General features: G+C 49.5%; 35 protein-coding genes. 29 read left to right on the top strand and 6 right to left on the bottom strand.

The window, feature by feature from the left end; translation table 11 throughout:
• The first annotated feature begins 242 nt into the window (after nt 1-242).
• The 8 genes from QZT18_RS14925 (at nt 243) to QZT18_RS14890 (ending at nt 15,213) form a co-directional block, all read left to right on the top strand.
• A complete protein-coding gene (locus tag QZT18_RS14925; RefSeq protein WP_294148818.1) occupies nt 243-3,521 on the top strand; it encodes a response regulator in 3,279 nt (1,092 codons plus the stop codon).
• A 111-nt stretch (nt 3,522-3,632) separates the two neighbouring features.
• Nucleotides 3,633-5,018, top strand: a complete 1,386-nt coding sequence (locus tag QZT18_RS14920; protein WP_294148816.1) for a Wadjet anti-phage system protein JetA family protein — start codon at nt 3,633-3,635, stop codon at nt 5,016-5,018.
• Nucleotides 5,015-5,752 carry a DUF4194 domain-containing protein gene (locus tag QZT18_RS14915; RefSeq protein WP_294148814.1) on the top strand — a complete coding sequence of 246 codons (738 nt, stop codon included), beginning with the start codon at nt 5,015-5,017 and terminating at the stop codon, nt 5,750-5,752. The genes QZT18_RS14920 and QZT18_RS14915 overlap by 4 nt, the downstream gene beginning before the upstream one ends.
• Nucleotides 5,730-9,104: an ATP-binding protein gene (locus tag QZT18_RS14910; protein WP_294148812.1), complete on the top strand. Its 3,375-nt coding sequence runs from the start codon at nt 5,730-5,732 to the stop codon at nt 9,102-9,104. Before QZT18_RS14915 ends, QZT18_RS14910 begins: the two co-directional genes overlap by 23 nt.
• Nucleotides 9,105-9,456: 352 nt before the next feature.
• Nucleotides 9,457-11,403 carry an AAA family ATPase gene (locus tag QZT18_RS14905; protein ID WP_294148810.1) on the top strand — a complete coding sequence of 649 codons (1,947 nt, stop codon included), beginning with the start codon at nt 9,457-9,459 and terminating at the stop codon, nt 11,401-11,403.
• 181 nt (nt 11,404-11,584) lie between these two features.
• Nucleotides 11,585-12,808: an amidohydrolase gene (locus QZT18_RS14900; RefSeq protein WP_294148808.1), complete on the top strand. Its 1,224-nt coding sequence runs from the start codon at nt 11,585-11,587 to the stop codon at nt 12,806-12,808.
• A gap of 57 nt (nt 12,809-12,865) precedes the next feature.
• The gene (locus QZT18_RS14895) at nt 12,866-14,221 is read left to right on the top strand and encodes an APC family permease (RefSeq protein ID WP_294148806.1); all 1,356 of its coding nucleotides are present in this window, start codon (nt 12,866-12,868) and stop codon (nt 14,219-14,221) included.
• Between the two features lie 194 nt (nt 14,222-14,415).
• Nucleotides 14,416-15,213 carry a prolipoprotein diacylglyceryl transferase gene (locus tag QZT18_RS14890; RefSeq protein WP_294148805.1) on the top strand — a complete coding sequence of 266 codons (798 nt, stop codon included), beginning with the start codon at nt 14,416-14,418 and terminating at the stop codon, nt 15,211-15,213.
• Nucleotides 15,214-15,228: 15 nt separating this feature from the next.
• Here the strand turns inward: QZT18_RS14890 and QZT18_RS14885 are convergent, their stop codons facing one another.
• Nucleotides 15,229-16,149: a LysR family transcriptional regulator gene (locus QZT18_RS14885; RefSeq protein WP_294148803.1), complete on the bottom strand. Its 921-nt coding sequence runs from the start codon at nt 16,147-16,149 to the stop codon at nt 15,229-15,231.
• 194 nt (nt 16,150-16,343) lie between these two features.
• Between QZT18_RS14885 and QZT18_RS14880 the strand changes: the two genes are divergently transcribed.
• The 9 genes from QZT18_RS14880 to QZT18_RS14840 all read left to right on the top strand — a co-directional run bounded on the left by QZT18_RS14880 (nt 16,344) and on the right by QZT18_RS14840 (nt 25,544).
• On the top strand, nt 16,344-16,910 hold the full coding sequence (locus QZT18_RS14880; protein WP_125142581.1) for a chromate transporter: 567 nt from the start codon (nt 16,344-16,346) through the stop codon (nt 16,908-16,910).
• The gene (locus tag QZT18_RS14875; protein ID WP_294148796.1) at nt 16,907-17,482 is read left to right on the top strand and encodes a chromate transporter; all 576 of its coding nucleotides are present in this window, start codon (nt 16,907-16,909) and stop codon (nt 17,480-17,482) included. The genes QZT18_RS14880 and QZT18_RS14875 overlap by 4 nt, the downstream gene beginning before the upstream one ends.
• A 669-nt stretch (nt 17,483-18,151) precedes the next feature.
• Nucleotides 18,152-18,913, top strand: coding sequence for an adenosylmethionine decarboxylase (speD, locus tag QZT18_RS14870; protein WP_125142583.1), 762 nt, complete (start codon nt 18,152-18,154; stop codon nt 18,911-18,913).
• Between the two features lie 31 nt (nt 18,914-18,944).
• The gene (locus tag QZT18_RS14865) at nt 18,945-20,399 is read left to right on the top strand and encodes an aminotransferase class I/II-fold pyridoxal phosphate-dependent enzyme (protein ID WP_294148795.1); all 1,455 of its coding nucleotides are present in this window, start codon (nt 18,945-18,947) and stop codon (nt 20,397-20,399) included.
• Between the two features lie 30 nt (nt 20,400-20,429).
• Entirely contained in the window at nt 20,430-21,290 is an 861-nt protein-coding gene (gene speE / locus QZT18_RS14860; protein WP_294148793.1) for a polyamine aminopropyltransferase, read from the top strand.
• Entirely contained in the window at nt 21,271-22,137 is an 867-nt protein-coding gene (gene speB, locus QZT18_RS14855) for an agmatinase (RefSeq protein ID WP_294148792.1), read from the top strand. The genes speE and speB overlap by 20 nt, the downstream gene beginning before the upstream one ends.
• 189 nt (nt 22,138-22,326) lie before the next feature.
• Nucleotides 22,327-23,529 carry a saccharopine dehydrogenase family protein gene (locus tag QZT18_RS14850; RefSeq protein WP_294148790.1) on the top strand — a complete coding sequence of 401 codons (1,203 nt, stop codon included), beginning with the start codon at nt 22,327-22,329 and terminating at the stop codon, nt 23,527-23,529.
• Between the two features lie 31 nt (nt 23,530-23,560).
• Nucleotides 23,561-24,712, top strand: coding sequence for a carboxynorspermidine decarboxylase (gene nspC, locus QZT18_RS14845; protein ID WP_294148788.1), 1,152 nt, complete (start codon nt 23,561-23,563; stop codon nt 24,710-24,712).
• Between the two features lie 223 nt (nt 24,713-24,935).
• Nucleotides 24,936-25,544 (top strand): NAD(P)H-dependent oxidoreductase subunit E, encoded by a 609-nt coding sequence (locus QZT18_RS14840; RefSeq protein WP_294148785.1) that lies wholly within the window; start codon nt 24,936-24,938, stop codon nt 25,542-25,544.
• A 62-nt stretch (nt 25,545-25,606) separates the two neighbouring features.
• Here QZT18_RS14840 and QZT18_RS14835 read toward each other — a convergent pair whose 3' ends face one another.
• Nucleotides 25,607-26,368: an IclR family transcriptional regulator gene (locus QZT18_RS14835; RefSeq protein WP_294148784.1), complete on the bottom strand. Its 762-nt coding sequence runs from the start codon at nt 26,366-26,368 to the stop codon at nt 25,607-25,609.
• Between the two features lie 246 nt (nt 26,369-26,614).
• Here QZT18_RS14835 and QZT18_RS14830 point away from each other — a divergent pair, with 246 nt between their 5' ends.
• From QZT18_RS14830 to nudC, 3 genes are all read left to right on the top strand, one after another.
• Nucleotides 26,615-27,847 (top strand): Nramp family divalent metal transporter, encoded by a 1,233-nt coding sequence (locus tag QZT18_RS14830; RefSeq protein ID WP_294148782.1) that lies wholly within the window; start codon nt 26,615-26,617, stop codon nt 27,845-27,847.
• A gap of 25 nt (nt 27,848-27,872) precedes the next feature.
• Complete coding sequence (locus QZT18_RS14825; protein ID WP_294148778.1) at nt 27,873-28,352, top strand: L-2-amino-thiazoline-4-carboxylic acid hydrolase; 480 nt, start codon at nt 27,873-27,875, stop codon at nt 28,350-28,352.
• Nucleotides 28,353-28,532: 180 nt separating this feature from the next.
• Nucleotides 28,533-29,528, top strand: a complete 996-nt coding sequence (gene nudC, locus QZT18_RS14820) for an NAD(+) diphosphatase (protein WP_366925892.1) — start codon at nt 28,533-28,535, stop codon at nt 29,526-29,528.
• A 131-nt stretch (nt 29,529-29,659) separates the two neighbouring features.
• On the opposite strand, the gene QZT18_RS14815 is transcribed toward nudC, so the two are convergent.
• Nucleotides 29,660-30,544: a DegV family protein gene (locus QZT18_RS14815; RefSeq protein ID WP_294148776.1), complete on the bottom strand. Its 885-nt coding sequence runs from the start codon at nt 30,542-30,544 to the stop codon at nt 29,660-29,662.
• A 408-nt stretch (nt 30,545-30,952) separates the two neighbouring features.
• On the opposite strand from QZT18_RS14815, the gene ilvN reads away from it, so the two are divergent.
• The 3 genes from ilvN (at nt 30,953) to QZT18_RS14800 (ending at nt 33,475) form a co-directional block, all read left to right on the top strand.
• A complete protein-coding gene (gene ilvN / locus QZT18_RS14810; protein ID WP_227029185.1) occupies nt 30,953-31,453 on the top strand; it encodes an acetolactate synthase small subunit in 501 nt (166 codons plus the stop codon).
• Between the two features lie 100 nt (nt 31,454-31,553).
• The gene (ilvC, locus tag QZT18_RS14805) at nt 31,554-32,564 is read left to right on the top strand and encodes a ketol-acid reductoisomerase (RefSeq protein WP_294148770.1); all 1,011 of its coding nucleotides are present in this window, start codon (nt 31,554-31,556) and stop codon (nt 32,562-32,564) included.
• A 248-nt stretch (nt 32,565-32,812) separates the two neighbouring features.
• Complete coding sequence (locus QZT18_RS14800) at nt 32,813-33,475, top strand: hypothetical protein (RefSeq protein ID WP_294148769.1); 663 nt, start codon at nt 32,813-32,815, stop codon at nt 33,473-33,475.
• 34 nt (nt 33,476-33,509) lie between these two features.
• Here QZT18_RS14800 and QZT18_RS14795 read toward each other — a convergent pair whose 3' ends face one another.
• Nucleotides 33,510-34,052, bottom strand: a complete 543-nt coding sequence (locus QZT18_RS14795; protein WP_294148768.1) for an SMI1/KNR4 family protein — start codon at nt 34,050-34,052, stop codon at nt 33,510-33,512.
• A gap of 391 nt (nt 34,053-34,443) precedes the next feature.
• Here QZT18_RS14795 and QZT18_RS14790 point away from each other — a divergent pair, with 391 nt between their 5' ends.
• The 3 genes from QZT18_RS14790 to QZT18_RS14780 all read left to right on the top strand — a co-directional run bounded on the left by QZT18_RS14790 (nt 34,444) and on the right by QZT18_RS14780 (nt 38,101).
• A complete protein-coding gene (locus tag QZT18_RS14790) occupies nt 34,444-35,823 on the top strand; it encodes an FAD-dependent oxidoreductase (protein ID WP_294148766.1) in 1,380 nt (459 codons plus the stop codon).
• 43 nt (nt 35,824-35,866) lie between these two features.
• The gene (locus QZT18_RS14785) at nt 35,867-37,519 is read left to right on the top strand and encodes a VanW family protein (protein WP_294148765.1); all 1,653 of its coding nucleotides are present in this window, start codon (nt 35,867-35,869) and stop codon (nt 37,517-37,519) included.
• 78 nt (nt 37,520-37,597) lie between these two features.
• Nucleotides 37,598-38,101: a rhodanese-like domain-containing protein gene (locus tag QZT18_RS14780; protein WP_294148764.1), complete on the top strand. Its 504-nt coding sequence runs from the start codon at nt 37,598-37,600 to the stop codon at nt 38,099-38,101.
• 178 nt (nt 38,102-38,279) lie between these two features.
• On the opposite strand, the gene QZT18_RS14775 is transcribed toward QZT18_RS14780, so the two are convergent.
• A complete protein-coding gene (locus QZT18_RS14775) occupies nt 38,280-38,600 on the bottom strand; it encodes a helix-turn-helix domain-containing protein (protein ID WP_294148763.1) in 321 nt (106 codons plus the stop codon).
• Nucleotides 38,601-38,772: 172 nt separating this feature from the next.
• On the opposite strand from QZT18_RS14775, the gene QZT18_RS14770 reads away from it, so the two are divergent.
• Entirely contained in the window at nt 38,773-39,003 is a 231-nt protein-coding gene (locus QZT18_RS14770) for a hypothetical protein (RefSeq protein ID WP_294148762.1), read from the top strand.
• Nucleotides 39,004-39,152: 149 nt separating this feature from the next.
• On the opposite strand, the gene QZT18_RS14765 is transcribed toward QZT18_RS14770, so the two are convergent.
• The gene (locus QZT18_RS14765) at nt 39,153-40,046 is read right to left on the bottom strand and encodes a LysR family transcriptional regulator (protein ID WP_294148761.1); all 894 of its coding nucleotides are present in this window, start codon (nt 40,044-40,046) and stop codon (nt 39,153-39,155) included.
• A 208-nt stretch (nt 40,047-40,254) separates the two neighbouring features.
• On the opposite strand from QZT18_RS14765, the gene leuC reads away from it, so the two are divergent.
• Together leuC and leuD are read left to right on the top strand one after the other, a co-directional pair.
• Nucleotides 40,255-41,520 carry a 3-isopropylmalate dehydratase large subunit gene (gene leuC, locus QZT18_RS14760; RefSeq protein ID WP_294148760.1) on the top strand — a complete coding sequence of 422 codons (1,266 nt, stop codon included), beginning with the start codon at nt 40,255-40,257 and terminating at the stop codon, nt 41,518-41,520.
• A 26-nt stretch (nt 41,521-41,546) separates the two neighbouring features.
• A complete protein-coding gene (gene leuD, locus QZT18_RS14755) occupies nt 41,547-42,032 on the top strand; it encodes a 3-isopropylmalate dehydratase small subunit (protein ID WP_294148759.1) in 486 nt (161 codons plus the stop codon).
• The last annotated feature ends 112 nt before the right edge of the window (nt 42,033-42,144 follow it).

Genomic DNA, 42,144 nt, shown 5'->3' with positions numbered 1-42,144 from the left:
AAGCGGGAGCGGGTCCCCGCAGGAATTTTTTCTCCCGGATTCCCCACCCGCGACACCCTGTAAACCGGGACTGAAGACTCATAACCTCCCCTCCCCATTCCGCCCCCAGGCCGTCCCGGCTGCGTTCTCATTTCTCAATGAAATCCCCGTCTTTGCCTTTACCTGAGTCTCTAATTCTGATATAATCTTATATTGGATAAAAATGAGCGAACAGGCCACCGTTCCAGGAGAAGGGGAGTTAAATGAAAGATGAAATCCTGAAAGAAATAAGGGATTTGACAAAAGAGATACTGCATAAATATTTTTGTGAATCTGATATGGAATTTCTGATATCTAAATTTGCGCCGGACATTGTGTGGATCGGGGCAGGCGAGAAGATGAAGGCGGAGGGACGTGAAGCAGTGGCGGAGGCCTTCCGTGCCGGAAAAGGCGATATGATTCCATGTGAGATGTATGATGAGACATTTATCGTGCGGGAATTGGCTGAGAACTGTTATTTCTGTGAAAGCGCGGGATGGGTGGAGTCGGTGGAGGGAACCAGGATGTATATGAAGCTCCACCAGAGAGCGACTTTCATCTACCGCAGGGAGAATGGAAAACTCTGGCTTGTGCACCTTCACCACTCGGCTTCCTATGGCGATGTGAAGGACGATGAGCTCTTTCCGGTGGCGGCTGCAAAGGAGTCCTACGAGCAGCTTCAGGAGATATTAAACCAGAGGGATCGCCAGATAGAACTGATGCTTGAACAGCTTCCCGGAGGAATGCAGGTTTGTTTGAACGACGACAGGTTCTCCACTCGTTGGGTAAGCCCAAGCCTCTGCCAGATGCTGGGCTACGGCAGTCAGACGGAATATGCCGATGCAACGGACAACTGCTGTAAGAACTTTATTCTGCCCGAAGATTTTGCCGCAGTAAGAACGGAAATCGGCGAAGATCTTAACCGGGGAGACTCTTATTACACGGAATACCGTATTATCAGAAAAGACGGGAGCGTCATCTGGGTTGCCGATCTCGGGAAAAAGGTATTTGACCAGGGCGATGATGTCCTCTACAGTTTTATCACCGATATAACGGAAAAGAAGCAGAATGAGCTGAAAATCGAGAAGGCGTCCAGAGAGGTTGAGCGGACGGCGAGATTTCTCACCCAGCTTTACAATACGGTTCCCTGCGGAATTCTTCAGTTTACGACGGACCCCTCTCACCGGCTTGTCAGCGTAAACAGGACGGCTTGGGAATTTTACGGCTATGCCTCGGAGGAGGAGTACAGAAACCATATTGAAACACCGTTCCAGATGGTGCTGGGCAAAGATATGGACTGGGTCATGAAGACGGCGGAGTCCCTGACCCTGTGGGGGGATGTGGCGGCTTACACGAGAGAGAGCCGAAAACAGAATGGGGAACAGGTCTGGGTCAATGTCACGATGGGCCGGATTGTCAATGCGGACGGCGAGGAGGTAATCCAGGCGGTATTTACCGATATCACCGAGACTAAACGGATTGAACTGGAAGCGGAAAAGCAGAGGCTGATCGAGAACCAGTCGCTGCGCGCCGCTATCTGTACGGCATATCCGTTGATTATGAGGGTAAACCTGACCAGAGATTACTATGACTGCTTTGTGGAAGAACAGAATGCATACACGATCAACCGGTGCGGCAGCTATGATGAGATGCTTTTGGAGAGCAGCAGCCGGACTTATCCCGCATACAGGGAAGACTATCTAAGGACGTTTTCCAGGGAAAATATGATTCAGAAGTTTTCGGACGGCGAGAAGGAGGTATACCTGGAGTATCGCCAGATGGGCTCCGACGAACAGTATCACTGGATTTCTTCGCATCTGATTTTCGTGGAAAATTCCGTGAGCGGGGATATGATTGCCATCAGGATGATTAAACTGCTGGATGCCCAGAGGGCGGAGACGGCGAAACAGGAACAGCTTTTGAGGGACGCCCTGGCGGCGGCAAAGGCGGCCAATAATGCCAAGTCCGACTTCCTGTCCAGAATGAGCCATGATATCAGGACGCCGATGAATGCGATCATTGGAATGAGCACTATCGGCAAACTGAAAATTGAGGATCCGATCCGAGTGAAGGACTGCTTTGATAAGATTGACACCTCATCCAGATACCTCTTGTCGCTGCTCAACGATATTCTCGATATGTCCAAGATCGAGACGGGGAAGATGACGCTGTCCAGTGAAACCTTTGATTTCATTGAAATGATAGCCGAGATCAACTCTATCATTTTCCCGCAGTCCCTGGAGCGCGGAATTGACTATGAGATTCACCACAAGGATCCGCTGGAACGCTACTATATCGGCGATTCCCTGCGGCTTAAACAGATCTTGATGAATCTGCTGTCCAATGCAGTGAAATTTACAATGGCCGGCGGGAAAATCCGGATAGAGATAGAAGAAGAAAAACGCGTCAATGGTTTTGCCATACTCAAAATCTCCGTCAGCGATACGGGAATCGGCATGTCTGCGGAGTTTCTGGAGAAGCTTTACCAGCCTTTTGAACAGGAAACGGCGGACAGTGCGAGAAACAAGATTGGCAGCGGTCTTGGCCTGTCGATCGTGTATAACCTTGTCAACCTGATGGGCGGAGACATTAAGGCAGAGAGCAGGAAGAATGAGGGAAGCCGTTTTACGGTCAGACTTCCCTTCGGCCTTCTTCATGATGATGAGGAAAGGGAAAAAGAACGCAAGACAAGGGAACTGTTAAAGGAAATGAAGGTCCTGATTGCGGATGACGACGAATACATAGGCGAGCAGGCGGCAGCGATTCTGGATGGAATCGGCGCGGGTACCGTGTTTGTAAATTCCGGGATCAAAGCGGTGGAGGAAGTGGAAAAAGCCCTGGTGGCAGGGTGGATGTTTGACGTGGCGATGATCGACTGGAGAATGCCGGAGATGGACGGCATTGAGACGGTCAGCCGCATCAGGGAACTTACGGGGCCGAACACGATGATCATTATCATTTCCGCCTATGACTGGAGCAGCATTGAGGCGGAAGCCAGGGCGGCGGGAGCGGATTACTTTATCTCTAAACCGCTGTTTCGGGCATCGGTGTACGAAACATTTACAAAGTTTCGGGCGGGCCGCAGTGCCGGCCTGAGCAAACAGGCCGTGGAGAGTGAATTCCTTGGAAAGAAGATTCTCCTGGTGGAAGATAATGAACTGAACCTGGAGATTGCAAAATCGCTTCTGGAAATGCACGGTCTCTGCATCGTGACGGCGGCAGACGGACAAAACGCGGTGGAGACATTTAAGGCGTCGCCGGAAAACAGCTTTTTCGCGGTGCTGATGGATATTAGAATGCCTGTAATGAACGGGTTAGAGGCTACGAGAGCCATCCGTTCCATGGATAGAAGAGATGCGGCGACCGTTCCGATTCTGGCTATGACGGCCAACGCGTTCGAGGAAGACAGGTGCCAGGCCATGGAAGCGGGAATGAACGGATATCTTGTGAAACCGCTCGATCTCTCGGTGCTCCTTGCGGCGCTTAAATCCCTGGAGAATTAAGGCAGGGTAAACACGGCATTATACCGCGGCATGATAACTCGGTACAATAACGCGGCACTATAATGCGGTATAATAACGAGGTGTGATGGCGAAAGACAGCGGAGGCGGAAGATGAAACTGATGAATGAAATACCGGACCGGTTTTGGGGCCTATTCCGCTCCGTCAACCGGCCCATCTACATAGAGGCATTGCTGAAAATAAGCGAAGAATACGAATACAGCAACTATTTTCTGAGCAGGGAGGCCTGCATACGGATTCTGGGTGAACACTTTGCCCGCAAAAAGTATGTGATTTGGCAGGATGAGATGGAGGACGATCTGGATACGCTGGAACCGCCGGCGACCAGAGTCCTTAACTGGCTGCTCCGTGCAGGCTGGCTCAGGAAAGTAGACGATTATGCGTCCATGACGGCCAATATTGTAATCCCCGATTACGCGGCCGTCATGCTGGATGCATTCGGAAAGCTTTTGAACGATGAGGAAGACGAAACTCAGATCTATATTCAGAATATCTATGCAATTCTGTTTTCCCTTAAGAATGATAAGAGAGCGGGCTTAAGCCTGTTAAATACTGCGCTTATCAACACGAAAAGGCTCAATAAGACGCTTCAGGACATGCTGCATAACATGGATAAATTTTTTGCAGGCCTCCTGGAGCAGAAGACCTATGGAAACCTGTTAAAAGATCACCTGGAGGGCTATGTGGAGGAGATCGTCAGGAAGAAATACCACATTCTTAAGACATCGGACAACTTTTATCTGTATAAAAACGACATCAAGTTCTGGATTGCAGAGATGAGGGAGGACGGCCGCTGGCTTGAAAACCTTGTGCGAAAGGGCGGAGGGGCGGTATCGGACGACGGCGCAGTGGATGAAGAAAAGCTCACCGAAATCCAGGAGATACTGAGCCAGATTGAGAGAGGTTTCGATGACATCGAGCGCAGGATTTCCAATATGGATAAGGAGCATTCCAGATATGTGAGAGCCACCGTGACGAGGTTAAACTACCTATTGAACCAGGAGGACAATACAAAGGGCCTGATTATCCGCCTGCTCAACCATCTGTCGGACGACGGCGGACAGGAAGAAAAACTGGTTCAAATCGGCAGCAGGATGAATCTGTCCCAGATGAATATCCTGTCGGAGGGCTCGCTCTATAAACGGAGAAGGGTGAAGGCGGATTTTGCAAAGAACCTGGAGCCGGACGAGGAAGAAAAAGAGCTGACGACGGAGGAAATACTCAACTTGAACCGTGTAAAGAGCCGTTACAGCCGCGCCGAGATAGAGAACTTTATCACACAGCGCGCCGTCTCGGGAAAGATGGAAGTGGGAGAGAAGACGGTTACAAATGATGAAGAATTTGAGAAACTGATCCTGGCCTATGATTACTCCACCAGACAGAAAAGTCTGTACCATGTGGAGGAGGAAGAGGCCGAACTGATAGACAACGGCAGATACCGCTATCCGAAGCTGGTATTTGTAAGGAGGGACAAATGACAGAAATTCCGTATTTTGACGGTCTGATGGGGGAAGAGCAGAAGGAGGTCACGGACTCCATCCGTCTTCTGCTCCGCCAGACCTTTATCCTGGAACGCAAATACGACAGGCGGACGGGACGGTTCCAGTATAACCGTGATTTCAGGCTCTGCAACAAGCATCTGGAATTCATACGGCTCTATTTTTCAATCAGCGGCATCTCTGTCTGTGAAAACAGCCAGCTCGGCGTGATCTATATCCAGGGAGAAACGCTGGTGGGAGATAAGCTGCCGAGGCTTGCCACCCTGTACCTGCTGATTCTGAAACTGATTTACGACGAACAGATGGAGAGCGTGTCCACCAGCGTAAATGTCTACACGACGCTGGGAGAGATGCATGAGAAACTGGGGAGCTACCGCCTTTTTAAAAAGCAGCCTTCCCCAACCGATATTAAAAGAGCCGTAACCCTGCTTAAAAAATACCAGATTATAGAGCCTCTCGAGCTTTTAGATGATTTAAAGGGAAGCAGCAGGCTGATCGTTTACCCCTGCATCAATGTGGTGCTGATGGGGGACGATGTCAGGGAACTTCTGGAATCATTTATGGAAGAGGAACCGGGCTCAGAACCGAGCTCAGAACCAGAATCGGAAATAGAGGCGGAAACGGTATCGTGGACGGAGGAGTCCGGTTCGGAACCGGGATGGACAGACAGTACGCAAGAGGAGGAGCAGGATGACACAGCAGACGAGGAATGACGCGGACCGTTTTGTGGCGCTTTCCCGCATTTGCCTGAATAACTGGCATTATATCAGCAGGAAAACCCTCTCTTTCAGCGAGGAGATCAATTTTTTTACCGGTCATTCCGGGAGCGGTAAATCCACCGTAATCGATGCAATGCAGATTGTGCTGTACGCCAATACGGACGGAAGGGGATTTTTCAACAAGGCCGCCGCGGATGATTCGGACCGGAGCCTGATTGAATACCTCAGAGGCATGGTGAATATCGGAGAAAATAATGAGTTTGCCTATTTAAGAAACCGGAATTTCTCTACGACCATAGTCCTGGAACTGAAGAGGACGGACACACAGGACTGCCAGTGTGTTGGTATCGTATTTGACGTGGAGACATCCACGAATGAGATTTCAAGAAAATTTTTCTGGCATAAGGGGCCGCTGTGGGAAGACGGTTACCGGACGGGCGAACGGGCCATGACCATCGCCGAGGTGGAGGAGAGACTTAACAGTTCCTACGGCAAAGAAGAGTGCTTTTATACCTCCCACAACGAGAGGTTCCGCCGGATACTCTATGATGTGTATCTGGGAGGCCTCGACCAGGAAAAATTCCCCCTGCTTTTCAAACGGGCGATTCCCTTCAGGATGAATATCAAGCTGGAGGATTTTGTAAAGGAATATATCTGCATGGAGCAGGATATCCACATTGAGGATATGCAGGAGAGCGTCATGCAGTACGGCAGAATGAGAAAAAAGATAGAGGATACCTGCCGGGAAATTGAGGAGCTGAAGGCCCTTTCTGAGAAATACAGGGCGGTGGAGGCACAGGAAGAACTGATCCGGAAAAACACCTATTACATGGATAAGATGGAGATTCTGGATCTGCGCATCCAGGTGGCCGGACTGTCGGACCGGATGGAACAGACTGCATTTGATCTGCGAAAACAGGAGGAGACGGGGCAGCAGGTAAAAAGCCAGATTGCGGCGCTTAAGGCAAAGAGCGATGAACTCCTCCGCCAGATTTCTTCCACCGGTTATGATGAACTGAAGGAGAAGCTTAAGGGGATGAACGAACTCCTGGAGCGTCTTATGAAAAGTGAGGACAGGTGGCAGAGGACGGCCGCCGGGTTAAAGGCCTGGGTGGATGAGGATGTCACATCCAACCAGACCATCTGGGATATAGAGGAATTCGAGGCCCGCTCCATTGACAGGGCCGTTCTTGAACGGCTGAAAAGTTCTGTGGAAGAGACGAGGGAAGACGTTGCCAGGCAGAAGCAGGAGGCCGGATCCGCTATCCGCGAACTGGTAAAGAGGGAAAAACAGGCCGGGGAAGAGCTGGAGAAGCTCCGGGCCGGAGGAAAAGCATACCCCAAATACCTGGAAAATGCCCGTTCCTACATTAAAAAGAGGTTATTTGAGGAACGGAAAAAACAGGTGGAAGTTTATGTCCTTTCCGATCTTCTGGACGTTAAAAGCGACGAGTGGAGAAATGCCGTGGAGGGCTATCTGGCCGGAAACAAGCTGTCTCTTGTCGTGCCGCCCGCCTATGCGAAAACGGCAATGGAAATATACGGGGAACTGGACCGAAAAGAATACTGGAACGTAGCGGTCCTCGATACGGAGAAAGCGGCGGAAATCACACCTCATGTCTTTGAAAACGCCCTGTCGGAGGAAGTTCTCGTCAGGGAGGATTATTTAAGGCCATACATCGACATGCTTCTCGGAAAGGTTATTAAATGCCGCACCATAGAGGAACTGCGTAAAAACAGGACTGGAATCACGCCCGACTGCATGCTTTACCACAATTTACGCCTGCAGTTTGTAAATCCAGACCACTATACAAAATTCGCCTATATTGGAAAAGCCAGCGTGAAAAAGAGAATCAGGCTGCTGGAGGAGGAGATCACGCTCTGCCGCACGGAGAGAACGCCGCAGGAAGAACTGCAGAAGGAATGCAGCCGCATCCTGGAGCTTGAAAAGATGGAGAGCAGTGCGGACACTTACCTGGAATGGCTTGAAGACATCAGGCAGCTAAAGATAAAGACAAGAGAGCAAAACCAGCTTAAAGAAAAGCTCCGGAAAATGAAGGAGCAGAACATTGACGAGTGGGAGAAGGAAAGAGAGGCTGTTGAGGCCCTGAGATCCGGTAAGGAAGAAGAATTGCGTGAGATCGACCGGCAGACGAACCGGAGCCAGGAGGAATTGACACGGTTAAAGAAAGAGGCCGTCTGGAAACAGGGAGAACTTTCCGACAGGGAGCGCAATTTCAAAGAAGAAAAGACACTGGAAGAGCAGCTTCGCGAGCTCCTCTCCAAACGTGACAACCCGAATTACGACAAGCTAAGGGATTATTTCAAGGGACAGGCCGGTTCGGCAGCGGAAGCCAGGGATCAGGCGTTTGATATTCTGCTGTCTGAGCGTCTCGCTTACCTGAAACGGTATCCAAACAGGAATTTTTCACCCAGCGTGAGAAATAATGAGGCGTATGAAAAGCTGCTTGTCACACTCGGCTGTGACAATCTGGAACATTACAGGGAGGCGGCCGCGGAGCAGGCAAAGACGGCGGTGGAGCGTTTCAAAGACGATTTTATGTATAAAATCCGCAGCGCCATCGGCGAGGCCATCGGCCGCAAGGACGAACTCAACCGGATTATCAGCAGCCTGAACTTTGGAAAGGACAAATATCAGTTTGTCATTGGGAAAAACAAGGGGGCGGACGGCCGTTTCTACGATATGTTTATGGATGAAGCTCTGGAGATCAATCCCTCGAAGCTCAGCCAGTCCTTTGAAAACCAGCTCAACTTCTTTACAATGGAGCATGAAAACCAGTATGGAGAACAGATTAACGAACTGATAAGCATCTTCATCCCGCCGGAAAACGCGTCGGCCGAGGAGATGGAGGAAGCCAGAAGAAACATGGATAAATATGCGGATTACCGCACCTACCTCTCCTTTGATATGCAGCAGATCATCAGAAACGACGACGGCGTCATGAAGCTGCAGCTCAGTAAGATGATACGGAAAAACTCGGGCGGAGAGGGGCAGAACCCGCTGTATGTAGCGCTCCTTGCAAGCTTTGCCCAGGCCTACCGCATCGGCATTTCTCCGAAACTCAGAAGAAATCCGACGATCCGTCTCGTGGTGCTGGACGAGGCATTTTCAAAAATGGATGCGGAAAAAGTGGCCAGCTGTATCCAGTTAATCCGTGACCTGGGCTTTCAGGCCATCATAAGCGCCACCAATGATAAGATACAGAATTACGTGGAGAATGTGAATAAGACATTTGTGTTTGCCAATCCGAATAAAAAGGCGATTTCCATCCAGGAGTTTGAGAGGGAGGAGATGCCGAAACTGTTTGGGATGGTGGAAAAGTGAGGGGGTTAGTCTTCAGTCCCGAGGGTAGTAGTCGCGGGTGGGAATCCGGAGAAAAAAATTCCTACGGGGACTCGCTTTCGCTTGTGGAGCGCACAACGGATGCTAAGCTCGAAGGGACCTCGCTAAGCACCGACGGGCTCCAAGGTCCCCTGCGGAAAGTTTTTCTCCGTATTCCCCGGGAAGTTTACCGGCGGGACTGAAGACGCGGAGGGGCCCATAACCCCGGACCCCGGCTGGGGCGGATATGTGGGAGACAATGGCAGGCTGGCAATGAAGATGCGTTAATAAGAAAATGCTGAGGAGCCGCTGGGTTTTAAGTTATATTATTTGATATATTAGGGGAGGAGCCGCTGTGTCTGGATATCAGGTGACACTTCTCGGAGTGCCGGGGGTTTTTTATGAGGGGGATGCCGTTCATTTTCCTTATCGTAAAGCAGAAGGAATTTTCTATTATCTCTGTGTGGAGAAAAAGGTCAACCGTGATGAATTGATCTCTGTTTTCTGGGGAGCCGGTGACGAAGCTTCCGGGCGGAAGAATTTGAGGCAGGCTCTTTTTCAAATAAGGCGCTGTCTTGGCAGTGAGGTCATTGTTCAGCAGGGGAAAAATACCCTGGAGCTGAATCCCAAAGCCGGAATCCGGACGGAATGGGATGCATCCGATGCGGAGTTTGCTTTTTATCAGGAGAAGTTTTTGGATTTCTTCTATCTGAAAGACTGCCCGGAGTTTGAAAACTGGGTAGAGAATAAGAGGCATCTTCAGCTTTCCAGGTGTCTTGACTATATAAAGACACAGCTTAAAGAATCTTCGCTCTGCCGTGAGGTACCGCGTCTGTGCCGCCTGATTGACACATGGAAGTATTGGAAACCATGGGATGAGGAAATGGTTCTGACCGGAATGAAATGTTATATGCAGGCGGAGAAATATGATTTGGGAATCCAACTGTATCATGAATATGCAAAGTGTCTTCGGAAGGATTTGGAGGAAGAACCTTCGCATGAGGTGGAATTACTGTTCAGGACGCTGTTCCACCGCAAAGAAGTATCACTGAAACGGAAGCCGGATCACAGGGAGTATTTTTTCGGTCGGCTGAAGGAACTTCAGTATATTGACGAACGGATTTTCTGGTTTCTGAACCATGAACCAACCGCGTCGGTTGTGATTGAAGGCGAGGTGGGAGTCGGAAAGACCGCGCTGATGCAGCAGATTTATGAGATGAACCGCGAGGCGGGGATCTTGGAGCTTGTATCACATTGTTACAGCGCGGAAGCTGATTTTCCTCTGAAATCATGGAGGGATCTTTTTAAACAGCTTGAAAACCTTCACAACGAAGGGAAAATTCATTTGTCCGGGAACAGCGCCAGGCTGATTCATCCCGTACTGGCAGGTATGGCGGCGGAGAATCCCGAGGCGGTCCGCGTCGGAGAACGGGAGTATTTGAGTTATACAGCGCTGGAGAACGAGGTCCTTAATCTGTTAAAGGAACTGGCCGAACAGTGGAAAATTATTCTATACTTTGACAGTCTTCAGTGGATGGACGCAGCCAGTCAGCGGCTTCTTCAGCGAATCATGATAGAACTGGGCAACCGCCAGGTATACATGATAGCAACTTACCGTATCGATGGAGAGCAGGATATCCGTGGGCTTCTCGTGGCGCTGAGTGAGCGGGATATCATTACAGCCCTCCCCCTTTCGTGCTTCACGGAGGAGGAAACGGAGGAAATTATGAAGGGGTCGTTGCAGGGATGCAGAGAGGCCGGAATCAGTGCCCATGAGATTTTCCTGCGTACGGAAGGAAACCCTCTGGTGCTGATGGATACACTGAATCTGATCCGTCAGGAGGGATGGAAGGATGACAGACCGCTGCCAAGGATAGACAGGCTGATTCAGCTATGGCTTGATGAACTTACAAAGCAGCAGAGAAAGGTATTGGATGCCCTGTCCATCTATGTGGAGTACGCGGAGCTGGAAGAACTGGAATTATTGGTGGAAATAGAGCGGATGGAGCTGATCGAAGTGCTGGAACAGCTTTTAATGACACGCTTTGTAATGGAAAAGACGAAAGATGGCTATATCGTTTACAAATTCAGGCACCGGTTTTATAGAGACTATGTATATCAGCACCTTTCTTTGGGAAAAAGACGACTATGGCATCATGCCGTTGCCGAATCCTATGAAAGTCAAAGGGATGGGGAAAGATGGCCGGAGCTGCTTCCGTTTACAATACGCCATTATGAATGTAGCGGGGATGTAAAACGGGCGGATATGCTGCGGAACTCTCAGGATAATAAACAGGGATAACAGGGAAGACTTATAGGTTACAGATTTTTTCGGAAATCTGTAGCCTTTTTTGTGATGTTTTTCAAAATGCCGTTTCTATTAACGCTTTTTTAACGGCACAAAATTATAATGGAAGCTAAGTCACTGAAATGCGGTGGCTGAGGAACAATATCACAATTAATAAATGGAGGGCAGGGTAAAAATGAATCTTGAAGAAAAACAAATGCTGGAGGCCATCGACCGCAACAGAGAAAGGATTCACCGTATCGGCAAGAAAATATGGGAATTTAAAGAGGTAGGCTGGGAAGAGTTTCATTCTTCCGCTCTGTTGATGGATGAACTGGAAAAGGAAGGGTTTGAGGTGCAAAGAGGGCTGTTGGGGAGACATCCCAAGTTTGACCGGGAAATCGAGATGCCGACCGCATTTAAAGCCATATTGAAAGGAAAAGAAGGCGGCCCGACGATTGGGATCATACTGGAATATGACGCTTTGCCAAATGGGCATGCCTGCGGCCACAATCTGATTGCTTCCGCAGGATTTGCCGCGGCATTGGGGTTAAAAGAGGTATTTCAGTCAACGGGAACGGTTGTCGTATATGGAACTCCTGCGGAAGAGCTGGAAGGCTCCAAGCATTATATTCTGGAGGGCGGGTATATGGATGAGGTGGATATTATGCTTGCCAGCCATTATGGCTCGGATTGGGGATCTGAGGTGACGGGAAAAGCCATTGTATGGCCTACTCATGATAACTGGCTCACCTTTAAAGGCCGGTCCTCCCACGCCTCTTCATCGCCGGAAAAGGGAAGAAGCGCCTTAGATGCGGTGATTCTTACAACCGTGGGGCTGGAGTTCTTAAGGGAACATATGCCGGAAACAAACAGAATCCATTATATTATATCCAAAGGCGGGACTGCCGCTAATTCTGTTCCGGATCTTGCGACCCTGAATGTGGAACTCAGGACGAATGATTCCGCAGAGCTGAATGCACTTATGAAAAGAGTTGATAACGTTATCAAGGGCGCCGAACTGATGACGGATACGACCGCGGTTTATCAGTGGGATGCGCCGTGGTACTGTGCCACGCCGGTTCCCTTTTTATACCGGCTGGCGGCACAATATGCTCCGGACCTTGGAATTGATGAATCCAGATTCTCATTCGGCGCTTTGCCGAAAGCGTCATCCGACTTAGGGTGCGTGGCTTATAAGATACCAAGCGTGGAAATTACATTCCCCATCGTGAAAGAGGATGAGCCGGCGCCCGTTGGCCATGCAGACGAAACAGCCGCGATAACGGGAAATGACTTTCCTGTCGACCAGAGTATCCTGGCAGGCAAGCTTATGGCGCTTACCGGATTCCGAATCGGAACAAATCCGGTGGAACTGAATAAAATCAAAGCCGAGTTCAAGAAAAATTATAAAGAATAAAAAAATCGGAATTTCGCATATCCAGTTCTCTGGTGCGTTTAAGGAAAGGAGTAAGTCATGTCGGAAAAATTGACATCCACGAAAGATTTGAAACGGGTTTTAGGTTTTTGGGATTTAATGGCAATCGCTACCGGCTCCATCATAGGTTCAGGCATCATGTCCCTGACGGGAATCGGCATAGCCCGCACAGGCCGTTCTATATTTGTCGCTTTTATTATAGGCGGTTTCATCACGTTATTAGCAAGGTCACCCCAGATCTTTCTTAATTCAGTTGCAAGGTTCAGAGGCGGCGATTATTCAATGGTCGGGACATTGCTCGGGGCAAGATGGACGGGAACCTATTCCATGATTTCCCTGCTTACCAGTGTCACACTGTCCATGTATGCCCTTTCATTTGCCGATTATGCAATGCCGTTTCTCCCCTGGTTCACAAGAAAAGCCATAGCGCTCGGCATATTGACCCTGCTGTTTGTAATCAATGTCTTTGGCGTCAACGCCTTTGCAAAATTTCAAACCCTGGCGGTAGCACTGTTAATCATATCTCTGACGATATTTACGGTAATCGGGCTTACCCGCCTGGAGCCGGATTACTTTGAGAAAAGCAGCTGGATGACGGGAGGAGTCCGCGGACTGTGGAGAGCGGCTATTCTGATGAGTTACACATGCGACGGCGCTCAAGGGGTAACCTCAATGAGCGCGGAAGCCAAAAACCCGACAAAGGATATTCCAAGGGTCATGCTGCTGTCAACATTAGGCATTGCTGTTTTTTACGGCTTACTGGGTGTTGTGGCTGCAGGTGTCCTTCCGGTCGAACAGGTTGCAAACCAGCCGCTCACACTCGTGGCAGGAACGATCCTGTCCAGACCCCTTTACTATCTCTTTGTCATCGGAGGTGCATGGATGGCGCTGATCACGACATTAAACAGCTCTATCGCAGCCTGTACCAAACCGTTAATGCAGGCATGCAACGACGGCTGGTACCCGTTATCACTTGCAAGACTGCACCCTAAATTTAGAACGCCCATCATTTTATTAGGTATCTACTATATTATCGGATTTGTGCCGATTGTATTGGATTTTGACATCGGAGTGATCAGCGATATAACCATTACGGTCGGTTCCATTACAAAATTTATGATTGTACTGAGCCTGTTGAGATTACCCAAAGTAATGCCCGAAGCCTGGAAAAAGTCGGATTTTTACGTCAGTGATGCAGCCTTAAAAGCAATCGGCCTCCTAGATTTGGCCGTAATCATCTTCTCCGGGTTCATGTCGTCGATCGAGCTGCCGTTACCGTTGCTGCTGGCGAATCTGGCGGTGGTGGCGTTTGCATTTATCTTTGGCAAGGTAAGGTATGGCAGCGGCAAGGTAAACGTAGAAGTCAGCTATGAGCTGCCGGACCCTGAAAAATAGGAGAGATATACAAGACAGTCCCCTTTTCCCCCTTTTTTATTAAATTTCTCTGAAAAAAACTACATATCCGTTGCGGTAACCCTGAAAAAAAGTTATACTAATGTCCGATGCAAGAATTACACACCTGTATTACCGGTGTTTTTACATGGCCGGAATGCGGACAATACCGCATCAATACACGAACGGAGGACAATATGCATAACGACTTGCTTACAATCGGCGGCGTCACGATACACGGATACGGCCTCATGATAGGGCTGGGCTTTGTGGCTGCTTATTTTATGACGGAACACAGGGCGCAGAAACAGGGGCTTGACAGTGAAAAGATTATTTCCCTGGCTCTGTGGGTAATTGTGTCCGGGCTTATCAGTGCAAAGCTGCTGTATTACATCACAATATTTGACGATATCGTTAAAAACCCAAAGCTGCTTCTGGATTTTGGGGATGGTTTTGTGGTTTACGGAGGAATTATCGGAGGAATTTTTGGAGGCTTCCTGTTTTCACGCGTTTACAAGATTTCATTTTTCCGGTATTTTGACCTGGTTATGCCGGCGGTTGCACTGGCGCAGGGACTGGGAAGAATTGGATGTTATCTTGCCGGATGCTGCTATGGTATCCAGGTGGACAGCCCGATTTCCATCGTGTTTACGAATTCGGCCTTTGCACCCAACGGGGTGCCGCTTCTGCCGACCCAGTTGATTTCCAGCGGACTTAATTTCGTACACTGCATTATCCTGCTTCTGTTTGCAAAGCGGGCGAAAGCGCCGGGGCAGGTATCGGCTCTGTATCTGATTTGCTACAGCGCGGGACGTTTTGTTCTCGAATATTTCAGGGGAGACCTGATACGCGGTTCGGTGGGCACGTTCTCCACCTCCCAGTTTATCTCCATTTTCATCTTTGCGGCAGGCGTGATTCTGTTTATCGCCAGCCCGAAGTTCAAAAAGGAGAGCACAGCCGGGGCTGCGGCGGGAAACAGCAAAGAGCAGCAGTAAGCGGCCGGGAAGTTTTTAACAGGGCGGAAGTTTCGTCACGGCGTCGTCACGGCAGAGTTCCTCTGCGGTAACGGAGCAGAAGGCAATGAATTCACGCGCCACTTCCGGCAGATATTTGTTTTTATGGTAAAGAATTGAAAAGATGCGTTCCAGATTGATGTTTTTGAGGCCGACCTCTTTGAGGGCGCCGCTTAATAAATCTTTCTGGACGACAAGCCTGGGGAGGATTGTGATCCCCAGGTTTTTTTTGAGGGCTTCAATGATGGCCTCGTTACTGGCGCTCTCCCAGGCGGGAGTAATCTTCAGGCCGTGGAGAGAGCAGAGGCTTTTGACAATTTCGCTGGTTGCGCTGCCCGTCTCACGCATCAGAAAATCATAGGGCAGAAGTTCATCCGGCAGGACGCAGTTTTTTTTTGCAAGTGGGTGTGAAGGGCCGCAGAGGAGACAGAGACGGTCTTTCATAAATGGGATGTCGACGAACTGCGGGGCGGAGGGGGAACCTTCCACCAGCGCAAAGTCGATCTGATTGGACAGAAGCGCCTCCTCGACGGCCGAATAATTTTTTATAAGAGCCTTCACCCTGAAATCGGGATGCTGTTCCCTGAAACGTACCAGAAGCTCCGGAAGCAGACGGGAGCCGATGGTAATACCTGCGCCGACTCTCAGAGTACCGGTGGATCCCGACTTCTTCATTCCCTTTTCCATCTCGTCGAAAAGGGAGGAGATGTGAAGGGCATAGCTGTAGAACTGGCGGCCGGCCTCCGTTATATAGATACGCCTTGCCATACGGTCAAAAAGGCGGAGTCCGTAATATTCTTCCAGCTCACTGATGGCGAGACTCACGGAAGGCTGTGCCAAATGCAGTTTCGCGGCGGCTTTTGTGATGCTTTCGCATTGATATACGGTGACGAAAATTCGGATGTGGCGGAGCGTCATACTGTCTTCCTTTCTATCGGGGGGGGCGGCATATCGTTTTAAATACATAATGAATTAATTATCTATATTATATAATAATAGTATTTTACAAATAAATCAAGAACGGGTATAATTCGAGTAAATAAGCCGCACAGGCATAGCTTCCGGGTACAGCGTGAACGGTAAACGGATGTAAAACAAGGGAGGAAAGGGAAATGGAAAAGAAGAAAGTAATCTGGAAACTGTTTATTTCCACGCTCTATCTGAGCGCTTTTACTTTCGGAGGAGGGTATGTCATCATCACACTGATGAAGAAGAAATTTGTAGATGAATATCACTGGATCGACGAGGAGGAGATGCTGGATCTGGTAGCCATCGCCCAGTCTGCTCCGGGACCGATTGCAGTCAATGGGGCAATAGTCGTAGGATATAAGCTGGCCGGTGTCCCCGGGCTTTTAATGTCCATACTGGGAACCGTGACCCCGCCTTTTGTCATCCTGTCGGTGGTATCGATGTTTTATACGGCGTTTCGCGATAACCTCTATATCGCCCTGATGCTCCAGGGCATGCAGGCCGGAGTCGGAGCGGTAATCGCTTCCGTTGTTTACGATATGGGCGAGGGTATTGTGAGGGGGAAAAGTTATATTTCCATCCTGATAATGGTTCTGTCGTTCATTGCCGTGTATTTTCTTAATATCAGCGCGGTTTACATTATATTGGCCTGCGGCATTTTCGGCGCCGTGAGGACGGTAGTCTCACAGAAGGGAGGAAAGGCATCATGATTTATTTACAGCTTTTTCTCAGTTTCCTTCAGATTGGCGCGTTCAGTTTCGGCGGCGGATATGCTGCGATGCCCCTAATCCAGGCACAGGTCGTGGATTTGCACCGGTGGCTCAGCCTGGGGGAATTTACCGATTTAGTCACGATATCCCAGATGACGCCCGGTCCCATCGCCATCAACTCGGCAACCTTTGTCGGCCTTAAGATAGCGGGTTTTAAGGGCGCTCTCTGCGCAACCTTCGGCTGTATCCTGCCCTCCTGCATTATCGTGTCGGCCATCGCATGGATTTATATGAAATACAGGAAAATGACGCTTCTTCAGGGAATCCTGAATTCCCTTCGCCCTGCCGTGGTATCCCTGATCGGGGCGGCCGGACTCTCTATCATGATTACCGCTTTCTTCGGGGAGCAGGGAGCGATTGTTCTCTCAAACCTGAAGGTTCAGGCGGTGGTGATTTTCTGTATAGCGGTATTTTTGCTCAGGTGGAAACACATGAATCCGGTAACAGTGATGGTGTTGGCGGGAGTGATTCAGATTGGCTTTTATTTTGGAGGGCGTGTGATATTTAGTTGAAAATTTTTTACTTGACTTCACCCCACAAAAAATGATATGATACTCGCGACATGGGAAATGATGATTTTTTTGGATGAGTCATCCATGCAAATATTCTTGACCACCCGCCGAAGACGGGTAGAGGCCATACGGACAGCCGGGTCAAATGCCGAGCGGCAACTTTCGTTGCCTTATTGATTGAGTTAGAAGCTCAAATTTTATAAGTTGGTTACTTTACAACCGGTGCGATGATGCACATCAACTTGTGAAACGGTCAATAAGAGTGGTAAAAGTAAAATATTTGCTATATAGACTCTGAAAATCTAAGTTTTCCTGAATCGTGACAACGCCCGGGAAGGGTGTATTAAAAATTATGATACGGCGGGAGTATACCCGGCGGACCCAGGAAAATCGAACAAAGACTGAGATTATGCGCAAGTGATGGTGACACATTACTTGCGCTTTTTTAATCATAGAAAAGTGTTCCTATGATATAAAAAAACCTCCGGGCAGGATGCGCACCCGCGCGAGGATGCACATGCCGCACAGAGGTAAATAGTTGCTGAAGCAACCGCGCGGCAGCGCAGGAATCCCGCTGGCGGGATTCTTTGATCGATTACCCTGGAACGGGGAAACGGGTTTAAGGTTACTGTGTACGGAGTGAACAGTAACGAAACAGGAGGAGAGAAGATGGATCAGAAGCTAAAATTATACGGTTTTAATAACCTGACAAAAGCCCTCAGTTTTAATATTTATGATGTCTGTTACGCCAAAACGCCCAGGGAGCAGAAGGATTACATAGCCTATATCGACGAACAGTATAATTCCGACCGTCTGACCGGAATCCTGACGACGCTGACGGATATGATTGGAGCGACCGTGTTAAACATTTCCCAGCAGGACTATGAGCCGCAGGGGGCGTCCGTGACGCTTCTGATAGCCGAGGGCTCCATGGTCCCGGTGGGGAGAGAGACACAGGTGGCCCATCTCGACAAAAGCCATGTGACGGTCCACACCTATCCGGAATACCATCCGGAAACGTGCCTGGCTACCTTCCGCGTGGATATCGACGTGGCCACCTGCGGGGAGATTACGCCGCTGTCCACGCTCGATTACCTGATCGGTTCCTTTGATTCGGATATCATCACAATGGATTATCGTGTCCGCGGATTCACGAGGGATATGGACGGCAGAAAGCTGTTTATGGATCACCGCGTCAAGTCCATCCAGGATTATATTGCGGAGGAGACGCTGCGCAGATACGATGTGGTGGATATCAATGTCTACGAGGCCAATCTTTTCCACACAAAGATGATGGTGAAAGACATAGACTTGCAGAATTATCTGTTTAAAACGGATGTTTATGAGCTTCCGCCGAGAACCAGACTTGCCATCATGGACAGCCTGCGACGGGAAATGATTGAGATTTTCAGCGGACGCAATATTTATTAACAAAAAGACGGAACCAGGGAGGAAATGGAAAATGACGGAGCTTTCCCAGGAGAGGGCGCCCATCTATGAGGCGCTGGAAAAATTTCAAAAAATGAGAGTTGTGCCCTTCGACGTGCCGGGACACAAGAGGGGAAGGGGGAACCCGGAACTGACGGCCCTGCTCGGGGAGACGTGTATGCAGATGGACGTCAATTCGATGAAACCCCTCGACAATCTGTGCCACCCCGTATCCGTCATCGCCGACGCGGAGCGGCTGGCCGCGGAGGCGTTTGGCGCCGCCCATGCATTCCTGATGGTGGGAGGCACAACATCGGCGGTCCAGAGTATGGTGCTGGCCTCCGTAAAGAGGGGGGAGAAGATCATCCTTCCCAGGAATGCCCACCGCAGTGTGATGGGAGCGCTTGTACTGTGCGGAGCCGTGCCGGTCTATGTGAACCCGGCCGGGGACAAGAGACTGGGAATTCCGCTGGGAATGCGTCTTTCGGACGTCAGGAAGGCCATTGAAGAAAATCCGGATGCAAAGGCCGTGTTTGTCAATAACCCGACCTACTACGGAATCTGTTCCGATCTGCGTTCCATTGCCCGGCTGGCGCATGAACATGGGATGCTCTGTCTGGCAGACGAAGCCCACGGAACCCACTTCTATTTTGGGGAAGGACTGCCGGTGCCGGCCATGGCGGCTGGCGCGGATATGGCGGCTATCTCCATGCACAAGTCCGGCGGGAGCCTGACCCAGAGCTCCCTGCTCTTAACAGGCCCTGCGATGCCGGCCGGTTATGTGAGGCAGATTATCAATCTGACCCAGACGACAAGCGGTTCCTACCTTCTGCTGTCAAGCCTCGATATTTCCAGGAGGAACCTGGCACTGAGAGGCAGGGAGGCATTTGGGAAGGTAATCGAAATGGCCGGATATGCCAGGGATGAGATAAACAGGATTGGCGGCTATTATGCCTACAGCAGGGAGCTTGTTAATGGGGACAGTATTTACGACTTTGATGTGACGAAGCTTTCCGTACACACCAGGGATATCGGCCTGGCGGGCATCGAGGTCTACGACCTGCTGAGGGATGAGTATGATATCCAGATCGAATTCGGCGATCTCGGCAACATCCTGGCTTACCTTTCCATCGGAGACCGGCAGAGGGAGGTGGAGCGCCTCGTGAGCGCGCTTTCGGAGATACGGCGCCGGTTCAGCCGTGACAAGGCAAGTCTGATGGATTACGACTATATCGATCCCGTGGTGATTCTGTCACCGCAGGAGGCATTCTACGCAGATAAGGAATCCCTGCCGCTCGGAGACACGGCCGGGAGGATATGCAGTGAATTTGTCATGTGCTATCCGCCGGGAATTCCGATTCTGACGCCGGGAGAGCAGATTACGGGTGAGATAATCGATTACATACAGTATGCAAAGGATAAGGGCTGTTCGATGACCGGACCGGAGGATGCCCGGATCGAGAGACTGAACGTGCTGAGAGGGGTATAAAGAGGAATTTTAAATCGAAAGGGGAATAAAATGAATTTTTGGTTTTCTGAAAAACATACGCCGAACGTGAAACTGTCGATCCGGGTGGACCGGCAGCTCTACAGCGGCAAGAGTGAATTCCAGCGTATCGATGTTTTCGATTCACCGGAGTTCGGCCGTTTTCTCACGCTGGACGGATATATGATGCTGACGGAAAAAGATGAATTTATCTACCACGAGATGATTACCCATGTGCCGATGGCCGTCCATCCGTCGGTAAAACAGGCGCTTGTGATCGGAGCCGGGGACGGCGGCGTGATCCGGGAACTGACCAGGTATCACGAGATCGAGCATATCGATATGGTGGAGATCGATCCCCTTGTGGTGGAGGTATGCAGGAAATATCTTCCGAAAACGGCCTGCCGCCTGGATGACGAAAGACTTGCCATCCACTATGAAGACGGGCTGAAATTCATCCGGGGCTGTGAGAACAGATACGATCTGATTATCGTGGATTCCACGGACCCCTTTGGTCCGGGAGAAGGACTTTTTACAAGGGAATTTTACGGAAACTGTTATAAGGCCCTAAAAGAGGACGGCATCATGGTGAACCAGCATGAGAGCCCCTTCTATGATGACGATGCGGAGGCGTGCAAACGGGCGCATAAACGGATTGTGGAATCATTTCCCATCAGCCGCGTTTACCAGGCCCACATCCCGACCTATCCGTCGGGCCACTGGCTGTTCGGCTTTGCGTCTAAAAAATACCATCCGCTTAAGGATTTAAATGAGACGAAATGGAATATGCGGGGCTTACAGTGCCGCTACTATACCACCACACTTCATAAGGGCGCGTTTTATCTGCCCGCGTACGTAGAGGAGATGTTAGAAGATGTTGAAGGCAAATATTGAGAATTTTCTGGCCTGCGATGCAGCCTATGAGGAGGCCGGGATCGTGCTTTACGGCGCTCCCTTTGATTCCACCACCTCCTACCGGCCCGGCGCCCGCTTCGGGTCCAGGGCGGTGAGGTCGGAATCATACGGCCTGGAGAGTTATTCTCCTTATCAGGACCGGGATCTTTTAGACTGTTCCGTGTTTGACAGCGGGGATTTGGAACTCAGTTTCGGTAATACAGGGGCCGCCCTTGCGGATTTGGAACAAAGGGCGGACGGGATACTTCAGGATGGAAAACTGCCGTTTCTAATCGGCGGCGAACATCTGGTAACTCTGGCAGCCGTCAGGGCGGCAAAGAAAAGATATCCGGATCTCTGTATCATTCATTTCGATGCACACGCTGATCTGAGGGACGAGTATCTGGGGGCAGAGCTTTCCCACGCCTGCGTTATCAGGCGGTGCCACGAACTGGTGGGGGACGGCCGTATTTTCCAGTTTGGAATCCGTTCCGGAGACAGGGAAGAGTGGAACTGGGGACGCGGACACGTAAAAACGGTTCCCTTTACACTCAGGGAAGAAGACATCGGAGAGACTTTAAAAGAGCTGGAAGGAAGTCCCGTATACTTTACCGTGGATCTCGATGTAATGGATCCGTCGGTATTTCCCGGAACGGGAACGCCGGAGCCGGGAGGCGTGAGCTTTGACGAGCTCCGCAGGGCCGTAACTCTGGTCTGCGGGAACGCCAGGGTGGTCGGCTGTGATGTCAATGAACTGGCTCCAATGCTCGATGCATCCGGAGCGTCAACCGCAGCCGCATGTAAAATCGTCAGGGAAATGCTGATTGCCCTGTCGGGACGGCGTTAGACCCGGGATAAAACAGACAACAGCAAGAAATGGCAATAGCAAGAAATGGCAATAGCAAGAACAGGCAACAGCAAGAAATGGCAATAGCAAGAACAGGCAACAGCAAGAACAGGTAATAACAAGAACAGGCAATAACAAGAACAGGACAATAAACAGAACAGACAATAATCAGAAAAGGGAGGATTTATCATGGGAAGAGCGTTAATTATCGGCTGCGGCGGCGTAGCATCTGTGGCCATCCAGAAATGCTGCCAGAACAGCGAAGTATTTGAATCAATCTGCATTGCGAGCCGTACAAAGTCAAAATGCGATGCGTTAAAAGAGAAGCTGGCGGGAAAAACAAAGACGGAAATCGAGACCGCGCAGGTGGACGCGGCAAACGTGGAGGAACTGGTTGCCCTCATTGAATCATACAAACCGGACATGGTGCTGAACCTGGCTCTGCCATATCAGGATCTGGCGATTATGGACGCCTGCCTGGAAACGAAAACCCACTATATTGATACGGCCAACTACGAACCCGAGGATACGGCCAAATTTGAGTACAAATGGCAGTGGGAATACAGGGAGAAGTTTGAAAAAGCGGGCATCACCGCTCTGCTTGGAAGCGGCTTCGATCCCGGAGTAACGGGTGTATTTTCCGCATATGCGCTGAAACATGAATTTGATGAGATTAATTATATCGATATCCTGGACTGCAACGGCGGCGACCACGGTTATCCGTTTGCCACCAACTTTAACCCGGAAATCAACATCCGCGAGGTATCGGCCAAAGGTTCCTACTGGGAGGACGGACACTGGGTGGAGACAGAGCCGATGGAGATTAAGAGAGTTTATGACTTCGAAGGCGTCGGTGAAAAGGATATGTATCTGCTGCATCATGAGGAGATCGAGTCCCTGGCGTTAAATATGCCCGGCATCAAACGGATCCGTTTCTTTATGACCTTCGGACAGAGCTATCTGACCCACTTGAAATGCCTTGAAAACGTAGGAATGACTTCCATTGAACCGATTATGTATGAGGGCAGGGAAATTGTTCCCCTTCAGTTCTTAAAAGCGGTTCTTCCGGATCCGGCCTCCCTTGGCCCGCGCACGGTGGGAAAAACCAACATCGGCTGCATTTTCCAGGGAAAGAAGAACGGAATAGAGAAGAAATATTACCTTTACAATATCTGCGATCACCAGGAATGTTACAAAGAGGTTGGTTCCCAGGCAATTTCCTACACGACCGGCGTACCGGCCATGATAGGCGCGATGCTGGTCATGAACGGAACATGGCAGAAACCGGGAGTTTACAATATTGAGGAATTTGATCCGGATCCCTTTATGGAGGCGCTGAACAAATGGGGACTGCCCTGGAAAGAATCTCATGAGCCTGTACTGGTAGACTGAGAACGCAGCATCAATGAAGGAGAGACGGCAGATGGAAAACCGGATTCAAAAATTGAAAACCCCCTATTATCTGGTGGATGAGGCGCTGTTAACGGAAAACCTGAAGATTTTAAAGGACGTTTCAGAGCGTTCCGGCTGTAAAATCCTGCTGGCGCAGAAGGCGTTTTCCATGTTTTACGCCTACCCGCTTCTGAAAAAATACCTGTCCGGTTCGGCTGCCAGCGGCCTCTTTGAGGCCAGACTGGGGCACGAGGAATTTGGCGGCGAAACCCATGTATTTTCCGCGGCATACAGGGAAGATGAGTTTGAGGAAATCCTCCGGTACGCGGATCATGTTGTATTCAATTCACCGTCCCAGGTAAAAAAATATGGGGACAGGGTGAAACGGGCGGGAAAATCCGCAGGACTCCGCTTAAATCCGGAGTGTTCAACCCAGGAGGGACATGCGATCTACGATCCCTGTTCCCCGGGTTCCAGACTGGGTACCGTAAAGAAGAATCTAGGCAGCGCCGGAGACTTTGAGAACGGGATACTGCCCCTTCTGGACGGCTTCCATTTTCACACTCTCTGTGAACAGAATTCAGATGCGTTGGAGATAACGCTGGCGGCGGTAGAAGAAAAGTTCGGTCCATACCTGTCCGGTCTTAAATGGCTGAACCTGGGCGGCGGCCATCACATCACGAGACAGGACTATGACAGGGAAAAGCTGATAAGCCTGATTAAAAGGCTGAGGGAAAAATACGGCCTGGAGGTATATCTGGAGCCAGGGGAGGCCGTTGTATTGAACGCCGGTTTTCTCGTTTCCACGGTTCTGGAACGGATGGAAAACGGAGTGGAGATTGCGATTCTCGACACGTCGGCCGCCTGCCATATGCCGGATGTGCTGGAGATGCCCTACCGCCCGCCGGTACGGGGCGGCGGTGAACCCGGGGAAAAGAAGTATACATACCGCCTCGGCGGCCCAACCTGCCTGGCCGGAGATGTCATAGGGGACTATTCCTTTGACACTCCGCTTGATGAGGGCGGGCAGGTGATTTTCTGCGACATGGCGCTTTATACAATGGTGAAAAATAATACATTTAACGGAATGCCGCTGCCGTCCATCGTCTTCAGGGATGCCGGAGGGAATTTGAGGCTGGTAAAAGAGTTTGGCTATGAAGATTTTAAAAACCGTCTTTCATAAAGCGGAGCCCGCCGTGACAAAATAAGCGGAGCCTGCTGTGGCGCGATAAGCAGAGCGGGTTGTTACGTGAGGCGCTGTTTAACTGTATCAAAAGGATAAAAATTCCTTACTATGCCCATACTATCCGAAAAGCGAAAAGCGTAACAGGCTGTCGTCCTCCCAATGCAAACTTACAGTAATGCGGAGACGGCGGCAGGAGTATGAGTAGGAGAGTGAGAGCAAAATGAAAAACCAGGAGAAAAAATCAGAGGCAAAGATAAGCGCGGCCGGAGAAAGCCTGGCCGGAAGAAACTTGACCGGGGGGAGCCTGGCCGGGGAAAGCTTGATTGGGGAAACCATATCGGATAAGCGCGAGGAGGGGCTGAAGGAAATACTGGGATATTACAGCAGCATGACATCCCCTTCCTCCCAGGAGAACATTGTTTCCATGCTGCAGGAGATACAGGAGCTTTACGGCTGCATTACCCCCGAACACAGCGCGATGGCGGCGGAAGCGGCAGGGGTGAAGGAGACGGTAATCGACTGCATTATGAAGCTGTACAAAAGCCTGAAACCGGCTCTCTACCGGCACCGCCTCACCGTCTGCACGGGAAAAAACTGTCACCGGGAAGACAAAGATTTTCTGGACACGATAAAGAAGGAGCTTGGGATCAAGGGGAAAATTCCTTCCTCCGGTGCATTGTCCTCGGATAAGAAAATCCTCCTGGAAACAAGAGACTGCCTGAAACAGTGCAGGACCGCTCCCAATTTTCTTCTGGACGGCAGGCTTTATGCCGGGAGTGGGAACGGTGACGTGAAAAAGCTGATTAAAACGCTGAAAGCGGAGCAGTAAGAAAACGCTCGAAGACGCTTTGGCAGGAACAAGAATACAAAGAACCAGACCGTGAGGGTGCCTTACTCGGCGCCCTCTATTTTTTTTGCCGTTTCCGTCAGTTCCGCTATAATTTCCTCTTTATTTTTCTCTAGCCAGTAAATCATTCCTGTCACGCTGCAGGTTCCGTAGAAACTGTTTTTCCAGAATAACGGCACAGCCAGACTTGCGGCGCCCATCTGATGTTCCTGATTTTCAAAAGAGTACCCCTGCTCCCGGATCAATTCCAGTTCTTTTAGCAAATCGGATTTTTTAACAATGGTGTACTCTGTCATTGCCTTTAATTTTGTTTGAGTAAAATAGCGCCGCGTCTCGGCTTCGCTTTGATATGCCAGCAGCACTTTTCCCGAAGCGGTGCAGTATAACGGCATCCGATCGTTGAAATTGACCGAAATATAATAGCCTTCCGCCGGAACCGCCTGATAAGCCAGATACAGCTTTTCATTTTCATAAAAAAAACCGGTCGATGTGGCGGAAAAACGTCTACAGACTCTGTCGAGACATGGTTTTATGAGTTCCTTAAGATGGGATATGCTGTTATCACGGGCGAGGACCACCTTATCCAGAAAAATTTGCCCCAGTTTATACTTTCCGTTACTTTTCTGCTGAAGATACCGGTTTTGATAGAGCGTACTGATCAGCCCGTGGGCCGTGCTTTTGTTCAAATCCAGCCGTGCACTGATTTCACCCAGGGAAAATTCGCTGTGCTCTTCATCAAACAGACCTAATATATCCAGGGCCCTCTGAACCGACTGTATTGTTCTGCCGCCATATTCCTGACTCATTTTTTGATCCTCCTTTTCCTTCCTGCTTTTCTATAGTTTATCCCTTTTTCGGCCGTTACACAAGAGAATATTCGACATTATCGAAAATTAGTTTTATTATGTCGAATTTAATTGACTTATAAAGGGCTTGTCTATATTATGAGGTTAAACAGTCTGTTGCAATTTCCGAATCTATGCATGGAGAGCTATGAGAGCTGAAAGGCCGCGGTGCCTTTCCTGACCTTGAGTATGATTGGAGGTATAACATTGACAACTGAAAAACAAAACCCGGAGGAAAAATACACGCTCAGGAAAAAACTTGCCGCCGTCGGGCCGGGCGCTGTGATTGTCGGGTCGTTTATCGGCCCCGGCACTGTAGTGACGGCAACGCGGGCCGGGGCGGGTTATGGCTACACCCTGCTATGGACCATTGTCTTTTCGTTTATTGCGGTTATGCTGCTGCAGGGGATGTCGGCGAAACTTGGAATTATTACGCAAAAAGGGCTGGCCGAAAATATCGTGGATACTTTTGCCCCGCGCCCCGTGCTGCAGAAAATTGTAGTATGGATTATTGCCATTGCTTTGACGCTGGGTGGTTTTGCTTATGCCGGAGGTGATTTGACCGGAACTTCCATCGGTCTTTCCGCCTTGATTGGCATTCCTTCCAATTACATTGCGCCCGTCTGGGGAATCATCATTCTGGTAATTGTAACGCTGCGTGATATCAAGTGGCTCGAAAAGCTGCTGTGTGTCTGCGTTGGTTTTATGGCGCTTGTCTTCATTCTGACCATGTTTGTGGTAAAGCCGGATTTTGCCGGTGTTGCATCGGGATTAATCCCCAGGGTTCCGGAGGGGAGCCTGATTTACTGCCTGTCCCTCATCGGCACTACGATTGGTCCGCAGAATATTTTCATTCACTCCGTCAGCGCGAAGCGCACCTGGAATAAACCGGAACAGCTTCAGCTTTCACGGTTTGACATCGGCCTTACAATGGGAATCGGAGCTTTGATTACAATTGCCGTGCTGGTCACTTCCGCCACCACCATGCTGGGATTTACGGTGCAGTCGGCGGCGGATATTGCCATTCAGCTTGAACCGCTGCTGGGCGGTTTTGCAAAGACCTTTCTCTGTCTTGGACTGGTGGCTGCGGGATTTTCATCCGCCATTATCACGCCTCTCGGTGTTTCCTATGTACTTGGAGGATTCTTCGGATGGAAGATGGATCGCAGTGATAAACGTTTCTTCTGGACCAATATCCTGGTTATTGCATTTGGTATTTTCATCGCCGCCACCGGATATAACCCACTATCAATTATCATTGCGGCACAGGCCTTTAATGGTGCGGTTTTACCGCTGGTGGTCATAACACTTGTCTATATCACCAGCCGGAAATCGGTTCTGGGCTGCTACGCCAACAAGACCTGGACCAGGTTTGCAGGAGCGCTGATTGGCCTGATTACGATTATATTAGGGGTGACAAGTATCATTTCATTATTCTAAATTTCAAATCATGAAGGAGGAAAATATGGATAGAGATTGGGAATATGACGTACAACTGATGTCCCGGCGGCTGGCCACGCTTTACTACCATATGGTAAATGCGATGCTCGAGGAACTTCCCGAGGAACAGACGGAGCGTATTGTTAATAAGGCGGTGGAGGGCTACGGCCATTACTGGGGAGAGTACTGTAAAGAAAAAGTGCTTGCGTCCAACCTGCCGTTGACGCCGAACCACTATGATTTGGGCGGAGATCTGCCGAGCCGGGGACTTTCGGTAGGATGCGACTTAATCAGCAATGACTGTGAGCTGCGGCAGGAATACAGGGAATGCCTGTTTGCCCGCGTGTGGAAGGAACTTGGCTTTGAACGCTGGGGGCGGCTGTACTGCTACGTGGATTACGCTAAATTTGCCGCTTACAATCCTGATCTGTCGGTAGAACACGAAAAAAACGAACTGGATGGAGATAACTGCTGTATCCTTCATGTTACGGCGCCCAAACACTGACCTTTATTATTATTTATCCTGGTTATTTTGTAATATATTTTGTAATATAAAACGACATTTCCATTGCACCTCCTGTTAAAAAGCAATATAATAGTTCAAGTGGATGAGAATGGGAAAAAGAAGGACTGAGCGGACTTCGGCTTTGCCCGGCGCCCGGTTTCCCGTCTGAAAATATACAAGATGAAAAGGATGGTATACGAGATGATACAGGATATTGCCCCTCATAAATATGACAATGCCTTCAGTGACCGGAAACCGGAACTGGATGATTACGTCTTAACGATACATAATAACAGCGCACTTCTGATTAACAGGGATGCGAAAGCGCAGGACGGAAGCGGAAACATGGAAAATCAGAAAGATCACTTTGATCAGAAGGTCATTTTTGAAATACCAATGTTCTGCGAATTGGCCGCAACCGTACCCGACGCACGTGAACGGGCGGTTTATTTATTTTCAATCGATGAAAAACCATATTTTCTTCTGGAGAAAAAAGAGGAGGAAGAAATAGAGGCAAACGGCTGTCTGGAGTGGAAGGGAACGCAGTATTTCAGAATGATGGAACCGATGTTCCAGGCGTTTGCCGCAATCACGGCAACACAGGTCTGGCGGTGGCGCGAGAGCAGAAAGTTCTGCGGCCACTGTGGTACAAGGACGACGGACAGTAAGACGGAACGGGCCCTTGTTTGTCCGGCATGCGGACAGATTGAATATCCGAAGATTTCCCCGGCCGTCATTGTGGCGGTTACAAACGGAGATAAGTTACTGATGTCAAAATACCGCGGCCGTACATACAGAGGCTATGCCCTGATTGCCGGTTTCGTAGAGATTGGAGAGACATTCGAGGAGACGGTTCACAGGGAAGTCATGGAGGAAGTCGGCCTGAAGGTCAAAAATATCCGCTATTTCAAGAGCCAGCCCTGGGCATTTACCGATACGGAGATGATCGGATTTTACGCCGAGCTGGACGGAGACGACTCCATCCGCCTGCAGGAGGATGAACTTGCCGAGGCAGGCTGGTATACGAGGGAAGAGATTCCGGATGACGAGGTCCTGATCAGCGTCGGCAGCGAGATGAAAATGGCCTTTAAATATGGCGACGACTGGATGGAGAAACTCGGAGCGGTAAAAGGAGCAGGGGATACAGCGGAAACCAGGCAAAGCGCAAGGGCCTGATACGTAAGGAAACGGGATAAGAAATACAGTGATATAAAATAAGGTAATTTAAGAATGATAAACATACAAACAGGCCGCCGGCGATAATCTGCCGCGGCCTGTTTGTGTGTTTATGAGAGATACTGCGTTTCCTATAATTTCATGATTCCGATACCCAAAAGTCCCGGTCCGGTATGTACGGCAAGGGATGCGGTAATCTGTTTGGTAAGAAGAAGCTCACCATTCGGTATTTCCTTTGAAAGGCGTGGCTGCATCTCGGCGGATGCGGCAGCGGCGTCGCCGTTCAACAGGGAGAACCACACCGGAGAATCTCCGGCAAATTCCTTCGCCTCGGAGAGCAGTTTCGTCAGCCCCTGTCTGGAACCCCGGATTTTGGCGACCGTATAATAGACACCCTCCTCATTGCAGGAGATAATCGGTTTCAGATTTAAGATACTGCCTACGATGGAGGTGACGAGTCCAATCCGTCCCCCCTTCTGCAGATAAGTCAGGGTATCCATATAATAGAAGATCTTCGAATCTTTCACCTTGTCGGGAAGGATGCGGACCAGTTCGTCATAGGACATGCCTTCCTCCAGTTTCTTCGCGGCCCATACTGCAAGAACACCCGAGCCAAAGGAAACATTGCGCGTGTCAAGAACAAAGGAGGTTAATTCCGTCTCCTCATTCAAAACGCCGCAAATCGTATTATAGGTACCGCTCAGTCCGCTTGAGATGGCAAAAGACAGCACGTGGGTATAGCCTTCCCGCTTAATCTCATCTACCATATCCTTCACTTCCTGCGGCCCGGGAGTGGAAGTGTGCGGGATTTCCCCCGGAAAACGGCTGTACACCAACTGCGGTGTAATATCCAAATCATCGGAGTAATCCCTCTCCGGATAGATGACATGCAGCCGCAGGAGCTTCATATGATACTGCCTGACCAGCTCGTCCGTAACATCACAACCCGAGTCAATCAGGATAGCAACCTTCTCCCGGGTATCTTTATTCTCATTCGTATTACAATCTACATTCATAATTAAAAACCTCCAGATGTGGTTATGAAAACTACTTATTAAAGTATGACATAATGGGAGGATCCTGTCAACTAAAAAGTAGTTATAATGTTGAAGAGAGAGGAGAAAGAAAAAATCTTCGAAGGGGACGTTGGAATCCGCCGATGCCTTCTGAGGTTTCTCACGAAGCTGGCAGACGCTGCGCATTCCATCAGCGGAAGCGGTCCCAGCAGAAGATTTCTTTCTTCCGTATCCCCCCCACACTATACCATCCCACGGGACTGAAGACTCACAATCCACCCATCCGCGTCCCCAAACGATAAATAAGATATATCTGAAAGTAATACGACCCATTCCTTTTAATTAGTTGACAAAGAAAGATTTGATTGTTAATATTAAATGTAATACATAGCGAGGTGGGGATTGCAGATGAGCAGAATTGTTTTATCATTATTAGTAGATAACACCGCCGGTGTTCTGAGCCGCGTGGCAGGCTTATTCAGCCGCCGCGGATATAACATTGAGAGCCTTACCGTAGGCGTGACAGCCGATCCGAGGTATTCCAGGATGACGGTAGTGTCTCTGGGAGATCAGCAGGTGCTTGAACAGATACAGAAGCAGCTGGGAAAACTCGAAGATGTCCATGATATTAAGGAACTCCGGGAAGGTCATTCCGTTTACCGTGAGCTTATGATGGTAAAGGTGAGAGCCAATGCCAGTGAGCGTATGGCAATTAATTCGATTGCCGAGATTTTCCGCGCGTCGATTGTAGACGTCGGCAAGGAATCCGTCACGGTTATGCTGACAGGAGATCAGTCCAAACTGGATGCGATGATTAATCTTCTGGAAGATTATGAGATACTGGAACTTGCAAGGACCGGACTTACCGGACTTTCCAGAGGAGCAGACGACGTCCGCTTCCTTCCGTAACCAAGTTACAAAGTGTCGCCAAAGGCGCACAGAGAGGCGTCGGCGGCATTCTTTATAAAATTATCAACTTTATACATATCCCAAGGAGGAGTACACAAACATGGCAAAGATTTATTATCAGGAAGATTGTAATTTATCATTATTAGAAGGAAAGACAATTGCCGTTATCGGTTACGGCAGCCAGGGACATGCCCATGCACTTAATGCAAAAGAGTCGGGCTGTCATGTAATTATCGGTTTATATGAAGGCAGCAGATCCTGGGCTAAGGCAGAGGAAGCGGGATTTGAAGTTTATACAGCAGCAGAAGCAGCTAAGAAGGCCGACATTATCATGGTTCTTATCAACGATGAGAAACAGGCTCAGATGTATAAAGAGTCCGTTGAGCCAAACCTGGAAGAGGGCAACATGCTGATGTTTGCACACGGCTTTGCCATCCATTTCGGCCAGATCGTTCCTCCGAAGAACATCGACGTAACGATGATTGCGCCTAAGGGACCTGGACATACGGTAAGAAGCGAGTACCAGAGAGGCAGAGGAGTTCCCTGTCTGATCGCAGTTCAGCAGGATTTCACAGGAAAAGCCCATGATAAGGCACTGGCTTATGCACTGGCTATCGGCGGAGCAAGAGCAGGCGTTTTACAGACCACATTCCGCGAGGAGACCGAGACCGATCTGTTCGGTGAGCAGGCTGTTCTCTGCGGCGGCGTTACAGCCCTGATGAAAGCTGGTTTTGAAACTCTGGTAGAAGCAGGATATGAGCCTGAGAGTGCATATTTTGAGTGTATCCATGAGATGAAGCTGATCGTAGACTTAATCTATGAGAGCGGATTTGCAGGAATGAGATATTCCATTTCCAATACGGCTGAGTTCGGCGATTATATCACAGGACCAAAGATCGTAACAGACGAAACAAAGAAAGCAATGAAGCAGATCCTTACCGACATCCAGGACGGTACGTTTGCAAAGAACTGGCTGCTTGAGAATCAGGTTAACTGCCCGCACTTCAACGCAAAGAGAAAGAAAGAAGCGGCTCATCAGCTTGAAGCTACCGGAAAAGAGCTGCGTAAGCTCTATAGCTGGAACAATACAAACAAATTAATCGATAACTAATATCCGGCATCCGGCCAATGAAGCAGGCGGCTCCGAGCAGCAGCCTGATCGGGAACCGTGTCACAGAGATGTTGGTACATATACGGCATAGTCTAAACAGACTATGCCGTTTGTTCATCATAGGAAAGCGGAATGCCCGTTAAACTGAGTCCACCACAGAAATTCGGGCGCTAAGTTCCGCCGTTGACCCGTATTCGCAAAGGGGCCAAAATACAGGTTAGAAAGCAAAGAAGCAGGAGGGGGAGACTATGAAAACAGAACGGAAGAAATTCAGAATACTGCTTCTCACCGCTTTTGTGCTGGCGGGGATTTTTAAGAGTTCAGGATATTTCAAATCCCAGGTATATGCCAAAAACGCGGATTATATCGTTAGAGTCGCCTTCCGGGGACTGGAAAATATGTTTCATGCCCCATATGAATATGATGCGGTCTGCCTGGGCCGTCCGCGCAAAGTGACGGAGCGCATGGTGAAAGAGCGGTTCGGCGAAGAGATAGAAAAGCGCAGCATCTATGGGGATGAAGACACATCCTACTGGTTCGTGGAGCTTGAGTATGCGGAGGATGGAGAGTATTATTTCAATAATGACAAATCTTATTTAGAGACGTCCTTTGGCGGACATTACCGTCTGTTTTACAGCAATTGGACCTCGAGAAGCGGGGAGCCGGACGGCGTGGATTTAAAAATCATGTTGCAGGCGGCGGAGTATTTATATGACGAAGACTTGTCTCACTGGGAGTCAAAACAGGGAGATACGCTGGGACTTATAAGTTTTATGCTCATCAGAAATGGAGATACCCGTTTGATAGAAAATAATAAGGCTCTGCTGGAGGCCTCCTCCGGCGGCGATATGAAAAAAGTGATGGATGTGCCGCCGGGAGGGCAGTTCGATTATTATTTTTTCGCGGAGTAAATTTATATCAGTGAAACGGAAACGCTCCCTGCGGTCAGCCGGCGTAATCTTTAAAATAATCCACATCCTCCTGATGATCCAGCCACAATTCAAACCATCCGAGAAAATCCTGGCGTTCGCAGCAGGGCTGGACGCCGACATCTGTAAAATTCCAGACCTCACCCCGGCATTTGCCGCTCACAATCAGGTGATAACTCATAGCGTCACCGAGATCAATCAGTTCAATTGCTCCATTATAAGCCATCAGTTCAATTGCCTCTGTCAGTGCATTTCCTTCGGAAAAGTCCGTATCATCTTCCCAGATCCATTCTTTTTCCAGCATAAACGGCCTCGATAAGTCTTCCCAGTCCATTTCATCCATCCCCATTAACCGAAAGCCGTCAATCATGACGCAGCCATTGCCGATTTGTTTTAAAAACATGCGGTATGCCTCCGGAAGCCGGATATTACAATGCGTTTCAAAACGCAGAATCTCTTCTTCCGTAAGGGGGTTCCCCATATCAATTTCCAGAGCCGCTATTTTTTCTTTTATCCGAACGATGACTTGTCCGTATTGTTCCTTTTTATATACAGGCATTCGTGTTTCCTCCTGTTTCATCCAATTTTCCAAAGTATACCACAAATATGAGTAAAAAAGTAGAGTATAATAATTTATGTCCCGCGCTGCGCTTTTTGCCTTTTCCATGCATCGCGAATTGTGTTATTGTCTGCAGCACAGCTGCTTTTTAGCTGGGGTGTGAACAGTAACGGGGACAGGGTGTTTGGGCTCCGCTTTGCCGTCCGATCTATCTTTTTTTCATTACAAAAAGCTGTATGAGTTTTTTTCCTTTTGGCAAAAATAATATTAGTAAAATTAGAAAATATTTGAAAAAAGTGTTGACAGGAAGAACTGTATCTGTTATTGTAACAGTATGAACTGTAACTAAAAAAAATACAGATAGAAAAGAAGATAAATAAGGAGGAGCAACATGGAGATCAGGAATAATAATTATGACGCGGTTATCATCGGTTTTGGCAAGGGAGGTAAAACTCTCGCGGCGGCAATGGGAAAGGCCGGAAAGCGCACGGCGCTGATTGAACAGTCTTCCGGTATGTACGGCGGAACCTGCATCAACGTGGGGTGTATTCCGACCAAGTTTCTGGTACATAAAGCGCAGGAAGCAAAGATGTCCGCAGGAAGCTTTGAGGAGCGGGCGGCAATGTATGAGACGGCAGTCGAAGGAAAGTCGGGCCTTACCGGAAAACTTCGCGAAAAGAATTATCAGAAGGTTGCGCAGGCTCCTAATGTGACGGTTATCACAGGCAGGGCAAAACTGCTTTCCCCGCACACGGTTGAGGTGACGACGGAGCAGGGAAGAGAAGAACTCGAAGGCGCACAGATTTTCTTAAATACAGGTTCCGTAGCTTTTGTACCTCCGATTGAGGGGCTGAAAGGAAATCCATATGCAGTCACAAGCGAAGGACTTCTGGAACTTAAAAAACTGCCGGAGGAGCTGGTAATTATCGGCGGCGGTTATATCGGAGTAGAGTTTGCCTCCATTTATGCGGACTTTGGCAGCAGTGTTACGATTCTCCAGAACGAAGAGCGCTTCCTTCCGAGAGAGGATGAGGAGATAGCAAATGCCGTAAGGGAGAATCTTGAGAGCCGCGGCGCAACCGTGATTACAAGCGCCGGGATCCAGTCGGTGCTGGAAGATAACGGCAGGGCCTCCGTTACGGTATCGGTTGGCGGCAAGGTGACAAAATTAAGCGCGGATGCGGTTCTTGTAGCAACGGGAAGAAGACCGAATACCGCACAGCTGGGCCTGGAAGCGGCCGGTGTGGAGCTGAATGCCCGCGGCGGTGTAGCGGTAAATGAGCATATGCAGACTTCCGTACCTCACATTTATGCAATGGGGGATGTGGCGGGCGGACTTCAGTTTACCTATATTTCACTGGATGATTTCCGCATAGTCAAATCGGCGGTTCTCGGAGACGGCAGCTATACGCTCAATGAGCGGGGAGCCGTACCGTACAGTGTTTTCTTAAATCCTCCGTTCTCCAGAGTGGGAATGAGCGAGCAGGAGGCAGTGGAAAAAGGATACCAGGTCAAGGTAGCCAGACTGATGGCGGGCGCAATCCCGAAGGCACAGGTTTTAGAGCAGCCTTCCGGTCTTTTAAAAGCCGTTATCGATGAGAAGACGGGACTGATTCTGGGAGCGCATCTCTTCTGCGAAGAGTCCCATGAGATGGTCAACCTGGTGAAGCTTGCAATGGATGCACAGATTCCTTATACAAAGCTGCGCGATATGATTTACACTCACCCGACGATGAGCGAGGCATTTAACGACTTATTTAACATTGACTAAATAATGAACAGCGGCAGTAGAGGCCGGATAAAGAGACGATAAAATGACGGAACGAAATAATGGAAGGAACGGAAAAAATATGACAAGGAGCAGAAAGAGGGCAGGGAGGCGCCGGAAGTATCCGACGCTCATCATCGGAGCGGCAGGGGCTGCGGCGGTGATTCTTGCAATCACCCTGCCCCTGATACAGAAAAAGCAGGCGGCAGCTCTGGGAAACATGGAGACGCAGGTACAGGAGAGTATCATTGATAAAGAGAGCGGTTCCACTGAAGAAACATCGGGGAAAACGGCCGCGGTAACTGTGGAAGATACCGTCATCACCGGACTTTCAGGAGAGGAAGCACAGGAGACATTAAGAAAAAAATATTCCGGTCCCGTAACGGTTCAGGGGCCGGATGGAACGGAGGAGCTCGTAAACCCGGTTGATAACGAGATAGGGCGCCTGATTCAGAGTATCCCGTCCCGTTCGGAGGAGGAGCTTAAGCTGTCATTCGACTACGGCAAAATGGAGGAGGATGTGCGCGGTCAGGTTTTGTCCCTTGCCGGGAAATGGGACAGAACCCCCTCCGATTCCAAGGTGGTATCCTTTGATAAAAAAACAGGCGTCTATGAATATTCCAAAGAAACAAACGGACGGACGCTGAATCAGGACCGTCTGGTGGAAGATATCATGAAAATGGTAAAAGAGAAGAACTATTCCGCACCGGCGGAGGCCGGTTTTACCGTGACGGCGCCGGCACGCACCCAGGCGCAGGCCAAAGCACAGTACAAGGTGATTGGTACGTTTAAAACGAAACTGACCAGCAATAAAAACAGAAACCAGAATGTGACCCTGGCGGCAGAGGCCATTGACGGACTCATCCTGCAGCCGGGTGAAGAATTTTCATTTAACAACACGACCGGAAACAGGACGAAAGAGAAAGGATATCAGCCCGCGGGAGCTTATAGAAACGGTGTGCTGATTGAGGAGCCGGGCGGCGGAGTATGCCAGGTATCCACCACGCTTTACCACTCCATTATAGAAGCCGGGTTTAAGACCACGGAGCGCAACGCCCACAGCTTTGCCCCCTCTTATGTAGAAAAGGGGCAGGATGCCATGGTCAGCTTCGACGGTTACGCAGGCCCGGACCTGAAATTTGTCAATACAAGCGCCGCACCCGTCGTGCTGCGGGCTTCTGTCGACGGACTGGAATTAAAATTGTCCATCGTCGGCATACCCGTTTTGGAAGACGGGGTAAAAGTAAGCATCAAATCGGAAAAAGTCAAGGATACGGATCCCGCGGCGCCGTCCTATGAAGAGAATGTACAGCTTCCTTTTGGAACGGAGCAGATAGTGGATCAGGGACAGAGCGGTTCCGTGTGGAAAAGCTTCCGTGTCGTGACCAAAGACGGAAAAGTAATTAAAGAAGAACCTCTGCACAACAGCTACTATAAGAGTAAAGCAGGAAAAATTGAACGAAACACAACGGTGCCCCAAACGTCATTGCCGGCAGAATCAGGAAGCGCCCAGGAGGGCGTTCCGGAAGCAGGACAGCCGGGTACGGACCAGTCCGGTTTACCGGGCGCAGGAGAGGTGACCGGCCCTGCCGAAGCAGGACAACCCGCTGAACCGGCACAGCCCGCCGAACCGTCTGACCCCGCCGGGGCGGCAGAATCTTCCGGGCCGGCCGGACCCGGAGGACCGGGACAGAGCTAAAACAGTAAAAAGTAGTAATGATACAAAAGACAAAGGAAAATATTTACAGTAGGATTTTTCAGACGAGAGGGTTAAAATATGAAGAAAAGCACATGGATCGGATTAGGGATAGGAGTTCTGCTCGTGATGGGGCTGGCAGGATGTGCAGGAGCAAAGGCCGGGACAACGGCACAGGCACAGACGGAAACCGGCATGACGGCAGGTATGGAGACAGAGATGGAGGAACCGATGGGAGAACAGGAAAACACACAGATGGAACCGCAGCCGGAAGAGACGGCCTATCATAAAATCCCGGCGGCGGAAGCAAAGGAAATGATGGATCAGTCGGAAGTTACCATTGTTGACGTGAGGACCCTCCAGGAGTATCAGGAAGGCCATGTTCCAGGTGCGGTAAATATTCCCAATGAGGAGATTCTGGATACGGAGCCGGAGCTTTTGAATGATAAGGATGCAACGCTTCTGGTATACTGCCGCTCCGGAAGACGCAGCAAAGACGCCTCCGATAAGCTGGTCAAGATGGGATATAAAAATGTCTATGATTTCGGCGGTATTATCGACTGGAATTACGATACGGAAAAATAGGGACGGAACAGGTTCCGGAGCGTAACGGTGGAACAGCAGTATGGAGCAGTAGAACGAAATGACGAAAAGCACGCACTGCATACTTTTCGTCATTGGTACCGGTGACCTGGGTGAGGAGCGCGCAGCAATGAAGATTCTCATCGAAAGAAGTGAATGGCCGCAGCGTCTGCCTGCCGGTTCAGCGCCTGTGTTCCGCCAGAGATTTTATAATCGCAAGGACATGTCCCAGGACTTCACTGCTCAGATTTTGGCATTCCTCCGAAATTTCCTTTATCTTTTGCGGATCCTTTTTGTCGGATGCGAAAAAGTCGGAAGGCGATATTGCCAGATATTCGCAGATATAGAAGAAAACTTCCATAGAGGGCATGGATTTCCCATTTTCCACTTTATTGATGTAACCGGGGTTCTGTCCGAGAGAAAGACTCATGTCCCGGGCAGATACCCCTTTTTTTTCGCGCAGTTCCGATAATCTTCTGCCAAAGTCAAATTCGCTATACATATCACACCGCCTTTATATGTATAGTTTATGCCATAAACTGGCAAAAATATCGCATTATATGCGCAGTAACGATTGACATGAAGCATTCGATGCCATAAAATAGATAATATGTAGTGTTCAACGTGATATGACAGAAATTATAACTTCAATTTGTATTGGCGAGGTAATCGGAATGGATAAGAACAAGGGGATTTTGGATGAATTGAAACGAATCGTGGGGTGTCTGTATATATCGGATCTCCATGATTCCTGCCGCTTTGATGAGATAAAGGGGGCGTTGAAAGAGATTGAATCCGGCCGCTACGATGACAGAGAGTGGCGGGAAGCCTTTGAATATGTATCGGGGAAAAAGCTCCTGAAAGAGACGGAAGAACAGGTACGCAGCTTGTTTGAAGACTTATAAAAGCGAACACAAAAAAATAGAGGATATTGTTTTGACACTCCATGGCGGGTGGTGAAACAATATCCTTTTTCATATCACGGGAAAATGTTCCTGTGATATGAAAATGCCTCCGCTCGGGATGCGCACATGTGCAAAAAGGTAATATGCCGTTATCCCCGGCTGGTAGAGCAGAAATGTATAAAATTATTCATCGTCTTTGTGGCATAAGCCGGGTTATAGGCAAAACCAATGGTCCTATTTCTGATAGGGGAACTTAACGGAATCTCGATCAGTGAACCGTCGGCCAGCTCATTGCGGACAAACTCCCGGATGACGCAGCCGATGCCGAGGCCGGTTTTGGCAAACTCAATCAGGAGATCCATGGTGGTGGCCTCTAAAACCTGCTTTACTTCTATATTATGCTCGGAAAAATAGGCGTCGATATGGGTTCTGGTCATATTATTTCTGTCCAACAGAAGGATTGTGCCCGCGGAGAAAATGTTGACGTCCTCCCCCTCGCGTATTTTCAAGTTGTCCAGATAAGATTTTGTACAGACAAAGGTATCTTCGATTCTCATAATCGGCATAAAAGAAAGGGATCTTCTGGTCCTGGGTTCCGCGATCAGGCCGATGTCCAGTTTCTGCTGTTCCAGCATGGAGATGGTTCTGGCGGTATCCTGGCTGTCAATCATGATTTTGACATGGGGATATTCCTCCACAAATCCTTTCAGGTAGGGAAGAAGGATATATTTGCAGAGCGTATTGCTGACTCCAATCTTGATCTGTCCTATGTTGAAATTTTTAATGCGCTTCAGCTCGTTCTCGCCCCGGCCCAGTGTGTCGAAGGCATTGCTGACATGGCTGAACAGAACCTGTCCCTCCACCGTGAGCTGGACGCCTCTGGAATTTCTGGTAAACAGGGGGATGCCCAGGCTTTCCTCCAGCTTGCTGATCGATTTACTGATGGCCGGCTGGCTGATGAACAGCTCCTTGGCCGCTTTTGAAATATTGCCCGCTTTGGCCACGGCGTAAAAAATTTTGTACTGGGATAAATGTTGTTCCATACCGTTTCCCCTTATCTGAATGAGTGTTTCAGTCACGGCGGCAGCGCTCCTGAACCGCCGTGTTACGGTTCGCATCATGCCGCTTTTTGACGGGCTGTGAACGGTAACTATAACTGAGGTTTATATCATATATTCGTATTATATATTTGTATTATAGCAGGGCTGATGCTATAATGTAAATACATAATTTTTAGGAGGAGATCAAATCATGGGAATGACAATGACTCAGAAAATTCTGGCTGCACACGCGGGCCTTCCGGAAGTAAAAGCGGGCCAGTTGATAGAGGCGGAGCTGGATCTGGTGCTGGGCAATGATATCACCACACCGGTTGCAATTAATGAGATGCAGAAACTGGATACACAGTCCGTTTTTAATAAAGATAAAATAGCCCTGGTTATGGACCATTTTATTCCGAACAAGGATATCAAATCGGCACAGAACTGCAAGTGCTGCCGCGAATTTGCCTGTCGGCACGATATTACCAATTATTTTGACGTGGGAGAGATGGGAATCGAACATGCCCTGCTTCCGGAAAAAGGTCTGGTAGTAGCCGGTGATGCAGTGATCGGAGCCGATTCCCATACTTGTACATACGGCGCCCTGGGCGCTTTCTCCACCGGAGTCGGAAGTACGGATATGGCAGCAGGCATGGTAACGGGTAAGGCCTGGTTTAAAGTGCCTTCCGCCATCAAATTTGAACTTACGGGAAAACCCTCCAAATGGGTCAGCGGTAAAGATGTGATTTTACATATTATCGGTATGATCGGCGTGGACGGAGCCCTCTATAAATCCATGGAATTTACCGGGGACGGAATTAAGAACCTGACAATGGACGACCGTTTTACGATCTGCAACATGGCGATTGAAGCAGGCGGCAAGAACGGAATCTTCCCGGTGGATGAACTGACGAGAGAGTATATAAAAGATCATTCAAAACGGGATTATACCGTATATGAGGCAGACGAGGACGCCGAGTACGATGCCGTCTATACAATCGACCTGTCGGAGCTTAAACCAACCATCGCATTTCCTCACCTTCCGGAGAATACAAAGACGATTGACGAAGTCGGCGAGGTGAAGATCGACCAGTCCGTAATTGGTTCCTGCACCAACGGAAGAATCGACGACATGAGAATTGCCGCCGAAATCCTCAAAGGGCGCAAAGTGGCAAAGGGAGTGCGCTGTATCGTGATTCCGGCCACACAGTCCATTTATCTTCAGTGTATCAGAGAAGGCCTGATGGAAATATTCGTGGAAGCGGGCGCTGTTGTGAGCACGCCGACCTGCGGACCGTGCCTTGGCGGATATATGGGAATCCTGGCGGAGGGTGAGAGATGTATCTCCACAACAAACCGCAACTTTGTAGGCCGTATGGGCCACGTGGATTCGGAAGTGTACCTGGCAAGTCCCGCCATAGCGGCAGCCAGCGCGATAACCGGCAAAATCAGCTGTCCCTGTGAGCTGGGATTATAATGCTTTTTGAATGAGGAGGAAGTAAGATGAAGGCATGTGGACATGTGTTTAAATATGGTGACAATGTAGACACGGATGTTATTATTCCGGCCAGGTACCTGAATGCGACGGATGGAAAAGAGCTGGCAAAGCACTGCATGGAAGATATTGACAAAGAATTTATCGGCAAAGTAAAAGACGGTGACATTATTGTCGCCAACAAGAACTTCGGCTGCGGTTCATCCCGCGAACATGCGCCTCTGGCCATCAAGTGCGCCGGGGTAAGCTGTGTCATTGCAGAGACATTTGCAAGAATTTTTTACCGCAACGCGATCAATATCGGACTGCCGATTATCGAATGCCCGGAAGCTGCGGTGGCGATTGAAAACGGTGATGAAGTGGAAGTGGATTTTGACAGCGGCATGATCATCAACAAGACGAAAAACATGAGCTACCAGGGACAGGCGTTCCCTGAATTCATGCAGAAGATCATAACGGCCGGAGGCCTGGTTAACTATATCAATCAGAAATAAGGGAAATTTGGGTGACAGCCGCTGTTCGGTGAATGGACAGCGGCTGTTGTTTAAGTTTAAGGATTTAATTGAGATGCGAGGACGCCTCTGTAAGACGGCGGACGGGGGAGTG

This window comes from uncultured Clostridium sp. (assembly GCF_900547735.1).
GTDB lineage: Bacteria > Bacillota > Clostridia > Lachnospirales > Lachnospiraceae > Otoolea.
This window is presented reverse-complemented; position numbering and strand designations above follow the sequence as displayed.

Bases quoted from the DNA above. Each gene is read 5' to 3' on its own strand.
- QZT18_RS14925 (WP_294148818.1), top strand. From the start codon at position 243: ATGAAAGATGAAATCCTGAAAGAAATAAGGGATTTGACAAAAGAGATA.
- QZT18_RS14920 (WP_294148816.1), top strand. From the start codon at position 3,633: ATGAAACTGATGAATGAAATACCGGACCGGTTTTGGGGCCTATTCCGC.
- QZT18_RS14915 (WP_294148814.1), top strand. From the start codon at position 5,015: ATGACAGAAATTCCGTATTTTGACGGTCTGATGGGGGAAGAGCAGAAG.
- QZT18_RS14910 (WP_294148812.1), top strand. From the start codon at position 5,730: ATGACACAGCAGACGAGGAATGACGCGGACCGTTTTGTGGCGCTTTCC.
- QZT18_RS14900 (WP_294148808.1), top strand. From the start codon at position 11,585: ATGAATCTTGAAGAAAAACAAATGCTGGAGGCCATCGACCGCAACAGA.
- QZT18_RS14895 (WP_294148806.1), top strand. From the start codon at position 12,866: ATGTCGGAAAAATTGACATCCACGAAAGATTTGAAACGGGTTTTAGGT.
- QZT18_RS14890 (WP_294148805.1), top strand. From the start codon at position 14,416: ATGCATAACGACTTGCTTACAATCGGCGGCGTCACGATACACGGATAC.
- QZT18_RS14885 (WP_294148803.1), bottom strand. From the start codon at position 16,149: ATGACGCTCCGCCACATCCGAATTTTCGTCACCGTATATCAATGCGAA.
- QZT18_RS14880 (WP_125142581.1), top strand. From the start codon at position 16,344: ATGGAAAAGAAGAAAGTAATCTGGAAACTGTTTATTTCCACGCTCTAT.
- QZT18_RS14875 (WP_294148796.1), top strand. From the start codon at position 16,907: ATGATTTATTTACAGCTTTTTCTCAGTTTCCTTCAGATTGGCGCGTTC.
- speD (WP_125142583.1), top strand. From the start codon at position 18,152: ATGGATCAGAAGCTAAAATTATACGGTTTTAATAACCTGACAAAAGCC.
- QZT18_RS14865 (WP_294148795.1), top strand. From the start codon at position 18,945: ATGACGGAGCTTTCCCAGGAGAGGGCGCCCATCTATGAGGCGCTGGAA.
- speE (WP_294148793.1), top strand. From the start codon at position 20,430: ATGAATTTTTGGTTTTCTGAAAAACATACGCCGAACGTGAAACTGTCG.
- speB (WP_294148792.1), top strand. From the start codon at position 21,271: ATGTTGAAGGCAAATATTGAGAATTTTCTGGCCTGCGATGCAGCCTAT.
- QZT18_RS14850 (WP_294148790.1), top strand. From the start codon at position 22,327: ATGGGAAGAGCGTTAATTATCGGCTGCGGCGGCGTAGCATCTGTGGCC.
- nspC (WP_294148788.1), top strand. From the start codon at position 23,561: ATGGAAAACCGGATTCAAAAATTGAAAACCCCCTATTATCTGGTGGAT.
- QZT18_RS14840 (WP_294148785.1), top strand. From the start codon at position 24,936: ATGAAAAACCAGGAGAAAAAATCAGAGGCAAAGATAAGCGCGGCCGGA.
- QZT18_RS14835 (WP_294148784.1), bottom strand. From the start codon at position 26,368: ATGAGTCAGGAATATGGCGGCAGAACAATACAGTCGGTTCAGAGGGCC.
- QZT18_RS14825 (WP_294148778.1), top strand. From the start codon at position 27,873: ATGGATAGAGATTGGGAATATGACGTACAACTGATGTCCCGGCGGCTG.
- nudC (WP_366925892.1), top strand. From the start codon at position 28,533: ATGAAAAGGATGGTATACGAGATGATACAGGATATTGCCCCTCATAAA.
- QZT18_RS14815 (WP_294148776.1), bottom strand. From the start codon at position 30,544: ATGAATGTAGATTGTAATACGAATGAGAATAAAGATACCCGGGAGAAG.
- ilvN (WP_227029185.1), top strand. From the start codon at position 30,953: ATGAGCAGAATTGTTTTATCATTATTAGTAGATAACACCGCCGGTGTT.
- ilvC (WP_294148770.1), top strand. From the start codon at position 31,554: ATGGCAAAGATTTATTATCAGGAAGATTGTAATTTATCATTATTAGAA.
- QZT18_RS14800 (WP_294148769.1), top strand. From the start codon at position 32,813: ATGAAAACAGAACGGAAGAAATTCAGAATACTGCTTCTCACCGCTTTT.
- QZT18_RS14795 (WP_294148768.1), bottom strand. From the start codon at position 34,052: ATGCCTGTATATAAAAAGGAACAATACGGACAAGTCATCGTTCGGATA.
- QZT18_RS14790 (WP_294148766.1), top strand. From the start codon at position 34,444: ATGGAGATCAGGAATAATAATTATGACGCGGTTATCATCGGTTTTGGC.
- QZT18_RS14785 (WP_294148765.1), top strand. From the start codon at position 35,867: ATGACGGAACGAAATAATGGAAGGAACGGAAAAAATATGACAAGGAGC.
- QZT18_RS14780 (WP_294148764.1), top strand. From the start codon at position 37,598: ATGAAGAAAAGCACATGGATCGGATTAGGGATAGGAGTTCTGCTCGTG.
- QZT18_RS14775 (WP_294148763.1), bottom strand. From the start codon at position 38,600: ATGTATAGCGAATTTGACTTTGGCAGAAGATTATCGGAACTGCGCGAA.
- QZT18_RS14770 (WP_294148762.1), top strand. From the start codon at position 38,773: ATGGATAAGAACAAGGGGATTTTGGATGAATTGAAACGAATCGTGGGG.
- QZT18_RS14765 (WP_294148761.1), bottom strand. From the start codon at position 40,046: ATGGAACAACATTTATCCCAGTACAAAATTTTTTACGCCGTGGCCAAA.
- leuC (WP_294148760.1), top strand. From the start codon at position 40,255: ATGGGAATGACAATGACTCAGAAAATTCTGGCTGCACACGCGGGCCTT.
- leuD (WP_294148759.1), top strand. From the start codon at position 41,547: ATGAAGGCATGTGGACATGTGTTTAAATATGGTGACAATGTAGACACG.